Origin of the sequence: Campylobacter sp. RM12640 (assembly GCF_020137595.1) — a bacterium.
Taxonomy (GTDB): domain Bacteria; phylum Campylobacterota; class Campylobacteria; order Campylobacterales; family Campylobacteraceae; genus Campylobacter_E.
The window spans coordinates 1-57,671 of the sequence record NZ_JACGAU010000009.1 but is presented as its reverse complement, the minus strand read 5'-3'; the positions used below and the strand labels follow the sequence as shown (position 1 = coordinate 57,671).

The window sequence follows — 57,671 nt, the reverse complement described above, 5'->3', positions numbered from 1 at the left end:
AAATATATTATCTTTTAATAATATTTATTAATTAATTACCTAAATTATTAATTTTATTTAAATAAATTAATATAGTTTTTCATACTATTAATTTAAACAAATATATATTTTTTATATATTATTTTATAAAATTTTAAAAGTATTATTTTAAATTATTTATAAATAATATATAGATAATTATTTTAAGTATATGTTATAAATTAGAAAAGTATAGTGATAGTATTTATAAAATAAAGATAAGGTTTGTAGTATTTAATTTATAATATATGTTTTTTATTTGTAATAAAAGCTTTTTTTATTTCAAGTATTGCAACTGCTCTTATATTTATTTAAACTTATGGTATAAAGCTATAATTTATATGCTAATAATTACAATATTATTTTCTCTATATTGGTTACATTTAATAATCATAGTCTTATCCGTGAATATTTAAGATTTTTGATAATTGCTAGTTTAGTTAATTGGAAATAATATATTTAAACATTTTAGAATTCAAATACATAAATTATACTGCATTGGCATTTGCAATTTTAGTATACAAATCAATATATTAAGCTTAAAATTAGTGCTTAAATACGATTAAATATATTAGAATTAATATTTTAAAATATTAAGAGTATTTTTTAATAGTAATTAATAAAGAGAATGCAAAATCACTTATACATTTAGTTAAATTATTAGATTGGTTATATCTCACATAAATATAGTAGAAACGCTTTCTTTGTGCCTTTTAGGTTTTATGCTTTATCACTCGCTATTTATTTATGATTGTTTCTTAGTAATTTTTTAAATATTTTAAGTCTTATTATATGTTTTTATAAGTAAAGATAAAATATAAAATAATTATAAAAAATACTTTAGAAGCTTAAATATATATTTTAAAATCAATATTAAGTGGTGTCCCCAACAGGATTTGAACCTGTGGCCTTAGAATTAGGAATTCTACGCTCTATCCAGCTGAGCTATGAGGACTAAAAGATTTGATTATTATTTTTTTGAAGAACTAGGGATTTTAATCCCTAGTTTAGATATTACATATTTCTTTTTTTGATGATTTCTTCAGAAACATTTCTTGGAACTTCACTATAGTGGTCAAATTCCATTGAATATGTAGCACGACCTTGTGTTTGGCTTCTTAAGTCAGTTGAATATCCAAACATTTCAGCAAGTGGGCAGAATGCTGCGATGATTTTATTTCCACCACGCTCATCCATACTATTTACTTGACCACGGCGTTTATTTAAATCTCCAATTACATCACCCATATAATCTTCAGGTGTTTCAACTTCAACTTTCATAATAGGTTCAAGTATTACAGCACCAGCTTTTCTAGCACCTTCTTTAAAGCCCATTGAAGCAGCTAATTTAAATGCCATTTCGCTTGAGTCAACTTCGTGATAACTTCCATCAAATAGTGTAACTTTTACGTCTTCTACAGGATATCCAGCTAAAACACCATTTTGTAATGCTTCTTGAATACCTTTATCAACTGCAGGAATATATTCTTTTGGAACAACCCCACCTTTAATATCATTAACGAATTCGTATCCTTTACCTGGCTCAAGTGGCTCAAGGCGTAAGAATACATGTCCATATTGACCACGACCACCAGATTGTTTTGCATATTTGTATTCTTGCTCAACGCTTTGGCGGATTGTTTCACGATAAGCAACTTGTGGCTTACCTACTTCAGCATCAACTTTAAATTCTCTAAGCATTCTATCTACGATAATTTCAAGGTGTAATTCACCCATACCTGAAATAATAGTTTGTCCGCTTTCTTCATCAGTTGAAACTCTAAAGCTTGGGTCTTCTTGTGCAAGTTTATTAAGTGCGATACCCATTTTTTCTTGGTCAGCTTTAGTTTTTGGCTCAACTGCAACACTAATAACAGGATCAGGGAAATCCATTTTTTCTAAAATTACTTTATCTTTTTCACTTGCTAAAGTATCACCTGTTAGTGTATCTTTTAGACCTACGATAGCACCAATTTCTCCAGCATAAAGTTCTTTAATTTCCTCACGCTTGTTTGAGTGCATTTTTAATAAACGACCAATTCTTTCTTTTTTATCTTTTGTTGCATTGTAAGCATAACTACCACTTTCAAGTTTTCCACGATAAACACGAACGAAAGTAAGTTGTCCAACGAATGGGTCAGTCATAATTTTGAATGCTAATCCTGCAAATTCGCCATCATCAGTTGATTTAACACTTGTTTCTGTGCCGTCTTCATATTGACCACGAATATCTGCAACTTCATCAGGAGCTGGTAAGTATTTTACAACAGCATCTAGTAGTGGTTGAACACCTTTATTTTTGAATGCAGTTCCGCAGCACATAGGAATAATTGATAAATCAAGGCAACCTTTTTTGATACCTTTGTAGATTTCATCGTTTGTTAATTCTTCTCCACCTAGGTATTTATCCATTAGTTCTTCACTAGTTTCAGCAACTGCTTCTACTAATTTTGTTCTATATTCTTCAGCTTTTTCTTTTAAGTCAGCTGGAATTTCAATTTCTGTATAATCTGTTGGTTTTTTATCATCATCCCAAACATAAGCAACCATTTTTACTAAATCAACTACACCACGGAATGTGTCTTCAGCACCAATTGGAATTTGAATTGGAACTGGATTAGCTTTTAAACGATTTTTAATTTGTGCTTCAACATTATAAAAATTTGCTCCAACTCTATCCATTTTATTTACGAATACTATTCTTGGAACATGATATTTATTTGCTTGTCTCCATACGGTTTCACTTTGTGGTTGAACTCCACCAACAGAGCAAAATACTGATACAGCACCATCTAAAACCCTCATTGAACGCTCAACTTCAATAGTAAAGTCAACGTGGCCTGGGGTGTCAATTAGGTTGATTTGGTGGTCTTTCCAAAAGCAAGTTGTAGCAGCTGAAGTAATTGTAATACCACGCTCTTTTTCTTGCTCCATCCAGTCCATTGTAGCTGTACCTTCGTGAGTTTCACCAATTTTATGACTCATACCAGTAAAGAATAAAATTCTTTCTGATGTTGTAGTTTTACCTGCGTCAATGTGCGCAGCAATACCAATATTTCTAACACGAGATAAAGGAGTTTGTCTTGCCATTTTAACTCCTTTTTACCATCTATAATGTGCAAATGCTTTGTTCGCTTCTGCCATTTTGTAAGTATCTTCTTTTTTCTTGAATGCTGCACCTTTGCTATTTGCTGCATCCATTAACTCACCTGCTAATTTTTCAATCATTGTTCTTTCGCTTCTTTTTCTAGCGTTTAGAATAATCCAGCGAATTGCTAGCGCTTGTTGGCGAACAGGGCGAACTTCAACAGGAACTTGATAAGTTGCACCACCAACACGGCGTGCTTTAATTTCTAAGACAGGTTTTACATTTTCAATAGCATCATTAAATATATCTATACCTTTAACTTCGCTATTTTTAGACGATATTAAATCAATCGCACCATATAAAATTTCAGTAGCAACAGATTTTTTACCATCATACATTAATGAATTAATAAATTTTGTAATTACTTTACTACCATAAATAGGATCAGCTAGAACTTCTCTAACTTGTGCTCTTCTTCTTCTCATTTTTTCCTCTTCAACTTTAAATTATAATTTACTCAAATTATGCCGCATATCTAAGCTGCAAATCTGTGAAACTCGTTTTTATTTTTTGCCTTTTGTAGGAGCTGCTGCTTGACCTGGCTTTGGTCTTTTTGTTCCATATTTTGATCTTGAAACTGTTCTCTTTGCAACACCTGCAGTATCTAAAGCACCACGAACGATGTGATACTTAACACCTGGTAAGTCTTTAACCCTTCCGCCACGCACTAAAACGATGCTGTGTTCTTGTAGGTTGTGTCCTTCACCACCAATATAACTAATAACTTCAAATCCTGTTGTTAATCTAACTTTTGCAACTTTTCTTAACGCTGAGTTAGGTTTTTTAGGAGTTGTAGTATAAACTCTTGTACAAACGCCACGTCTTTGTGGGCAATCTTTTAACGCTGGTGATTTTGATTTAACAATCACTTTTTTGCGTTCTTTTCTAACCAATTGATTTATGGTAGGCACGTTTCATCCTTTCAAAAAATTTATTAAAAAGTCGTGATTATATAATATTTTTCTTAAAAAAGTTTTAATACTTTTAACCTTAATTGAGAACAAGAAATAATTAAGTTTTTTTCACTATCATTTACGAATTATTTTTTAGTAAATCCAAAAAAATTTTGAAAGGAATTAAAATGTCTAGTTCAGATGTGGATATTCAGTATTTCGGCATTTTAGCAATGTTAGTTATTGCTACAGGCTTATTTTTTGGACTAGTTTTTTTAGCAAAAACAATAGGAAATTCTTTAGCTAGAAAAAATAGAAAAAAATTAGGCTTAGGACCTTATGAGTGCGGACCTTTACCGCAAAAACAAGCAGTTAAAATAAATTCACAATTTTTTATTTTTGCTTTAATTTTTATCTTGTTTGATATAGAAGTTGTTTTTATGTATCCTTGGGCTTTAATGTATAAGCAATTAGGACTTTTTGCATTGATTGAAATGGTTTGTTTTTTTGTTTTACTTTTAGTTGGTTTTATCTATGCGTATAAAAAAGGAGCGTTACAATGGCAGAGCATCAATTAAACACAAATGGAATGCCAATAGCTTTAACTTCGGTAGATAAGTTAGTTGGTTGGGGTCAAAGTAACTCTTTATGGGCATTTTCTTATGGTCTTGCTTGTTGTGCTATTGAGATGATGGCTGGTGGTGGTTCAAGGTATGATTTTGATAGATTTGGAACTATTTTTAGAGCAAGTCCAAGACATAGCGATGTAATGCTTGTAGCTGGAACTCTTAGTAAAAAACATGCAGAATTTACAAGAAGATTATACGATATGATGCCTGATCCAAAGTGGGTTATATCTGTTGGTAGTTGTGCAAACACTGGTGGTATGTTTAATACTTATTCAACGGTTCAAGGTGTTGATAGGATAGTTCCTGTTGATATTTATGTTCCTGGTTGTGCTCCACGCCCTGAAAGTTTTCAGTTTGCTTTAATGATACTTCAAAAGAAAATTAGAAAAGAAAAAATATCTAAAAAAATAGCAGCAAAAAGGTTGGTGTAATGAGAGAATATAAAGACAAGATTAATGCGCAAAAGCAAGACTACTACAAAGATAGATTTTATCACGCACCACAAACTACTAAAATTGATATAAAAGGTAGTGAATTTGAATATTTATTTGATGAGTTTAATAATAATTTTTCTGTTTTAAATTCTTTTATTGAGCTTGATATTGCAGTTTTTATAATCAATAAAGAAGATAATTTAAAGGCTTTAAGAAAGGCTAAAGATTTAGGTTTTACAACTTTTACTGAATTGATTTGTTCTGATTATTTAGCTAAAGATAATTCTTATGAAGTTCAATATCTTTTATTAAATATGAATAAAAAACAAAGGCTTAGAATAGTTACAACCTGTAAGGCAGATGAAACTATTGAAAGTGGAGTTTGTGTATTTAAGGGTTTAAATTGGTCTGAAAGAGAAGCTTATGATATGTTGGGTGTAAATTTTATTAATCACCCTAATTTAAAAAGACTATTAATGCCTGATGATTGGTTTGATTATCCACTTAAAAAATCTTATCCTTTAGAAGGAGATGAATTTGCCAAATGGTATGAAATAGATAGAATTTTTGGTAAGGAATATCGTGAAGTTGTAGGGCCTGAAAATCGTGATTCAGGAAGAGTTGATTGTAATGATACAAATAATTTTTCTAGAATTTATCATGAAGTTCCAAAAGGAGCTGAGCCTATTAGTATTGCTTATAAACAAGAATATCAAGAAGATGAAGGCGTAATGTTTGTTAAGAAAGTTAAGCGTGCTGATTCAAAATTCATAGAAGGAAGAAGATAATGCAAATACCATCAAAGTTAAAACCTTATTATGAAAATGTAGCCTTTAGTAAAGAAGATGGCAGAATGATTATAAATCTTGGTCCTCAGCACCCAAGCTCACACGGAAACTTAAGATTAGTGTTAGAGCTTGATGGGGAAAAAGTAGTTAAATGCACTCCAATGATTGGTTATATGCATCGTGGTATGGAAAAAATGGCTGAAAATATGATTTATCAAGAATTTATTCCAACTACTGATAGAATGGATTATGTAGCAGCAAGTGCAAATAACTATGCTTATGTAGCAGCTGTTGAGAAGCTTTGTGGTTTAGAAATTCCTAGAAGAGCTCAAATCATTAGAATGATGTTATTAGAATTAAATAGACTTGCTAGTCATTTATTATGGCTTGCAACTCACGCACTTGATATTGGAGCAATGACTGTATTTTTATATTGCTTTAGAGAGCGTGAATATGTTATGGATTTAATAGAAAAATATTGTGGTGCAAGACTTACGCATTCATCTATGAGAATAGGTGGTGCAATGCTTGATTTACCAGCTAATTTTACTCAAGAATTATTAGCATTTTGTGATAAATTCTTAAACGATGTAAAAGATTATGAAACCTTACTTGATGATAATAGAATTTGGCGTCTTAGAACAGAAGGCGTTGGGGTTGTTACAAAAGAACAAGCATTAAGCTGGGGTTGTAGTGGAGTAATGCTTCGTGGAAGTGGAATTGAATGGGATATTAGAAAAGAAGAGCCATATTTACTTTATAATGAAGTTCAATTTGGTGTTCCCGTTGCAAACCAAGGAGATACTTACGCAAGATATAAATGCTATATGCAAGAGTTTCGTGAGAGTGTAAAAATACTTAGACAATTAGTGCCTATGTATAGAGAGAGTTCTCCTGAATTAATTTGCAACAATAAAGAATTTGTAAGTGCAAGTAAAGAACAAATTATGACTCAAAATTATTCTTTAATGCAGCATTTCGTATTAGTTACTCAAGGTCTTCGCCCACCTGTTGGAGATGTATATGTGCCAACAGAAAGTCCTAAAGGAGAGCTTGGATATTTTATTAAAAGTGATGGTTCAACTAGACCTTATCGTCTTAAAGCTAGAACTCCTAGTTTTTGGCATTGTTCGTTTTATGAAGAGCTTTTGGTTGGAACTTATGTGGCTGATGTTGTGGCTATTATGGGTTCAACAAATATTGTTTTAGGGGAGATTGATAGATGAGAAGAATTGACCTTAGAAAAAGTAAAGATTTATTTGCTGATTTAAAAACTCATATTGATAATGCTAAAGCTAATGAAGTTTTGGTTGTTTTATTTGAAATCGGAGATTTTTCTAATATTGATAAATCTTATGAATTTGTAGCTAATAATAATTGTAAGATGATGAACTCACTTAAGTTTAATCAAAGTGATTGGACTATAGTTATTAAAAAGGAAGCAAAATGAAAATATTAAGCTTCTTAAATTATGCAAGTAAAGAAGTCTTAAGTCATTTTAGCCAAGATGAAATAGTAAATATCGGTAGTTTTTACGATGAGAGATTAAAACAAAAATTTTATAAATGCGAACTAGGGACCGAAAGCTATGTTTTAGCATTGTTTTGCACTATGCTTAATTTAAGCGAATTTGATATAGGCGAACTTAGTGCTGAGAGTTGTTTTGGAGAAGAAGAAGCTAGTGAGATTTTAGAATTTTTAAAGAGTGCTGATTTAATCTTATTAGATAGTAATTTGCTTTATCATAAAGACAAAAATATATATTATTTTGCAAGTAAATTGGCTAAACATTTTGATTTAAAACTTATGTTTGATTATGAATTAAAAGATGTTGAGTTGGTTGAATTAGATGATAATAATGGGCTTATTTTATATGAATGTTTAGATAATGATGATTTTATAGTAAGTCCAGCTTTTGCAAATCTTGCAAAAATTAAAGAATTTGATTTAGTAGAAATTAAAACAAAAACTAAAACATTAAAAAAGAAAGTAAAAATTGATAATAGTTTAAAAGGATTATTTGCATTAAGTAAAAAAGATAATGCTTATGCGTTTAGTCCTTGTGTGGTTAAAGGAGTAAGCAATGAAAATTAACATTAATGGTAAAGAATGCTTAGCTAATGATGGCGATTATGTTTTACAAGTTGCTCGTGCTAATGATATTTTCATACCTGCAATTTGCTATTTAAATGATTGCAGTCCAACTTTAGCTTGTAGAATGTGTATGGTTGAAATTGATGGCAAACGCTCATACGCTTGTAATACTAAAGTAAAAGATGGAATGCAGGTATTAAGCAATACTAAAGAATTATGGGACGAAAGAAATGCTATTATGCAAACTTATTGCATAAATCACCCATTACAATGCGGAGTTTGTGATAAAAGTGGAGAATGTGAATTACAGAATTTCACGCATAAAGCACAAGTAGATACTCAAAATCATTGGATAAAAGAAATAGATAGAAGACATCAAGATTGGGGTGCTTTACAATATGACCCAAGTCTTTGTATAGTTTGTGAAAGATGTATTACCGTATGTAAGGACAAAATCGGAGATAGTGAGTTAAAAACTATAGCTCGTGGTGGAGATGCGCCTGATAAAGATTTTAAAGATACTATGAGTAAAGATGCTTATGCAGTTTGGACAAAATTTCAAAAATCACTAATAGCTCCACAAAATGGAACGACTTTAGATTGTCAAGAATGTGCTGAGTGTGTTAGTGTTTGTCCGACTGGCGCAATTATTAATAAGAATTTTCAATATCGCTCAAATGCTTGGGAACTTACTCGCATACCTGCTAGTAATCCACATAGTAGTGATTGTGAGCTTATGTATTATGATGTTAAACAAAAAAGTATTAAAGATAATACTAAGATGGTTTATAGAGTTTCAAATGATTTTCATTTTACTACTTTAAATAAGGCTGCAAGATTTGCTTATGATATAGCAAGTGATTGTAAAGGTAAAGATGAAGTAGAGTTTAATCGCTTAGTATCGTTGTTTAAAGATAATAAAATTAAAAATGTGAAATTTAATAGCTATATAACAAATGAAGAAGCATATATTTTAGAATTACTTAGACAAAAATATGGCTTTAATTTAGTAAATAATGAAGCTTTATGTTTTCAAGATTTCTTAAAGACTTTTTGCGCTCATTCAGGTAGTTTTTATAATGCAAGTAGTGATGATGTTAAAAAATCTGATTTTATCGTAATTGCAGGAAGTTTTTTAAGACACGATAATCCTACTTTATCTTATAAAGTAAATAATGCAATTGTTATGAATAAGGGTGCTGGGCTTTATTTTCATCCTATTAAAGATACAAAATTTTCAAAAATTGCTAAGAATTTCGTAAGTGTAAATTGTGATTATGGTAAAGAAGCTCAAGTTTTAGAATTTATTTTACAATATTTTGCAAAAGACTTGCCGCAGAATTTAGCATATATCAAAGACGCTTTTTATGAAGAACAAATTGAAGTAGAAGTTAAAAGTAAAGATGCTGAAGGCAATGAGATTAAAGAGAAAAAGCAAGAAACAATCAAAAAATCAAGCCTAGCTAAAGAATTAGGATTTGATGAAGATAAATTAAAAGATTTATTACTTAAAAAAGCTAATTTTACTTTAATTATCGGAAATGATTATTTTTACCATGAAAATGCAAAATATTTAGCGTATTTACTTGCAAATATTCAAAAATTAACTGATTTTAAAGTTATGTTAATCCCACCACGCACTAATACTTTAGGTGTAAGTTTATTGTGTAAATTAAGTAAAGCTAGTGATGGTTTTACTCTAGGATATAATGAGCGTGGAGATTTCTCATTTTCAAATGATGAGCATAATAATCTTGCTAGTTCAAATCTACTTGAGCAAGAAGGAACATTTGTAAATTATGATAAAAGGCTTGTTCCTACGAATGCTGCACTTAAATTTAAAGGATATTATTTAAATGATTTAGCAAATGCTCTTGGATTAGATGCACTTTATACGATTGAATATACAGAGCAATTACCTAAAGATAAAGGCTTTTTAAATATTGCTTTTGATGATTTGACAAATCATTATGATAATGCAGGAAATAATCATCGTGGGTATTTAATTGATACTTGTGAGTTTGTAAAGAATTTAAAACAAGATAATCAAATTCCACAAAATATAAAATCAACTTGCGAATGTAAAAAAGATGATATTGTAATACTTGCAAACCCAATTGGAAATCTATCAAAATATACTAATAAATCAAGCTTTTTTAACGAATGTGCTTCACTTTACGCAAGTAAAGATTATCTAGCTAAACATAATTTAAAAGAAAATTCTATGGTTAAGATTTATGATGATAAAGATGAAATTATTATAAAAGTAGTTTTAGATAAGAATATTGAAAATGGTGCTTATTTACCTACTTTTGATGATAAGATTAATCCTTATAAATTCTTTAAAACAAGACGCTACTATGCGTTAAATATAAAGGAAATTAGCTATGAGTGAGACTATGTTTTTTATAATCGTTACGCTGATTAAATGTCTTTTAGTAATTGCAATTTTTGCTTCATTAGCTGGATTTGCAACTTATTTAGAAAGAAAGGTTTTAGGTTATGTTCATAGAAGACTTGGGCCTGATATGGTAGGACCTGCTGGTGTTTTGCAAATTGTTCCTGATATGATTAAATTATTTACAAAAGAAGATTTAATCCCATATATGACAAATAGTAAAGTATTTAAAGTAGCTCCTTTAGTATCAGCAATTTGTGCTTTTATGGCTTTTGCTGCTGTGCCGATTTTTCCTGAATTTACATTATTTGGGCATACGATAAAACCAATTATTGCTGATGTAAATATAGCAGTTTTATACATTGCTGGATGCTCATCACTTTGTGCTTATGCTATATTTTTAGGTGGTATGTCAAGTTCTAGTAAATATCCTTTAATAGGTGGTGCTAGGGGTCTTGTTACTATCATATCTTATGAAGGTGTTAGTGGTCTTTGTTTATTGGCTGTTGTTTTATTAACTGGTTCTATGAGCTTAGTTGATATTAATGCTTATCAAGAAGGTGGAATTTTATCTTGGTTAGTATTTAAACAACCAATTGCATTTGTTTTATTTACAATAGCAATTTTTATTGAAACAAACAGAACTCCTTTATGTCTAGCAGAAAACGACCCTGAATTAGTTGCAGGTTATGGCACTGAATATAGTGGTCTTCGCTGGGGAATGTTTTTTATAGGCGAATATGCTAGTATGATTTTAGGCTCAATTTTGATTACTTTATTATTTTTAGGTGGATATAACGATTTTTATTTCATACCAGGCGCTATTGCTATGATTTTAAAAATATGCTTTGTATTTTCTTGGTATTTTTGGGCTAGGGGGACTTTCCCACATTTAAGGGCTGATCAAGTTATGAGAATGAGCTATTTGATATTATTACCTGTTGCGGGTGCTAATTTAATCATAACTGCGTTATTGGCTTTATAAGGAGAATATATGAAAAAATATTATGTAGTAGATGAAAAAAGAAAATTAATTCTTACTCCTTATGAAAAATTTATAAGAAGTGTTAAAAGATGTTTAAATACTGATTTAATCAGTGGTTTAGCATTTATAATTAATGAAACCTTAAAAAGGGGTAATTCAGCAACTATTAAATATCCAATGGAAAAAATCAAATTAGATAATCGTTATCGTGCTGTGCATAGATTGCAAAGATTTATTGAAAGCGAAAATGAACGCTGTATTGGTTGTGGGTTGTGTGAAAAAATTTGTATTTCAAATTGTATTAGAATGGAGACAAAATTAGGCGATGATGGTAGAAAATTAGTAAGTAATTATTCTATTAATCTTGGTCGTTGTATTTATTGTGGATTTTGTGCTGAAGTCTGTCCTGAACTTGCTATCGTGCATGGTGTTGAATATGAAAACGCAGCAGAGCAAAGGTCATATTTTGCACATAAAAAAGATATATTAACTCCAATTGATAATCTAATTAATCAAGTTGAATTTGAAGGTGCTGGAAGTTTAAGAGCTGATGCTGATGATTTTGTAAAAGTTACTCCAAATTATTATGATGTAATGAAGGCAAGAGAAAGTGAAGCTTCAGTTTCAAATTCTAGCGATACAAAAGAAGATAAAACGAATAAAGAGGCAAAAGATGTTTGAGTTAATTATATTTTATATTTTCGCTGCTTTAGTTGCGGGATTTTTTATAATTGCGGTAAGTTCTAAAAATATTTTATATTCTCTTAGCTCTCTTGCTTGTGGAATGGTATTTTTAAGCGCTCATTATTTTTTATTAGGAGCAGAGTTTTTGGGTGCTGCTCAAATTATAGTATATAGTGGGGCTGTTTTAGGGCTTTATAGTTTTGCTATGATGTTTTTTGATTTAAGCAAAGAATTAAAAGAAAAGCTAAAACATAAAAAAACTTTTTTTAGTTTAAGTATTTTAGCGAGTGTTCTTATGATAATTATGACTTTAGGATTTAAGTTAAATTTATCTCAATCAAGTTTATTGGTTAGCGAAGAGCTTGAAAATACTCGTAGTTTAGGGATTATTTTATTTACAAAATACCTTTTAGCTTTTGAGATAGTTGCAGTGGTTTTACTAATGGTAATAATAGCAGCTATTGTGCTAGTAGCAAAGAAGATAAAGGAAGAACAATGAATTATTTATTATTATCAATTGTATTGTTTTTGATTGGTTTAGTAGGAGTATTAAAAAGACAGAATTTAATAATGTTTTTTATATCTACTGAAATAATGTTAAATGCTGCAAATTTAGCTTTTGTAGCAATTTCAAAAATGCACAATGCTTTAGATGGGCAAGTTTTTGCTATTTTTATTATGGCAATAGCAGCTTGCGAAGTAGCTATTGGGCTTAGCTTTTGTGTGATTAAATATAGACGCGATAAAAGTCTAGATTTTGGAGAGTGCAAATGAGTTTATTATGTGTTTTATTTTTACCATTATTAAGTGCAATTTTTGCAGGAATTTATTCTTTTTCTCCAAAAAATAAAGTAATAGGTTATTTTTGTTCTTATTTAATGCTTTTAGCTTGTATTTTTGCTTTTATATCTTTATATTATTTAGCAGATAAGAATTTGTATATTAGTTTGGGTCATTGGATAGGAATTTTAAATGTTAATTTCGGCTTTTTAATAGATTCTGTTAGCCTTACTATGATGTGTGTTGTAACATTAGTTGCTACTTGTGTGCATTTTTATAGTATTTATTATATGGAGCACGATGAAGGTTTTAATAAATTCTTTGCATTTTTAGGCTTATTCGTATTTTGTATGTTAATTTTAGTAATGAGCGATAATTTCTTATTATTATTTGTTGGATGGGAAGGCGTTGGTCTATGCTCTTGGTTATTAATCGGCTTTTGGTATCAAAATGAAAAATTCTCATTAGCAGCAAATGAAGCTTTTATTATGAATAGAATAAGTGATTTTGCAATGCTTTTAGGAATATTTTTAATATATTTTAATTTCGGAACTTTAAGTTATAAAGAAGTATTTGCTATATTAAGCTTTCACGAAATGTTAAATCCTAATTTATTAACTTTAATTGCTGCTTTACTATTTGTTGGTGCTATGGGTAAATCAGCTCAATTTCCATTCCATACTTGGCTAGCAAATGCGATGGCAGGTCCAACACCAGTTTCAGCATTAATTCACGCTGCTACGATGGTAACTGCTGGTGTTTATTTGGTAATTCGCTCTCACGATTTATTTTCGCAAGTTCCAAATGTAAGTTATTTTATAGCTTGTTTAGGTGCTTTTGTAGCTTTATTTGCTGCTTCAATGGCAATTGCTGCAAAAGATTTAAAAAGAATTGTGGCATTTTCTACACTTTCTCAACTTGGATATATGTTCGTAGCTTGTGGTTTAGGAGCTTATAAAATAGCATTATTTCATTTAGTAACTCACGCATTTTTTAAAGCATTATTATTCTTAGGTGCTGGAAATATTATGCATGCAATGCACGATGAATTAAACATTTATAAAATGGGTAAATTATATAAACCTATGAAAGTTACAGCAGTTTTAATGATAATTGCAAGTTTAGCTTTAAGTGGTATTTATCCATTCGCAGGATTTTTCTCAAAAGATAAGATTTTAGATTTTGCATTTGTAACAGAGCATTTTGGCTTATATTCTGTTTTATTATTTACAGCGTTTTTAACAGCGTTTTATAGTTTTAGACTATTAATGATGGTATTTTTTGCTCCAAAAAATCACACAATCCATCCACACGAAGCAAAACCTATAGCATTAATTGCAATGCTACCTTTAGCAATATTAGCAATTATTGCAGGTTTTTGGGATAGTAAATTCTTTGAATTTATCAGAATTCCTATGCAAGAATTACACCATAATTATGTATTAATTGCTATTTCTTTAGTGGTTGCTATAGTAGGAATTGTTTTAGCTATAGTAGTTTATAAAAATGGTGCAAAAGAAACTTGCAATTGTAAATATAAAAAGCTTTTAGAAAATGAATATTACATACCTAAATTATATGAGATTATTTTCATACAACCTTATAAATGTTTAGCTAAAGTATTAACAGGATTTGAAGAAGGTCTATATTCATTTATTTTTGAATGTCCTAAAAAGCTTTTAAATCTTGTTTCTTGTGAGAACAAAAACAATAACTTAACTCTTCACATTGTGTTTATTTGTGCATTTTGTGTGTTTTTACTTTTAACAATGGTGGTGATATATGCTTAGTTTATTGATATTTTTACCTTTAATTTTTGGGGTTAGTGCATATTTTATAAATGATAAGGCTTCTAAAATTAGCGGAATTTTATTTTCTTTTATAATTTTATGCCTTAATTATTATGTGATAATTGATGAAATTCATACATTTAACTATACTTTAATAAAAGCTTTTAATTTTGGGATTAATTTAAAAGCTGATGAGATAGCATTTACTTTAGCTTTTGTTGCAAATTTAATGCTATTTTTGTCAATGTGCTTTTTTTCTAAACAAACAAAAGACTTTTTAATAAGTGCTATGATTTTAAGTGCTTGTATGAATGGTTTATTTTTAGCAAATGATGCTTTATTATTTTATATTTTTTGGGAAGTTTCATTATTTCCACTTTTATATTTAATGGTTAAAAACAATGAAGCAAAACTAGCTAGGTCATTTTTTGTATTTGCATTTTTAGGCTCAATTTTTATGCTACTTGCTATGATTTATCTAGCTTATAATGCAAGAGTTAATGATGCGATTTTAAATTTTGACATTAGTTATTTCTCAACTACAAATTTAAGTCCTATTGAAAATACTTTATTATTTATAGGATTTTTCCTAGCATTTGCTATAAAAGCTCCTATTTTTCCATTTCATAGTTGGGCTATTAAAACTTATTCAAAAGCACCTAATTTTGTTTCTGTAATGCTTGCAAGTTTTAAAATGGCGCCTTTTGGAATGATTAAGTTTTGCCTTCCTTTATTTGCTGTTAGTATTAATGAATTTAGTGGGATAATTTATACATTATGTATAATTTCAGCAATTTATGCAGCACTTCTAGCAAGCAATGCGAAAAATTATAAAGAATTAAGTGCAATGAGTTCAATATCACACTTAGGAATTATTTGTTTAGGTATTTTTTCTATGCATCCAATTGCTTTAAGTGGAGCTGTTGTTTATATGGTAGCTCATGCTATTGTAAGTGGGGCAATGTTTTTTTACGCTGAAATTTTAAAAGATAATTACAAAACTTATAATCTAAGTGAGTTAAAGGGCTTAGCTAAACATATGCCTTATTTGACATTTATTTTTGGAGTTTTATTATTTTCATCAATTTCTTTACCACTTACTATAAGCTTTGCAGGTGAGTTTTTGGTTCTTTATGGAGTATTTGCAGCTAGTAAGATGGCTGGAGTTTTTGCTACTTTAGTTGTGATACTTGGAGCTGTTTATATGTTAAATATGTTTAGAAATAGCTTTTTAAGTAAAGAAAATGAAGCTAAAGACATAAAGGTTAGTTTATCTAAGATAATAATTTTATCTTTCATAGCTTTGATTATAATTGTATTTGGAGTAAATCCTAATATAATTTTAGATTATATCAACTTTGCGGTATAAGGAGATAGAATGCAACTTGATTTAAATGTATTACTTATTTTACCTGAACTTGCTTTGATAGTTTTTGCTTGTTTTATATTGGTTGCTAATTTATTTTATAAATTTGATTTAAAAGCTTTAAAAGGGCTTAGTATTGTGGCTTTAATAATTGCTATTATTTGCCAATTTAATTGCCCTTATGATGAGAGTTTTTTTGATTTATTTATATTTGATAATTTAGCAAAATATTCAAGTATATTAATCAATCTATCAGCTATTTATTTTCTACTTGCTAATAAAAGAGCTGATGAAGGTGAGTTTTTTGCATTATTTTTAATGATGATAGCTTGTTTAAATTTTATGGTAAGCACTAATAATTTAATAGTAGCTTTTATAACTCTTGAAGGCTCTTCTTTAGCACTTTATAGCTTAATAGCGTTTAAGAAAAAAGCAATTGAAGGCGCTATTAAATACTTTAATTACGGAATGCTAGGCTCAGCATTTTTTGCTATGGGTTCTGCAATGTATTATTTTGATAGTGCAAGTTTAGAACTAAACTCATTAGCTACAATTAGCACGGCTAGTATTTTAGCCTTTGTTATGATAGGAATTACAATATTATTTAAATTATCAGTAGCACCGCTTCATATGTGGCTTAAAGATGTGTATTTAAAGGCTGATTCAAGTTTAGCTGGATTTATTTCAATAGTTCCAAAAATAGCTATGATGGTATTTGCATATAGATTTATGATTTCATTTGAAAATTTCTTCAATGTAAGTGAGATTATTTTAATTATTGCTTGTGCTTCTATGCTTTTTGCTAGTGTTATGTCATTAAAGCAAGATAATGCAAAATCAATGTTAGTATATAGCTCTGTTTCACATTCATCGTTTGCTTATTCAACCCTTGCATTTTTTCATTTATCAAGCCAAATGTTTTTATATTATTATTTAACATTTGCATTTGTAAATATCGCATTATTTATGTTTTTAGGTGCGTTTAAAGACACAAATTATGAGAATTTAAAAGGGGTGTTTAAGAAATATCCTTTATTAGGAATTTGTATTGTTGTATTATTGTTAAATCTTGCAGCATTGCCACCATTTGGTGTATTTTTTGCTAAGGTTGGTGTAATTAATATAGCTTTAAATGTTAATATTTATGCAGCAATTTGTATGGCACTTAGCTCAATTATTATGCTATTTGCTTATTTAAGATTTATAAAAGCAATTTTTGCAGATAAAGAAATAGGATTTTTATATTTTAATAACGCTCAAAAAATAGTTTTAATTTTAGCAATTATTGCTTCTTTTGTTGCAAGCGTTGGATTAGATTATATTAAATAATGAAAAAAATATTATTTCTTTGCTTTTGCGTTTATTTATATTCTTTTGAACTATATATAAACTCTGGCAAGGAAATAAATAAAAATATATCAGTTTTACATATTAAAAACAATACTGATATAACTTGTGATAAATTACAAGATGAGAATTTAAAACCTTATTTTAAATGTAGTGTGAAGGGTAAATCAAGGTTATTATCAAATCAAGATTTAACCTTATTCAAATTAGAATTTAAAAATTCAAAAGATACTTTAGATATATATATTTACCCTAAAACAAATGTTAGTATTGTTGATAGTGAGCAAAAATTATATGATACTAATGTGGTTTTTGCATCTAGTAAAAAAGTTTCTAAAAATTTTACTTTTATATTTTTTCCATATACCCAAGGAGTGTTAAGTCCTAATGGACTTGATTTTGATGTGATTTTTCCTGATTTGCAAACTCCTTTTATAGAAGGACTTGATTTAGACCAAAATCCTGTAAATATTAGCGATAATAGTGATATTAATTCTTATTTGAGTATTAAAAAATATTACGATAATAAGCAATATAAAGAGCTATTAGATTTATGCAATATGTCTTTAGAAAAATATAAAAATAGTATTTTTATAAGTGAGTTTTATTTGTATAGAATTAGAGCTATGTTTAATTTGCTAAATGAAAATACCACTTTAAGCGAAGAAATTATTTCAAGTGCAAAAGATTATGTAAGGGTTTTTCCAAGTGATGAGAATTACACTGAAATATTGCAAATGATGGTAAAAACTTATTTAAAATTAGAACAAAGAAGTGATGCTGAATATTTTATAGATATTTTAAATAACGAGCATCCAAATTCTTATTACACAAAATTGGCAAGTTTAAACTATGCTGATTTTTTACTATCTCATGGCAAAAGAGATGCTGCTACTATTATTTATAATAATATTTTATTTAGTTCAGATGATGCGATTTTGGCTAGTAAAGCTGCAATATCTTTAGCAAAAATCAATATTAGTCATAATAAAGCAAAGGAAGCTAAGGAATTTGTATTAAAAGTCTTTAATGCAAATGAGCAATACTTATTAGAAGATAAAGATAAAACATTAGGTTTAGCTGATGATTTTTTCAAGGAAAAAATGTATGATATTAGTGCTCCTATTTATGAGTTTTTATTTAAAAATTCAAATAAATTAGACCCTTATTATGAAAGAGTGTTAAAAAATTTAGGTGTTTCTTTAGCTAAAAATAATGATTATAAAAAGGCTGATGAATATTTAAATGAATATAAAAAGCTATTTCCAAATGGCGAATATATGAATATTATTGATGAGACTATTGATAGTTTATATTTTGAAAAAGATGAACAAGATAGCTTTAAATTGCACGAATATTATAATTTTTTAATGGCTAAATATGATAATAACATATCAAAAAGAGCTCTTTATGAAGAAGTTAAATTATTGTATAAAGAAAAAGATTATGAAAAGATTTTAAAACTAGAAAAGAAAATAAAAGATAGTGAAAATGAAGAGCTAATTTCTTTATATGATAGTAGCTTGATTAATTTATTAAATATTGCATTAGATGATGATGATTGCGATGAAGTTTTAGGATACATAAAAAATAATAATTTTATAAGTGATGAAAAAGTCATTAATAAAATGAAATATTTAGAGTGCTTAGAGAGAAAAAAAGAAAATAAATTAGCTTTAGATTTTGCAATTAAGTTTGAAAATGAAGATTTGGTGTTTTATAAAATCAAACAAGCAAAACTTTTATATTTAAATAAGCAGTATAAAGATGTAGAAAATATAATCAAATCTATTTTAAATAAACGATTTAATATTAAAAAACCAGAATATTTTGAGATATATTATTATTTATCACTATCATTAATTAAGCAAAACAAATACAATGATGCTATTTTTTCATTAAAACAGCTTGAAAAATACGGCAATGGATTAAGATTAGTTGAGGTTTATGATGAATTTTTAAATTACTTTAAAAACAATAATCTTGATATTTCAGCTATTACTTATGGTAAAAAAGCAATTAATATACAAAATTATTTAGGTATTAATTTATATAGTCCTAAGATAGAGTTAATTACTTTAAATGCTTTAATTAATAAAAATAATATAAAAGAAGCTAAAGAAATATTTATAGATTTATATAAATTAAAATTAAGCGAAGAAGAATACAGCAATGCAAAATATTTAGAAGCTAGTATGCTAATTAAAAATAAAGAATTTGAAAAAGCAAAAGAAACTTTAAAAGAATGCAAAAGTGGTGATTGGAAAAATTTATGTGATGAAAAATTACAACTTTTGGAATAATTTAAGCTAAATCTAATTTTTAAAATATATAATATGCGTTTTACTTATTGGACAGATGGGTGAGTGGCTGAAACCACACCCCTGCTAAGGGTGCAGCTCTTAATCGGGGCTCGAGGGTTCAAATCCCTCTCTGTCCGCCACTTTATTTCAAAAACTTATTTTATGCGCTCGTAGCTCAGCTGGATAGAGCATTTGATTGCGGTTCAAAAGGTCAGGGATTCGAATTCCTTCGGGCGCACCATTCATACTCATTGTTAATATATAGTTTTATAATTTGTTTTTTTAATACTTTAAAAGGAGTTATAATGAGAAAATTACTTTCTTCATTGGTAGTTGTTGGTGCGATTAGCACTTCTTTATTTGCAGGTGCAAATACTCAAACAGGTTGCGGACTTGGAACTATAATTATTAAAAACCCTGATTCAGCAATTATGTATGCTTTACAAGCTACTACAAACGGAACTTCAGGTAATCAAACTTTTGGTATTACTACAGGAACACTAAATTGCCAAGAAACAAGATTAGTTCATAATGAAAAAGCAATTAATTTCGTAAATGCAAATCTTGACGCTTTATCAAATGAAGCTGCTTTAGGAATGGGCGAGCATTTAGATACTTTAGCTGAACTTTTAGAAGTAAAAGATGCTGATTTATTTAAAGCTAATTTAAGAGCAAATTACTTAGCTATTTATAATTCAAGCGATGTTGTAGGTGCTCAAGTTTTAGATAGAGCTTCTGCTTTATAATTGAAAAAGTTTTTATTTTTATTGTGCTTTTGTATTTTTGCAAAGGCACAAGATAATGAATTATTAAATCTTGATTTTTCTAAATTAAGTATTTCTAAAGATGAGTTTTTAGAAATTATTCAACAAGCTAATCAAAAACAAGTTTTTAACACAATAGAATGGAAAAATCTCCTTCACTTTACAAACAACAAAAGCGAGATAATTAATAAAGAATTTTTTTATTCAAATCAAAGGAATTTAAAATCAGAATTTGAGCTTAATTTATATATGTATTTTTTAAAAAAAGAAATATATTTAGGCAAAAAAGAAGAGTTAAATCAAAAAGATTCTGCTATAACTTTTAGCAATGATAATGATAATTTGCACTTTATTTGCAAGTTTCCTTTAAGGGCAAAATACATAGAAAAATCTCTAAAACTTACTAAAAATCAGGATTTAAATTGTTCTGATTTGAATAATTTCTTAGAATATATTAGCCCTAAATCAATTAGCATAGTTTTTCCAGCTGCTTATTTAAATTCCCCAGCTTCAATGTTTGGGCATACATTTTTGCTAATTAATTCTAATTACAATTCAAGGCTTTTATCTTACGCTATTAATTATGCTGCTGATGTTGATGAAAAAGATGAAAATGGCTTAATGTTTGCCTTTAAAGGTTTGTTTGGCGGATACATTGGCAAGTATTCTTTAAAGCCTTATTATGATATGTTAAAAACATACAAAGATAGCGAAAATAGAGACCTTTACGAGTATGATTTAAAATTAAATGAAGAAGAAGTAAATAGACTGATTTTGCATTTATGGGAGATTAAGGATAGTAGTTCGGTTTATTTGTTTTTTGATAAAAATTGCTCTTATAATATTTTGTGGTTACTTGAGAATGCAAATCCTGATATTAAATTAAGAAATAAATTTATTTATAGCGTAATCCCAAGCAATACTATACAAAAAATCAACGATATTAATCTAATTAGCGATTATCACTATAGAGCATCAAAGTTAAATACCATTTTAAATCAAGCAAAAGATTTGAGTTTTGATGAGATAAATCTAGCAAAAAATATAGCTTTAGGTAAAATTGAGCCAAATTATGATTATTCTATTTTAGCCTTAGCGAACGAGCTTAGTCAGTATTATGCTAGTAAAAATGAGCTTAGTGTAGATGAATACAAAAAAATAACTCATAAAATATCTAGTAATTTATCTCAAAGCAAAATAGCAAAGCTTCCTTTAAAAACTTCAAAAGAAAGCATAATTAAGGCTAATTATCCTAGCAAAATATCATTTGCTTATGATACAAAAAAGAAAGTTTTATTATCAATTAGACCAGCCTTGCACGATATTTATGAAGATGATTTGGGTTTTGATAAAGGTATCGGGATAGAATTTTTAAGCACTACTATTAATTATGATAAAAAGCCTAAATTAGATGAGTTAGTTTTGCTAAGACTTGCAAGTTTAAGTGATTTTAACTATATAAATCATAAGCCAAGTTTTTTGTTTAAACTAGCTTATGATGATGTATTAGATGATAAATTAGCAAATATGGAGCTTTTAGGTGGGATTAGTTTTGTTAATGAGTATTTTTTATTATCATTTTTAAGTGGTTTTAGAGCTTATAAAGATGGTTTGAGCTTTAATAATCAAATAATTACAAGCCTATCTTATAAAGCAAATAAGCTTAGTTTAAGTTATCATAAGAATTTTTATAAGCACGGCTTATTAGAAGATATTTTAAGTATCAAAACTCATTTTAAGATTTATAAAAACACTGCGATTTTTGCTGAATTTCAAAAATATTTTCACAAAAACGAAACATTTAAAATAGGTATAAATTATTATTTTTGATATTTTTTTGGATTTGGAATTTAATTTGATTTTTTTTAAATTCTAAGTATTTGGGTTAGCAATTGTTTTTAAAAATTTATAAAAAGATATAAATAAATATAAAATATTTTTAGTTTTTTATATTAATAAAATTATTTAATTTTTATTATAATTACTTAAAATCTATATAAGGAAAATTTATGATAAATCAACCTATAGTTACTATTTTTGCTGGTGTAAATGGTGCAGGAAAAACCACTTTATATTTTTTAACACTAGAAAAAGGAATAAATTTAGGCTATCGTATAAATGTAGATGAAATAGCTCAAAGTATTGGAGACTATAGAGATAGACAAACTCAAGTTCGTGCTTCAAGAATAGCTATAACAATGCGTAAAGTTTATATAGATGATAAACTTAATTTCAATCAAGAAACTACACTTTGTGGAAAATCTATATTAAATCTATTTGATGAATTAAAAGAGAATAATTACAAAATAAATTTACGCTTTGTAGGGCTTGATAGCCCACAAACAGCAAAAGAGCGTGTAAAAATACGAGTTAGTAAAGGTGGACATGATATAGAACCGCATTTAATAGATAAAAGATATTACGAAAGTATGCAAAATCTTTTAAAAATTATGCCGTTGTGTGATGAGATTTTGGTTTATGATAACACTAAAAATTATGAATTAATTGCAAAAATAACAAATGGAAAAGTAGATATACAAAAAAATATTGAATGGTTCAATGATTTAATTTCAGAAAAAATAAAACTTCAAAATTATTAATTTATAAATGTTAGTTATGATTTAAAAAACCACAAAGGACAAAGATGAAAAAACTCACATTATTTTTATTTAGTTTATTTTTATGGGGGGGGGGTATTTATTAAATAACAAAGATATAAATTTTACTTATTTAACCAAACCAACCAACCACAAAACCCAAACAATCCAAGAATTAAAAAGCATTTCTATACCAATGAAACAAGGTGTATTATCAGCACATTCTTCAAGCACAATATCTCTTAATAATGATTATTTGCTTAGCGTATTTTTTGCAGGTTCTAAAGAAGGTGCAAAAGATGTAGCAATTTATGCGAGTATTTATCAAGGCACAAATTATTTAGAGCCTTTTGCATTAATTACTAGAGAAAAGCTTATGAAAGATAGCAAAGAATATATTAAAAAAATCGGAAATCCAACCTTAGTCAAAACAGATAATAAAATCCATTTATTTGTTGTAGGAGTTAGTTTTGGCGGCTGGGCAAATAGCAAAATATATCATTATATTAGCAGTATTGATACTATTGATTTTAAATTCCAAAAAGTCCTTCATTTAAGCCCTTTTGCAAATATTAGTAATCTTGTAAGAGCCAATGCTATTTATGTTAATTTAGGTAAAGAATTTGGCTTTTTACTCCCGATTTATCACGAATTAGCCAATAAATATCCCTTAGCTTTAGTATTTAATAATTTAGGCGAACTTTTAAAAATCAAAAAACTCACTAATGCTAAAGATTTATTTCAGCCAAGTGTCGTTGCTATTAATGATAAACTAGCTTTATTTGCTTTTAGGTCTAGCAAAAGTGCTAATTATGATTTTTATACTATGACTTGTGATAATCTTTTAAACTGCAATGATTTAACAAAAACAAATCTAAAAAATTATGATAATTCTATTAATTTATTCAAAGTAAATAATGATATTTTCTTGCTTTTCAATAGCGATAAAGATGGTTCAAGAAATACTTTAAGCCTTGCTATTATGAAAGATTATAATGATTTTCATAGGATTTTAGATATTGATAAAGGTAAAGAAATGAGCTACGCAAGTGTATTCATTAGCGATAATAAAGCTCATATTACATACACACATAATCGTGATTTTATTCAATACAAACAATTTTTATTTAACAAAAAGGATTAAAAATGCACTTTATTTATACTTTACTTTATTTATCAATTTTTGCAAGTATTTTTCAAAAACTTACAATTAAGAAGAAAATTTTTATATATTTAGCGATAATTTTTTTGACAAATATATCTATATTTAATGGTTTGAGTTTGAATGATTATACTTATAGTATATTTTCTAATCTTAGTATTTTTAGTGTTTTAATTTTGCTATTAATAATTTTTAATCAAGGCAAATTGCTTGATTTTAGGGCTTATGTTTATATTTTTGTTATCAATCTTTTATTTTTTCTATCATTTTTAAATATTATTACTTTTGATATTTGTTATGAAAATGGTTTTTTAAATTATTTAATAATTTTTGTAATTTTTATAATTTCGTATTTGCTAAATCAAATTCTATCAATTTTATTTTTGCTATCTTTAGCAATATCTTTTATCTTAGGCATTGATAATATAAATGATTGTTTTTTTGATATTTTTATTTTGATATTTTCATTTTTTCAAGTAATTTTAAAAGCAATTAAAAAGAATTTAAATAAGTCTAGTTAACTAGACTTATTTGACCTTTACAGGATATAAGCTTGGGTATTCATAGATTTTCCACTCGCCATTTTCGTTGTGTAAAATCACATCTTTACTGAATTTATGTTGCTGGATTTTATAGTTTGTATCTACTTGCACCACAGCTATTTCGCTACTTTTGTTCTTTTTAGTAAAGTTCATTTCTATAGTATCATCATTACCTTTATAATCATAATCTATAAAAATCATATCCTTGCCTTTATCTTGAAACTTCTTAAAATAATCCACATTATTTTTACTAGCAAGTAATTTAGCAGCATCACTCATTTTTCCAGCTTCACATAAAAGCACAAAGTCTTTAACCACAGCTTCAGGCTCTTTAGCTTCATTGCCACAGGCACTAAGAATTAGTGCTGCAGCAATTAAACTTGATGCCGTAAAACTTAAAATCATATTAGCATCTTTATTTTTCATACTCTTATCCTATCAACATATCAGCAAAGGCATAAATTATTAAGAACAGAAAAATTAGTCCAGTAAATAACATTAAAAATCCAACAACTCTTGCAAAATAAAAATACTTAGCAAAAGAATTGCTTTCGTTTTTAAGTTCGTCTAATTTTCCACTAGCTTTAAGCCTTGCATACCATTCAGGTCTATCGTGCTTTAACTCTTCTTCGGTTAGTTCTCCACTAAAGATAACCATATCCATAGGGAACCTATCAGCTCTAAAGTGAGTATTGAAAAAATGCACCGCAAAAATAAATCCTGTAGCTAAAAGTGCTTCATCAGAATGCACAAGCGTTGCAAGATTTAGCATAAAGCCAGGTAAAATCTTCGTAAATTCAACCGGAAACCACAATACTAAACCACTAAAGCCAATGATAAACATACCCCAAAATACTGCTATATAATCAAATTTTTCCCAGTAAGTAAATCTATCAAACTTAGGTCTTTCGCCTTTTCCAATAAACCATTTAAAATGAGCCACAACATCTCTTAAATCTTGCATTCTAGGCATTAAACTATCAGGTCCAAATAATTTTGCTAAGAATAATTTAAAGCTTAGCTTTCCATTATTATCACGAATAGCGTCACGCTTAATCCAAGAATTATAAATTACTTCAGCAATATGGCTTAAGAACACTGCAATCATAATAAACGCACTAAAATGGTGTATTTTAGTAGCCATTACAATTCCGCCCATTAAATCAATCATAGTTTGAGCCCAAGGAGCGGTATAGAATTTTTGCGGTAAGCCAGAAAAACTTAATCCTAAAAAGCTTGAAGCTACAAAGAAATGCTGAATTCTATGCAAGGTGCTAAAGCGTTTAATATTTACCTTGTCATTATGCATTTTTTCTTTTGCTGCACGCCACTCATCTTTATATTTAATACTCATATAAATTAGTTTTATACTCCACAAGAATGTGTGTAAGCCAAAGAATGCAAATACTGATATTACAAGTCCTGTCATAAACACATAAGCCCAATAAAGTAAAGGGAAATTCTCTTTATCAGTATGGTCAGCATGAGCTATAAAATCACTAAAGTTATCATTAGCTCCTTCGTGGCATTTTTCACAAGTTTTTATTCTAGTTTCACCATATAAAGTTGATTTTTCATCTTTTGGTTTATGAATGTTATGAGCCCCGTGACAATCAAAACAAGCAGCTATTTTTTTGCTTTCACCATCTTTTGCTAAAACCATAGCCTTTCCGTGGAAAGTTTCGTGATAGTGTTTTTGCTCTTTTTCATGGCAACTTCCACATTTTACATCGCTTAGTTTTTTAACAGCTAAAGAGGTTAATTGTTGTTTATCATGCACATTATGGCAATCCGAACATGATGGAGATTTTTCTCTTGGATTTGTGAATTTATCATGCACACTTCCGCTAAATTCAGCCTTAACTTCTTTATGACAACTAGTGCAGTTTGCATTTACATTGTCTTTATCGTTTGCTAAATCATTGATAATTCCACTAGCACCATGACAATCTCTACAAGCAGGAAGGTTACCAAATCTTAAATTCTTATGTAATTCATCTTTAAAACTACTTACTTCATTTCCTTCGTGCCAACTATTAATATCATGGCTTTTTACAAGTGGTTTTATGCCGCCTTTTTCAATAGGTCTTGCACTAAGAATCCAGCTTTCAATTCCATCTAGCATTACACGAACATTTGTATATCCTAGTTTTTGTGCTTTTAATGCAGCATCGCTACTTGCATAGCACATTCTATTTAAGCAATAAAAAATAATCTTAGCGTCTTTATTGCTAGGTAATAAACTTACCCATTCAGGTGTATTAATAAAAATAGAGCCTTTTAAATAGCCGTATTTTATTCTTTCTTCTTTTGTATTTGCGTCAAATATATATACATCTTTTTTACCTAATTCTTTTTCTACATCAGCCATAGATATAGGAATTACTCCTTCAACTACTGCAAAATCGCCTTCCGATGCAAAAAGGTTAAAGCTTAAAAAGATGGCAAAAATAAGTCTTAGCAACATATTTTATCCTTTCACTAAGGTTAGGATTTTTCCTAACCTTTTATTATTTCTTACCATCTAATAAATCTTGAGCTTGTGCTACATAAACTAATGCTTCATTTATTAGTTTTAGAGCATATTTTGGACCATGAACGCCCCAGCTTCCATCTTTTTCAATTTTTTCATAAATTGCTCTTGCTTCTTTTGTAAGTAGGATAATTTCTGATTTAGTTTTTGTGCTTAGATTATCCATTTTTGCTTGTTCTCTATCAATTTTGCGAATTGCAAGTTCTAGTTTTTTAAAGCCTTCTTTAACAGGTAATTGCCATTCCATAACTTTATCATAGATTTGCTCTTGGTCTGTGAAGTGTAATTCTTTTGGTAAAGTTGATTGCACAGCACTATGGCATCCACTTGCCCCAGGTCCTACTAGATTTACATCACTCCAGCTAGTTCTTCCGCAACTCCACATTAAATCCACAAAGAATTTGCCATCTTTTCTAGCAATTGTCCAACCTTTAGTAGTTTGTGGGTCTCTTGGTTTTCCTTCTGGTGGGTTTAGAGTTTTTGCATCTTTATCTACATAAATTTTCCATATATGACTTGCACGAACATTGTCAAATCCACCTTTATCAGGGTTTTGAACGCTCGCAAAGTTTTCACAACTCATCATATTTGGCATATGACAGCCTGTGCAATTATCTTTAGCGTGTGCTCCGCCGTATTTAAACATTTCAGCTTGAGTTTCGTGACAATCACTACAAGTTTTTTTAAGTCCTACTTTTGTATAAGGGTCTTTCCAATCATTTGCAGTAACTTCGTGTGGGTCGTGGCAAGTTGAACATCTCATACCTTTATCATAGTGCATAGTATTATACATTTGTGAGCCTTCAGTTCCACAAGATGGACACGCTGATTTAAAGTAGCTATTAAATGGCTTTCTTGGGTCAATCTTCGCATCTTCGCTATCATAAGCAAATCTTTGATGACATCTTTCGCAATTACTTGGCATACCAGCACCCCTTGCTCCATAAAGGTGAGCTCCAGCTCCGTGACATTCTTCACAGCTAATTCCTTTAGAAATTGCGTGTTTTCTAAGCTCGTCTTTATTTCCAATTGCTGCTAAGAATTCTTCTTTAGATTTAAAGTCAAATTTAAAGCTATGGCATACTTCACAATATGCAGATGCAGGTTGAAACATCATTTTTTCTTTATAAGTAGAACCATAAGAGTTTATTCCCCAAACGCTTGAAGTTTGTTTGCCAAAATCTTCTAATTTTGTAGGAAAGCCAGGTGAGAATTCAGCGATTTTTTTCGCAACTTCAGGTGTAAGTGATTCAACCCAAAGGCGTGAGAATTGATTACCTCCAGCAACCATTTTACCTGTTCCATCAGCTAATTTTCCATCTTCAATGTGATAAGTTCCACGAACTAACCATTTATCAATAAAACCATATTTTGTTCTAGGAGTTCCTACGATTACAAATACATCATCAGCTTCAACACCTTTTGGTAAAATTGTAGCTTCGCTGCTTCCATACATAGGCTTTTTAGGGTCTCCTCCAGCTTCTTCTAATTCATCAGGAAAACGAATAACTTTTGAGTGGCGTGAGCGATTCCAAGCTTCATATTGAGCAGGGTGACATTCACCACATTTTTTAGGTCCTACGAATTTATTTGGATAATCTAAAATACTTTCCATACCTAGACGATATGTAATTGATGCAGAACGACCTGTGTCTTTTTCATAATTTCCATGCCCACCGAATTCTACGAATTCTTCTTGGCGATTAGAAATAGAATATTTTCCAACTAAATTTCCTTCCTTTTCGTATTTAAACATAGGATGGCGGTCTTTTAAGAACTCTATAAAATCAGTTTCTTGATTTACATAATCGTGAAGAGTTCTAGGCTCGATACCATCAGCTTGAGGTGTTATATTATTAGCATATAACATAATACAGGCACTACCTAGTGCTAACAAGCGTTTCATAGCTTTCTCCTTAAAATTAAAATTACAACAATGAAGTGTAATCCAATTTCATTTAAAGCTTTCTTAAAAAAATATAAAAAATAAAATATAATTTAAATAATTCAAAAAGGAGAAAAAATGTATTAAATAATTTTAATTAATTTTCTTATTTTTTAAGGCTTTTATTATAAAATATAGCTTTAAGTTTAGATAATAAATTTTATCAATTAAGAATGATTTTAAAAGAAAGTAGTTTTAATAATAATGTTTTTAAATAAATTTTTAAATTTAAAGATTTCTTTAGTTTATATGCTAATTTTTGCTATTTTTTGTGGGGTTGCCACATTTATTGAGAGCGCAAAAGGCACAAGTTATGCTATGAGTTTAGTTTATAATGCTTGGTATTTTCACTTGATTATGGTTTTATTGTTTTTAAGTGTGATTTATGCGATTTTTAAATACAAACTTTATAAAAATATTTCATTATTTTTAATTCACATTTCTTTTATTTTTATATTTATTGGTGCTGTTTTAACTCATTTTTTTGGTTTTGAAGGCATTATTCATTTAAGGGTTGATAATAAAGCAAATGAGATAAAAAGCACAAAAACTGAATTAGTCTTAAAACACAATGATAAAATCAGTAAAACTAGTAATTTAAATGAGATTATAAAACTTGATAATGCAAGTTTAAGGTTTGTTGATTTTAGCAATGAAGCAGGGATTACTAAGGTAAAAAGTGATGATTTAAACGACCCTAGTTATTTAAAATTAAGATTTAATTTTGATAATGGATATAGTGATGTTGAGATTAATTATAATGAATGCGTTAGTGTTGCTAATATTGATTTTTGCTTTAACAAAACAAGCACTAATTATGTTAATTTTTATATAAAAGATAATGAGTTTTATATAAATACTAATCAAGAAATGAAATTTTTAAATCAAATTCTAAGCAGTGATTTTAAATTAAAAGATGGTATATATTTGCTAGATGAGTTTTCTTTTTCGGCTTTAAATTATTTAGTTCATTCAAAAGACGCACTTAGTATGAGCGGGGGTAATTTACAAGCGATTAGAGTGGAATTTGAATCAGGAATTTCAAAAGAAAAACTAATCCTTGCATTAAACGATAATATTAAGATAAATGATTATGATATTTCTTGGAAGCAAGAGAGCTTAAAGCTTGATTTTGATATTTATCTAAAACGATTTAATTTAATAACCCACGCAGGTAGCAAGAGTGCAAAAGATTATGAAAGTGAGTTATTAATCTTAGATAATAATCAAAAAATAGATGTAAAAATAGCTATGAATAAAGTGCTTGATTATAAAGGTATTAGGTATTTTCAGCATTCTTATGATGAAGATTTAAAAGGCACGATTTTAAGTGCTAATAAAGATTTAGGCAAAACTCCTACTTATATTGGCTATGCTTTATTATTTATTGGGTGTTTTTTAAATTTATTTAGTCTAAAAACTAGAAAATATTTTAAGGCTTTAAGTGTTGTTTTTATAATAATTCTTAGTCCAAATTTAAAAGCAAATGATTTTAACTCTCATATAAATGAATTAAATTCTTTAATTATTCAAGATCTAAATGATAGATTTTTGCCATTTTATACTTTTTCACTAGAGCTATGCAATAAAATTGGTTGTCCTAATAAAAACGCTGCAAGTGAAGAAATATTTAGATTAATTACCGATGTTACTTATGTAAATGAAGCTAGATTAATTAGGGTCAAAAATCCTAAATTAAGAGAATTTTTAAATTGTGAAAAACAAGCAAAATTTAGTGATTTTTACGATGGTTCAAGCTATAAATTAAAAGATGAAATTAAAAAAACCTATGCTAAAGGAGAAGCGAATTTTAATGATTATGATAAGGATTTGATTAGAGTTGATGAGAGTGTGAATATTTTATATTTAATTTTTACAGCAGAATTATTTAAGATAATTCCTGATGAAAACCACTTGCAAAGCCCATTTGCAAATAATATAAGCTTGGATAATCAAAAGCTAATTAATGAATATTTAAGCTCTTTAGTAATTGCTAAAAAAACTAATGATTATAGCAAGGCTAATGAGATTTTATCTAAGATTAAAAACTTGCAAAATCAGTTTGATTTTTTACCTAGCCAAGCACAGATTAAAACTCAAATATTTTTAAGCAAATATGATGCTTTTTATAGTTTGTGTTTTGCTTATTTAGTGCTTTTTATACTTTCTTTATTTGTGATAAATAAAAATACTAAAATTATTTTTTATCTTACTTTAATACTATTTTTAATCCATTTAATTCTCATTGGATTAAGGGGTTTTGTAGCAGGATTTACTCCGCTTACTAATACTTATGAGAGTTTAATTTATATTGCTTTAAGCTCCGTTTTTGCTGGACTTGTTTTTAGAAAAAATCTATTACTTAGCTTATGCTTATTATTTAGCGTTGCTACATTATTTACAGCACATCTTAATGATATTAATCCACAAATTACAAATCTAATGCCTGTTTTAAATTCTCCTTATCTTAGTATTCATGTAAGCTTAATTGCTGCTTCTTATGGATTTTTTGGCTTAAGTGCTTTAATTAGCTTTTCTTATTTATCGTGCGTAATATTTAAAAAACCTTACGATAAGGCAAATATTCAAATATATTTAGCAAATCATTTAGGCTTATTATTATTAATTTGTGGGAATTTTTTGGGCGGAATTTGGGCTAATGAGTCTTGGGGAAGATACTGGGGCTGGGATAGCAAAGAGACTTGGTCTTTAATAAGTATATTAATATATGCAATTTTGGTACATTTAAAATTAAAATCAAAACTATTATACGCACTGCTTAGTATGTGGGGATTTGGCGTTATTTTAATGACTTATTTTGGAGTGAATTATTATTTAGTAGGTAAGCATTCTTACGCGGGAGAAAAGAGCAATTTTGAAAGTCCATTATGGTTAATAATTAGCGTAATTATCCTAATAATCTTTAGTTTGGTTGCTATTAGAAGGAATTTAAAATGAGAGTTGTGTTAATGTTTTTAGCTTTATTTTTCATAGCTTGCGATGATGAAAAAATTGATGAAAATTATTTAAACACTCCACTTAAATGCTCTATTAATAAAGATATATGCGAAAAAGATTTCAAAGGTAGAAAAATTAGTTTTGAAATTATTAATCGTCCGATAAGATTTATGGAAGAAACTAAATTAATAATTAAAGGCTTACCTAAATACGATAATCTAAATCTTAAATTATATGGGCTTAATATGGATATGGGTGTTATAAATGCCGAGCTTATTAGACTTGATAACGGAGATTATGAAAGTGAGTTTGTGGTAAGCACTTGTTTATTAAGCACTATGAGATATAGATTAGAATTATTTAATAATGATAAAAAAATAAAATTATTTATAGATTTTGATATGAAAAGGTAAAAATGAGAATATTATTAACCAATGATGATGGATATGATGCACCAGGTCTTCTAGCGCTTAGAAAAAGACTTAAAAAGATTAAAGATTTAGAAGTTTTTGTAGTTGCTCCTTGGAGCAATAAGAGTGCTTGTGCGCATTCGCTTACACTAAATCATCCACTAAGTTTTGTAAAAATTAAGAAAAATTATTATGCCTTAAAAGATGGCACACCAAGTGATTGCGTAAATCTTGCATTTTGCACTATTTTTAAGGATAAATTACCTGATTTGGTAGTAAGTGGGATTAATAATGGAGCAAACTTAGCTGAAGATATAACCTATTCAGGCACAGCGGCTGCTTGTATGGAGAGTGTGCTTTGTGGAGTGAATGCGATTGCTTTTTCTCAACTTTATGAAAAAGATATAGATTTTAAGCGTTCAAGTAAACTTGCTGTTAAATTAATCTTAAAATTACTTAAGCTTAATCCACTTAAAAAAAGAAGATTTTTAAATGTAAATTATCCAAGTTGTGAGAGTGATTATAAAGGTTATAAAGTTTGTAAAATGGGTAAAATGAGATATGAATTCTCAAGTAAAATATGTAAAAACCCTAGAGGATTAGAGTATTATTGGCTAGATAGCTTGTATGATTTAAGCAAGGTAAAAGCAAAAGATGATGATATTGATTATGTAAGACAAGGTTATGCAAGTATTACTCCAATTAAGCTAAATCTAACGGCTAAAAAAGAATTAAAAAAAGTAAAGAAATGGTTAGAAAATGAGTGAGAGATTTGCAAGAGCTAGATTATTATTTCAAGATAATTATGATAAATTGAGTTCAAAAAAAGTGCTAATTTGTGGGCTTGGCGGAGTTGGTGGTATGTGCTTTAGCTCACTTGCTAGAGTTGGTATTAATGTAAGTGGGATTGATAAGGATTATTTTGAAGCTAGTAATCAAAATAGACAATTACATTCTGAAAATATTGGACTTAGTAAGGCTAGCGTTTTTGCTGAATTTTATAAGGCAAATTGCTATGAGTTATTAATCACTAAAGAAAGCTTTTTAGAGTTTTTAAAAGATAAAGAATTTGATTTAATAATTGATTGTATTGATGATGTTAAAGCTAAATGTGATATAGCTGAAATTACTTATGAAAAAGGCATTAGTTTTATTAGCAGTGGTGGAGCTGCAAAAAGAATTGACCCTTTAAAATTAAAGGTTGCAAATTGGGATAAGACCAAAATGTGTGCTTTAGCAAAAGCCGTTAGACTTGAGCTTAAAAAACGCAGATTTAAGGGTAAATTTAAAATGGCTTATAGCGAAGAAGAGCCAATGTGTGTTGGGCTAGGATCTTTTATGGGAATGACTGCTTCTATGGGGCTTTTATTATCATCTTTAGCGATTAAGCAATTATTGAAGAATTAAAGCCTAAAAAATTAGGCTTTTTTTAATATTTATAAGAGTTTTTTAAAGCTTGTTTTTGTCTTTTATATTCGTCTTTTATACGATTTTTTTCAGCTTTTAATTCTGCTTTTCTTCTTTTGTATTCGTCTTTACTCATACTATTTTTCATATCATTTAATTCATCAAGCTTGTCTTCAATCCTATCAATCTTACGCTCAGCTTCATCTTCTAATCTTTCAATAGTGTCTTTAATCTCATTTTTTCTAGTGTAATAATCATTATTATAAACACTACCGCCACCACAATGTGCTCTTACATTTGCTAAAGCGTTTTCTAAACCTCTAACTCTATTAAAATTGCCATATTGTTTTGCATAGCTTAATTCACGCTCTAATTTGTTGATTTTATAAGAGCAATCTGCCATTGCAATACTTGAAATTATGCTTAGTAAAATTAATTTTTTCATATCTTCTCCTTATAATACTTTAAATCCGATTAATTCAATTTTATTGCTTAAAAATCTTTCTTCATCTTGCATATTTAGCATTAAATCAGTGCTTAGATATTTTTTATTATCATCAGCAAACACGCTAACGCTTACGCAATCTCCAAAAAGCTCTTTAGCTTTAATACAACCTAAGAAATTAGCTCCGCTAGAAATTCCAACTCCAAGTCCGATTTTAGCTAGTTTTTGTGCCATTATAACGCTATCTATATCATTTACTATGATGATATCATCTAATTCATTTAGCTTTACAATATCAGGCACAAAACCATCTCCTATGCCTTGAATTCTATGCTCTGAATTTTCTCCAGGATTACTCATACTAGCGCAACCTTCAGGCTCTAATGGGCATATTTTTACTCCAAGTGGTCTTAATACCTTGCCAATTCCCATTATAGTCCCACCTGTTCCAACTCCTGCTACAAAGCAATCTGGCTTTAGGTTGTGTTTTTTTAGAGTGTTTAGAATTTCATTTGCAGTTTTTTCATGGGCTTTTACATTGCTTTCGTTTTCAAATTGATGAGGTAAAAATACATTGCCATTTTTTGCACTCTCATCAGCAAGTCTTACACTACCACTAAATCCACCTTCGCAAGCACTAACTTCTCTTAATTTTGCTCCGTAACTTCTAATTATTTTCTTACGCTCTTCACTCATCCAGCAAGGCATAAAAATCTCAACACTAGCACCTATAAAAGCACCTAAAGCAGAAAAAGCTATACCTGTATTTCCACTAGTTGCTTCGGCTATACTCATACCAGCTTTAAATTCATTATTATTAACAGCATTTTGCATAATTTCTAATGCCATTCTATCTTTAATAGAGCCACTTGGATTAAAATATTCTAGTTTAAAATAGCTTTTTGATTTTTTATTTTTATATAAATATTCAACTTCAACTAAAGGCGTGTTGCCAACTAATTTTGCATATTCTTTTAGTTTATTTTGCATATACTTTCCTTAATTAAAAAAACGCTTATTTTAGTAAATTAAAGTTAAAAATGAATTTAAAAATAATTTCAATAAAGATTATGAAAAATAATATCACTTTATTAATCAAAAATAATTATAATTTGTAAAATTATTATCAATAAAGGTTGGAAAATGTTTTCGTTTATTAAAAAACTTGCAAAATCAATTTTTGCACTTTTTAAAAAACCTAGAAAAGCTACAAAAACTCAAGTAATTGTAAGCAAGGCAAGTGAATTAGTGAATAAATTTATGCCTAAAAAAGAAGTAGAAGTTAAAGAAGTAAAACCTGATATTTTAAAAGAAATATCATTGTTTATTTTAAAAGAATTTGGATTTGGAAAATATATTAATTTTGCTTTAAGCTTTGCTAAGTTTTTAAAATAAATCATTACAATGCCCTTAAAGGATAGTAATGGTAGGGCAGGATAAAGTAAGAGAAATTTTTGATGAGTTTATAAAAGCAAAAGAAATTCCGCATAGTGTTTTTTATGGTCCAAGCGGGGTAGGTAAGACCACTTTTGCAAGATTTATAGCAAAAGAATTAAAAACTAATTTTTATGAGTTTGATGGTGCTAGTTTTAGCGTTGAAGAACTTAGAAAAGTTATTAAAAAAGATAGCCTTTTTAAGCCTGTTGTATTTATTGATGAAATTCATCGCTTAAATAAAGGCGTTCAAGATGTGTTATTAAAACCTTTAGAAGAAAATAATTTTTATTTTTTAGCTGCAAGCACTCATAATCCTTTGTATTCACTAAATAAGGCTTTATGCTCTAGGTTATTGTTTTTTGAGTTTATGCCATTAAGTTATGATGAATTAAAAGAGATTTTAGAACAAGCTCAACCTAATTTAAGCACAGAAATAAAAGATTATTTAATCAAATCAAGCTCAAACGATGCAAGAGCAATGCTAAATCTTTTAAGATACGCAAATGTTTTTAAAAATATTAGCCTAGAAAAGCTAAAAGCACTAAGACCAAATTATATTAGTAATAAAGAAGATGAGTTTTTACTAACTTCAGCCCTTATTAAAAGCTTAAGAGCAAGTGAAGTAAATGCAGCAATCTTATATCTTGCTAGAATGATAAATGCAGGTATTGATATTTTATACATTGCTAGAAGGCTTTGTATATTTGCTAGTGAAGATGTAGGCAATGCAAATCCAAATGCTTTAGTAATAGCTAATTCGTGTTTGCAAATATGTAAAGACATTGGCTTACCTGAAGCAAGGATTACTCTTTCTCAATGTGTAGTTTTTCTAGCTAATTCTAAAAAATCAAATTCATCTTATAAAGCAATCAATAAAGCCTTAGAATTTGTAAATAGCAATGAAGCCTTACAAATACCGACATATTTAGACAATAATCATCCTGATAAAGAAAAATACTATATTTATCCACACGATGAGCCAAACAAAACTCAAGAAATGGCTATTAATTGCCCTAAATTTTACGAAGATTACGGCATAGGATATGAAAAAAATTTCGCACTATGGAGAAAGGAAGGACTTTATAAATGTTAATAATTTCAACCGCAGGTCATATTGACCACGGCAAAACTTCATTAATTAAAGCTTTAAATGATTTTGATGGAGATAATACACCTGAAGAGCAAAAGCGTGGGATTACTATTGATTTGAGCTTTTCACACTTAGAGCATATCTCATTTGTTGATGTGCCAGGTCATGAAAGCTTGGTTAAGACAATGATAGGTGGTATTCAAAGTGAATACGCAATGCTTGTTGTAGATATTAACGAAGGGCTAAAAGCACAGACCTTAGAGCATATTTTTATCTTAAAAATTATGGGTGTAAAAAATATAATTTTAGTTTTAAATAAAATTGATTTATGCCAAGATATTGATGCTAAAAAACAAGAGATTTTAAAGCAACTTGATTTTACGCCTATTAGAGTATTTTTAGTAAGTGCTAAAAACAAATTAGGCATAGATGAGCTTAAAAAATATTTATTGAGTTTAAAAGTTCCAAATTATGAAGATTTTGCTTTAAAAATCAATGTTGATAGAGTATTTAATGTAAAAGGCATTGGTCTTGTAGCAACGGGTATTTTAAAAAGTGGCAAATTAGAATGCAAAACTTATTTAAGCGATGAATTAGAAAATATTCAAATAAAATCAATTGAAGTTCAGCATAAAAATGTAGAAAGCGTAGTAGCACCTGCTAGGGTTGCTTTTGTCTTTAAAGGGAATTTAAAAGTAGGAAATATCATTTATTCTAAGGGTTATTTAAGAAGTGCAAATGAGATTTATACTACTTTAGAAGGTGAATTAAAGCATGATGAAAATGTATTGTTTTGTGCTGCTAATAAGCAAATTGAAGCGAAATTTTTACAATACGATAGATTTGCAAAATTTGTATTAAAAAAACCAATTGCTCTAAGTTTTAATGAGCCTTTTATAATCTTAAAAAATGCTCGTGCTGTTGCTGGTGGAGTGGTGTTAAATCCACTTACAGAGCCACTTAAAAAATCAAAAATGATTGAATTATTAAATGCTTTAGAACAAAAAGATTTTAAAAGTGCTTTTGCTTTATTAAATCAAAATCATAGTTCAGGTTTTGGGCTTTTTTGTGCGCCGCAAAGATTTAATTTAAGCACGCAAAAAGCCTTAGAATACGCTCAAGAAGTAGGTGAGATAGTAGATTTAAATGGTGCTTGTGTATATGCAAAAAAAGCCCTAGAAGATACAAAAAATAATATAAAAGAGCTTTTTACTAAAAACCCTTATTCATTACAAAGTGCAAAAAGCTTAGAAAAATCATTAGGAATTGATGAATTTTTGTGTGATTTGGCTTTAAAAGATTTAGATTTTTTAGAATTTAATAATGGTCTTTTTTATAAAAAAGGCGAAAAATTAGAAAAATTATTAGAAAATAATGAAGAAAAAATATATGATGAATTAAATTGCCTAACCCCAAAAGCTCCTTATAATATCTATGATGAGCTTAATTTAGATAGAAAAAGTGGTGATGATATTATGAAGAAATTATGTTCTCAAAATAAGGTAAAAAGACTAGCTCATAATTATTTTATTAGCACACAAGCACTTGAAGAATTTGTAAAAAACATAAGCCCTATTTTAAAAATAGGTGTAGGAGTGCAAGAACTTAAAAATGAATATGACTTAAGTAGAAAATATGCCATTGCTTTACTTGAGTATTTAGACACTTTAAAGGGTGTAAAAAATATTGACAATAAACGCTATTTAATGCAAAATTAAACTTTTATTTTTTTAAGGAGATTAGTATGAAAAAAATAATATTAGCAATGTCGGTTGTAAGCGCTTTAAGTGCTAGTAAAATTAGTGATAAAGTTATAGAATTTGTAAAAACAATTACACCAGAAAATATTCAAGTAGAATTAGTAAAAGTTGATAAAGTTCCTGATTCAAAATTTGAAATGGTAGAGTTTAATTTATTAAAAGATGGAGTTGTAGTTGGCTCTGATGTTTTCTTTAGTGATGGAGTTTATGGAACACCAACTATGCTTAATATGAAAGAAAGTATAGATTTAAAAGCTAGTTTTATGGCTAAAAAAGAAAAAGAAAAACAAGAGAAATTAAGCTTATTATTAACAGATTTTGTTAAAGAAAATCCTGATATGATTATTAATCTAGGAAAGCAAAATAGCAATACTGCAATGGTAGTATTTAGCGACCCTGATTGTCCTTATTGTAGAGAACATTTAAAAAATATAGAAGAAGATTTGAAAAAAACTAATATTAAATTTGTTTTAACTCCACTTCCAATGCACGAGAATGCTTTAGATAAATCGCTTAATATTTTTGATGAAATCAAAACAGCTAAAACTGATGAAGAAAAAATCGCAATATTAAGAAAATATTATCAAGATGGTGTTGAATACAAAAAAATTGACCAAGATAGAAAAAATGAATATGCTAAAAAGGTTGATGAAAAAGTATTTAATATGGGTGTAAATTATACTCCAGCAATTTTTAGTAATATAAAAGTTAAATAATTTTTAGAATTTGAAACGAGAGTTTCAAATTCTTTTTTTAGTTCTTCTTAAACTTTGTGAAAATATTTGAAGCTAATTTTTTTACATCAAATTCATTATAAGCTTTTTCTAAAGTATTTAATTCTTTTTTGATTTTTTCGTTTAGCTCGCTATTTTGAAATTTGATTAATTTTATATTTAGTAGTTGCTTGTTTTCTCTTACTAATCTTGCAAATTTAGCAAAATTATTATCAAGTTTATTATTTAAAATATTTTCAAGTGCCTTACCTGAAGCATCGTTATTTAGATTTGTCTTAATCATAGCTATAAAATCACGCTCAAGACTTAGAAGAGATAGTTTCATATTATCAAGTTCATTATCACTTAAGCTAACTTCTAAATCCTTTTTAAGCCTTTCTAAGATAGCAAATATACCTTCTAAAAGTCCATTTAATACTCCAGTCAAAAGCTCTTCAGCATAGCTTTGCCATTCATTTGCTAGTTCAAGTGCTGCTTTTAAGATAAGTTCAGCTGCATTAATTATTTTATCCTTATTAAACTTAGCATATTCAAGTGCGTTAATTAGCATAAAATTACTTATTAAAAAGCATCTTTCTTCTATCATCGCATTTGTTTCAAGAACATTTATAAAAGCATTTTGAGAAGTTTCGTAAAGAATTTGTAATGAGTTTGCTTCATTTAACATAAGTTCTTCAAGGTATTCTTTTTGAATATCATTTTGAACTACCTTACTTAGCTCATTAAAACTTGATTTTGTAATATTATAAAGCTCTAATTCTTTTGACTTTATCTCTTTTCTAATCATCTCAAGCTCATTTGTAAGAGTATAAATCTCTTGCTCTTTTATAGACATTTTTGCTCTTAAAAGGGCTTTTAAAACTATATTTTTATTCTCATTTGTAAGTGCTTCTAAATTCTCTAGCTCTTCACAATACTTGGTATATAATCTAGCGATTAATCCTTCATCGTTTGAATTAATAAATTCTTTTTTTGCTTTTTCTTGTATTTCATTAAATAATATATTTTTCATAGTTTTTCCTTATAAAACAAATTTAGAATGTTTTTTAAGAGTAGAAAATAATTCTAATCTATAAGCTTCATTTGGCACTTCTAGGCTTAGGTTATAGCTTTTATAATTACTTGTAGATTTTGAACTTTCAATTTTTGCATTTTTAATATCTAGCTTTTTTACTAATTCATTTATATCATCATCTTTATCAAGTATTACTTTATAGCTCCAGTTGCAAGGATATTCTATCTTTAAATCAGCTTTAATTTCTTCTAAATTGACCACTTTTGCCTCCGTCTTTTTCTAATAATTTTATATCATCAATAACCATTGTTTTATCAATTGCTTTAACCATATCATAAATCGTTAATAAGCCTACGCTAACAGCATTTAATGCTTCCATTTCTACACCTGTTTTTCCTTCGGTGATTACCACTGCATTTAGTCTAAAAGCAAATTCATTCTCAATTGGCTCAATATCTACTTCAACTTTACTAATTGGTAGTGGATGGCACATTGGAATTAAATTTGATGTTTGCTTAGCTCCCATAACAGCTGCAACAATAGCTGTATTTATTACCGCTCCTTTTTTAGCATTTCCGTTTAAAACTGCTTTAAAAGCCTCTTCGTTCATTGTGATTTTGCCACTTGCTAAAGCTCTTCTTTTAGTAATTTGTTTATCACTAACATCAACCATAGTAGGATTATTTTGCTCGTTTATGTGTGTAAGTTGCATTTTTTTCCTTTATTTTTGCTTAGATTTTAACAAATAATATAAATAAAATGGTATATTAGCATTTTTAATTTTATTAAGGAAAATTATATGGCTTACGATGATGATGAGTTTTTAGATTATGAAGATGACGAGTTAGATGGCTTTAGTGAATATGATGACTTTGATGATGAATTAGACGAATTTGACGATGAGTTAGATGAGTTTGATGACGAATTTGAGCAAGATTTTGATGATGAATTAAGCAGTCTTGATGAATATAATATATATGATGAAGATATGTATGATGACGATGATTATAGTTATGACGAGGCATAATGCGAGAATACGATAGTCAAAGAGTAGAATTTATACAAGAGCTTTATGATACCTATGAAGATATAAGAAATCATAATATTACCTTAAAAAGAATTTATGTAATTTTAATATTAACCATAATTATTACATTTGGTTTTTTAGGTATTACTATGCTTTTTGCTAAAGAATTTTTTATATCAAGTTTATATATTGTTTGTGCTTGTTTATTTTATGCCTTACTTTTAAATAGAAAGAAAAAATCAGTAGCAAGGTATCTTGACTGGTTTAGCTTTATGGGTGGTGGGGCATGTATAATCATTGCTATTTGTTGTAATATATATTTATATTCTATGGCAGGTGGGGCTCATTTATATATTATTTTGCTAGCCACTTTGATTTATATAATGTTTATAAATGATTCTAAAAAAAGATTATTGATAGCAAATATTACTTATTTAGTGCTATTAACTATATTTATATCTTTATTTTTAATTGATTATTATTTTTGGCATCCTTATTATAAGGAGAGTTTTTTTTCTAATTTATTATTTATAATTTCTGTTTTTGTAGTTTTTTCTAGCATAGTATTTAGCAACCATGTAGTAGGTCTAAAATCAATAGAAGATATAGAAAAATTATCTGTAAATAAAAGTCATATAAAAATAACTAAAAAAATACATACTAAATTCAATCTAATTGATAAAAAAGATTTCACACAATTGCTTTTACAAAGACAACAAAATCAATACAATAATCTTAATGTTTGTATATTTGAGATAGCTTTTGTTCAAAAAGACCAAGATTCGTATTTTAAGATAGATTACTACTACCAAAATAAAGTAATGAATGAATTCTTAAGTCTTTTAAGAGTTTATTATCCTAATGATGAAATTATAATTAAATGGGATTTAAATACTTTTGTATTAATTTTAGAAGAAGAAAGCTCTAAGTTTTATTTCTTACTTGAATCAATAAGCAAAGATTTTGATAAGATGATTAGAAAGAAAAAAGATAATTTTGATATTTATTTAAAAATTGTTGCAAAATACCACAAGCATATAGATACTCAAAAAAGACCTAAAGTTTTATTAGAAAAAATAAATGAAACCGTAAAATTAAAATATGAAACAAAAACAATGGGTCGTGAGTATATATTGTATAAAAGTGGATATGACGATATAAATTAAAAGGTTTAAAGTGGTTAAATATGAAGTTTTGATATTAGTAAATAGTCTATTTTTATTTTTTGCTAGATTTTTTACTGGTTTGATTTTTTATTACAATGGTTTTATAATTACTTCTTATGAAATTTTTGCAACATCTTTATATTATTTAGCTTTTTTATTCTTATTGTTTGTTGGTAGAAAACTTTATAAGAGTTTTGGAGAAAAAAATTATTTTTATAATAGATATAGAAAGATTTTAAATGGTAAAAAATCTTTTAAATCATCATTGTTTAAAAAAATTATAAGAGTAAATTTTATAAGCGTTAGGCATTATGCTTGGTATTTATTTCAATTAGAATCAATTTTTACAGCTACTTATTTTTCTTTAAGTATTGGTTGGGGATATGGATTTGATTTATATTTAATTATGCTTACATCTTATTATTATCTTAATTTAAGAAAATATTCTGCTTTAATTTTTATATTTCCTTTTGTTTATTTCTTGTTATATTTATTTTTATTTTTCTATTGCGACAAGGCGTATCAAGAGCCAGGACAAGTATTTATATATATTATCAATATAATTTGCGTAGTTAGTGCTATATTTTTTACCCAAATTATTATGGAATTAGGTCAGGTTATTAGATTTGTTAATGATGAAAACAGAAAGAGCCATTTAAAAAGACTTACTAGTTTTGACACCTTAACTGAAACTTATCATAAATATTCTTTCTTAGAAATTATGAATGCAAAACTTGAGCATAATGCTGATGAAGATGTAATTACTCAAGCTAGTGTAATAGTAATAGAGATTAATAACTTAAGAAAAATTAACGAAGAATACACAACAGAATTAGGCAACGAAGTCTTAAAAGAATTTGCATATATATTAAGAAAAAATAGTGAAAACTATGAAAAATACATATCTCGTTGGAGTGGAAATGAGTTTTTAGTTTTTATTATTAATGAAGATGAGGTTGTAGTTAAGAGTTATATAGATGAAGTTAGGCAAGAAGCTATGAAAAATCGTTTTGGAGTAAAAGGTGCTAAAGTTCAAGTAATTGTAGGTTTATCTCATACTTCATCATTTGATTATCAAATAAATAAATTTATTAGCGAAGCTTATGAAGAATTGGCTATTAACAGAGATAAATTAAATTATGAAAAAGGAGATATATGACAAAAAAATTAAACAAAGAAGAAGTAAAAACTCTAGCCTTAAGCTCACTTGGTGGAACTCTTGAGTTTTATGACTTTATTATATTTGTATTTTTTTCATCTTATTTTGCACATCATTTTTTCCCAAATACGCTTAGTCCGTTTTGGCAAGAGCTAAATACTTATGGAGCATTTGCAGCAGCTTATCTAGCTCGTCCTTTAGGCGGCGTTGTGATGGCACATTTTGGAGATAAATTTGGTAGAAAAAATATGTTTATGCTAAGTATTTTACTTATGGTAATTCCTACTTTTGCACTTGCTATTATTCCAACTTATGAGACAATTGGATATGCAGCCCCTATTGCACTTTTATTTGTTCGTATTTTTCAAGGTATGGCAATAGGTGGAGAGCTACCTGGTGCTTGGGTATTTGTAAGAGAGCATAGTGAAGATAACAAAAAAGGTCTATTTATAGGCTTATTAACTTCAAGCGTTGTTGGTGGAATTTTACTTGGTTGTTTGGTTGCACTTATTATGCAGCTTAATTTTACTACCGAAGAGCTAAAGGATTGGGGTTGGAGAATTCCATTTGCTTTAGGTGGTATTTTTGGAATAATCTCTTTATATCTTAGACGATATTTAAATGAAACTCCTGTATTTAAAAAGATGAAAGAAAGTGATTCTTTAGTAAAACTTCCTATAAAAGATGTTATAGAAAATCATAGATTTGGGATATTTATTTCTATTTTAGTTACTTGGGTTTTAACTGCTTGTGTGGTTGTATTTTTATTAATTGCTCCAAATTTCGTAAAAGCTGTTATGAAATTAGAGCCTGTTGATAATACCCTTCTTCAAATGTATGGAATACTTGCTATGATGATTGGTTGTGTTTTAACAGGATTTTTAAGTGATAAATTTGGAATTAGTAGGATTTATAAGATTTTTGCCATTCTTTGGGGTGTTTTTGGTGCGATGTATTTTTATGAGTTGTATATAGGCAAGGATATTAATTTACTTGTGAGTTTTTATTTATTAGCAACTCTTAGTGCAGGACTTATGAACTTTACGCCTTTAATTATGGTTGAGATTTTCCCTGCAAAAATTCGTTATAGTGGAATTAGCTTTAGCTACAACCTAGCTTACGCAATAGCAGGATTTATAACTCCTATATTATTGCCGTTTTTAAACAAAGTTGCAATTGGTGAAAATCCACCATTTTTATATCAAATCGGTGGTGGAGCTTATATAGTTTTAGTAGCATTTGTTGCCTTTATTACGGCTTGTTTAGTATCAAAAAGAATGTAGAATTTAAAATAGGAATTTAAAATGAGATTTTTGTTTTTAATGTTTTTTAGTATATTTGCAAACGCAGCTGATACAAGCGTTAGCAATATGCAATTATATGGCGTTTTAACACTTTTACCGCCTTTAATGGCTATTATTTTAGCTTTTATTACTCGTGAAGTAATTTTATCTTTATTTATAGGTGTTTTTACGGGGACTTTTCTTCTAGCTTTTGCTAATTTTTACACAGCAAATATTGTAAATGATACTTATACATTTACTTATAATAATCCATCTTTTATGGATTGGGTAAATTTATTTTTAGCGTCATTTTCAAATATAGTAAAACATTTGCTAGATGCTATGATAGATAGCGATGATGCAGGAGTAATCTTGCAAGTATTTTGTATAGGTGGTGTGGTTGCATTAATTACTAAAATGGGTGGAATAAACGCAGTTGCACTTGCGCTTACTCGCTTTGTAAAAGGTCCTGTTTCAGCTCAAGTTAGCACTTGGCTTATAGGACTTTGTATTTTCTTTGATGATTATGCAAATAGTTTAACCGTTGGTCCTATTATGAGACCAATTGCTGATAAGTTTAAAATCTCTCGTGAAAAATTAAGCTTCATACTTGATAGCACCGCTGCACCTGTTGCAGGAATTGCGATAATTTCTACTTGGATAGGTATTGAAGTTGGACTTATTAAAACTGCTTATTCTTTAGTAGGAATTAGCGATGTAAATGCTTTTGGAGTATTTATGCAAACAATTCCTTATAGATTTTATAATATCTTTATGCTAATTTTCGTTGTTTTAACAGCTATTCAGCAAAGAGAATTTGGCTCAATGTATATAGCTGAAAAAAATGCTCGTGCAGGAATAGTAAGTGAAGCTGCACTTGATGTTGGAGCTGAACTTGAGCGTGAATTAAAACCAAATGATGGAGTAGAGCATAAAATTAGTGATGCTTTAATTCCTATTTTAACTCTTATTATTACAGCTTTAGCAAGTTTTTATTTTAGTGGTTTAAATGCAATTATAGATGACCCTGATAAAGCAGATGTTTTAAGCAAGATTGAAGAAAATTATTTAAGTTTTTATGCGATAAGAACTACTTTAGGTGAAGCAAACTCAAGCTTAGCATTATTTCAAGCTGCATTATTTGCTAGTGTTGTAGCAGTTATATTAGGTCTAGTTCGCAAAAAAATTAATCACAAAGAAGCAGTAGAGACTTGGCTACATGGCTGGAAGAGTATGATATTTACAATTGCAATGCTACTTTTTGCTTGGAGCTTAGCTGCAATTGTAAAAGAATTAGGCACTCATAAATACATAGTTCAATTACTATCAGGCTCAACTCCGCATGTATTACTTCCTAGTTTAATTTTCTTAATCGGCTCGGCTATGAGTTTTGCAATAGGCACAAGTTATGGAACTATGGGTATTTTAATGCCTTTAGCAATCCCACTTGCACACGCAGTTGGTCTTGAAGCTGGTATGAGTGGAAATGAACTTCATGAATATATGGTTATAAATATTTCTTGTGTTTTAACAGGTGCTATTTTTGGAAACCATTGTTCTCCGATAGCTGATACCGTAATTTTAAGTGCAATGAGTGCAAAATGCGAATTAAGTGCGCATGTTAAAACTCAAATGCCTTATGCACTTTTAGTATGTGCTATTAGCGTAGTTTTTGGATATATTCCTGTAAGTCTTGGCTTAAATGTGTATTTAACAATTATTTTAGGTGTTGTTATGATGAGCTTAGCACTTCGCTTAATAGGAAAAAAAGTTGAATAAATTTGACTTAGTTTGCAAGGAATTTCAAATTCCTTGCGAGAAGATTTATAAAGATGGCTTAAGAACTAGGGTTAATTTTGCTTTATACAAAAATAACGGCGAAATATCTTATGCTATGTTTAAAGATAAGGTAAAAATAACTGATTTTGATACTTCTTTTATATGTGATGAGATAAGAGAATTTATGCCTAAATTACTTAAGGCTTTAGATGAAGTTTTAAAAGATAAATTATTTGAAATTAGATTTTTTAAGAGCTTTTATACTTTAAATGTTTTGCTTTTATATCATAAAGACATAAAAGAATTTAAAATAGAAAATTATTACGAAAAATTAAGCAAATTAACCAATTTAAAGCTTAATTTAATAATGCAATCAAGAAAACAAAGAATATCATATCCAAGCGATATTTTAGAGCATTTTAGCAATGGTATTAAGTATGAGTTTAATGATGAGTGTTTTATCCAACCTAGCTTAAGTATGAATGAAAATATGCTTGAGTTTGCAAAATCTTGTCTTAAAGATAAAAAATGTGATGATTTATTAGAGCTTTATTGTGGATATGGTAATTTTACCTTAGCACTTGCACCATTTTTTAAAAAAGTTTTTGCAACAGAACTTAGTAAAAAAAATGTGGCATTTTTAAATAAAAATTGCAAATTAAATAATGTAAATAATATTTTTACAGCAAGGCTAAAAGATAGTGAAGTAAAAGACGCTTTTAATAAGGTAAGAGCTTTTAATAGGCTAAAAGATTTAAATTTAGATGATTTTTGTTTTTCACATATTTTAATAGACCCGCCAAGATGCGGCTTAGGCGAATGTGTTAATTTAGTAAAAAACTATGATAATATAATTTATATTTCGTGCAATCCATTAACGGCTAAAATAGATTTAGAAAAATTATGCAAAACTCACGAGTTAAAAAGATTTGTTTTGTTTGACCAATTTATAAATTCAGAACATTTAGAGTGTGGATTTTACCTAGAAAGGAAGAAAGATGATAGAGCTTAGCAAAATATATGCGGCTAAAGAAAAAGTATATGATGTGGCAATTAAAACGCCTTTTAATTATTCAAGATTTTTATCAAATGATAAATATAATATATATTTAAAATGTGAAAATCTTCAAACAATTGGAGCTTATAAAATAAGGGGCGCTTATAATAAGATTGCAAGTTTAAATGAAGAGCAAAAAAAACTAGGAGTAGTTGCAGCAAGTGCAGGAAATCACGCTCAAGGAGTAGCTTTTTCTGCTTCAAAGTTTGGTATAGCAGCTCATATCGTAATGCCAGAATCAACACCAGTAAATAAAGTAAGCAGCACAGCTAATTTAGGTGCTAATGTAATACTTAAAGGCGATAATTTTGATGAAGCTTACGCTTACGCAAAAGAGTTAGAAAAGACTAAAAATCTAACCTTTATTCACCCATTTGCTGACCCGTTTGTAATGGCAGGACAAGGGACTATATTTTTAGAACTAATTGAAGAATTAAACAATATTTCTTATATCATCGTTCCAGTAGGCGGTGGCGGTTTAATTAGCGGTATTGTTAGTGCAGCAAAACAAATTAATCCAAATATTAAAGTAATAGGAGTGCAAAGCAAGGGCGCTAGTGCTATGCTAAATAGCTTTAATGAAGGTAAAATCATAAACTCAAACAAGGTAAAAACAATAGCTGATGGTATAGCTGTAAGAGATGTTAATGAAGATAGTTTTAATATAATTAAAAACAATGTAGATGATATGGTTATGGTTAGCGATGAAGAAATAGCTAATGCGGTTTTATTTTTATTAGAGCAACATAAACAAGTAGTTGAAGGTGCAGGAGCAGCAAGTGTAGCTGCTGTAATGCACGGCAAAATTCCTAATCTAAGTGGCAATGTAGTTTGTATTTTAAGTGGTGGAAATATAGATATTACAATGCTAAATAATATTATTGAAAAAGGTCTTATTAAAAGTTATAGAAAAATGCAAATATGCGTAACTTTAATTGATAAAGCAGGGGCATTACTTGATTTAACTAAGGCTTTAAAAGACGCACAAGCAAACATAATAAAAGTTGATTATGATAGATTAGGCACTGATTTTGGTGATGCAAATATTACAATCACACTTGAGACTAAAGGCAAAGCTCATCAAGAAGAAGTTGGAAAAATTCTTAAAGAGCAAGGTTTTACATTTAAGGAGATAAAATGAGAAAGTTTTTAATAGAAATAACTACAGAAGAATTACCTGCAATTCCTTTTTTAAAAGAAGAACCAAATATAAAAGATAAATTAGAAGTGGTTTTAAAAGCAAATAATATTGAATTTAGTAATTTAGAGTTTTTATACACTCCTAGAAGATTTGTTTTTACATTTAAAGCAAACGAAAGAGCAAACGATAGCGTTATAGAATTAATCGGAGCTCCTAAAGAAGTAGCCTATAAAGATGGGAAATTAAGTAAAGCTGGTGAGAGCTTTTTAGCAAAAGCAGATATTAGTGAAAACGAACTTAGCTTTAAAGAAATTAAAGGAAAAGTTTGTTTATATGTAGAAAAAATAGAAAAAGGTAAATTATTTAGTGAATTAATAAATGATATTTTAGAAAGCTTTATTACAAGTCTTAATTTTGGTAAAAGTATGCGTTGGGGTGCAAATACTTTTAGTTTTATTCGCCCAATTACTGGACTATGCGTTATGATGGATGATGAATTAATTAATGCAAGTTTGTTTAATATAAACTCAAGTAAAAGCACTTTCGTTCATAGAAATATTAGTATGGATAAAATCTCTTTTAATACCCAAGATGAGTATTTTAAGACTTTAAAAGAAGGCAAAGTTATCTTAAATCCTAAAGATAGATTAGAAATCATTTTAAGTGAGATAAGAAATATTGAAAAATTATGGAATTTAAAAGCTGAAATTGATGAAGAATTATTAGCAGAAGTTGTAGCAATTACTGAATATCCATCAGCGCTTTTAGGTAGTTTTGATAAAGAATTTTTACAAGTTGCACCTGAAGTAATAATTACTTCAATGAAAGAAAATCAACGCTATTTTGCAGTATATAAGGATAATTCTTTAAGCAATAATTTTATAACGATTACAAATTCATTCAATCCTGATTTAGAAACTATAAAAAAAGGTAATGAAAAGGTGTTAAGAGCAAGGCTTAGCGATGCGTTGTTTTTCTGGGAAAATGACTTAAAACTTGGCTTACAACCTGAATTATTAAACAATACAATTTATATGCAAGAATTAGGCACAATAGCACAAAAAGAACAAAGAGAAGAAGAAATTGCCTTAAGATTAGCAAAATTATTTGCTTATGAAAATACAAAAAATATAAAAGATGCAATCACACTTAGCAAGGCTGATTTAAGGACACAAATGGTAGGCGAATTCCCTGAATTACAAGGAATTGTAGGCTCATATTATGCTGCTAATATGGGGTATTCTAGTGAAGTTTGCACTGCTATTAAAGAGCAATATTTATATGATGTTATCCCAAGCACAAAATTAAGTAAAATTGTAATCTTAGCAACTAGACTTGATACTTTAATGGCTTTATTTAGTATAAACAAGCTTCCAAGTGGTAATAAAGACCCTTACGCATTAAGAAGAGCAGCTTTAAGTATTATTAAAATTCTAATTGATTTAGGCGTTAAATTTAATTTATTAGATTTATTAAACGAGTTTAAAGGTCTTTATAAAGATTATGATAAAGTTAAATTGCTTAATTTTATTACAGATAGATTTAATGCTTTATATAGCGTAAATTCATCTTTTATAAAAGCAGTTTTAAATGTGAATAATAATGATTTAGTAGTAATTGATGAGAATATAAAAGCACTTATAAATCTAGCAAAAGATAAAGATTATGAGAGCAAAATCTCAACATTTAAAAGACTTGCAAATATCATAAAAGATAGTAAAGATTTATATTGTGATGAAAGCAAATTAAGTAATGAATATGAGATTAAATTATATAAAGCTTATAAAGATATTAGTTTTAGTGATGATGTGAGTGATAATTTAGGTAAGATTTTTGCACTTAAACCTATCATTGATGAGTTTTTTGATAATGTTATGATAAATGTTGATGATTTAGAGATTAAAAATAATCGCTTAGCATTAGTTTATAGCATTTATAAGCACATTGCTTGTGTGGCTGATTTAAAAGAAGTTAGTTTTGATAGCATTGTTTAAAGAATTTAAAGCTGCTAGTTATAGAGCAAGAACTAGCAGCTTTAAGCCTATTAAAAACCTTGATTTGGTTGATTTTAAAGACCTTTTGTTTTTGGATAAAGAATTTAATATCTTAAAAAATAATATGAATAATTTTTTACAAAACAAAGCCTATCAGCATTGTTTATTAGCCGGTGCAAAAGGTTGTGGCAAATCTAGTTTAATCAAGGCTATTTTTAATGAATTTATTAAAAGTGATTTAAGAATAGTTGAGGTTTTTAAAGAAGATTTATCGCATTTAAGATATATTATTGATGATTTAAGCGAATTAGAATACAAATTCGTAATATTTTTAGATGATATAAGCTTTAGTATAAATGATGATAGTTTTAAGGCATTAAAGCCGATTTTAGATGGTGGATGCGAGAAATTAAGTGATAATATAATGTTTATTTTAAGTTCAAATTATAAAAATCTTTTAAAATCAAGTAATATAAATTATCAAGACGCTGATTTTAAAGATGAAAGCGATGATAGATTTGCTTTAAAAGAAAGATTTGGAATATGGCTTAATTTTTATTCAATGAGCCAAGAGCAGTATTTAAGCATTGTAAAATCATTATTTAAAGATGAATTTAGTGATGAGATAAAGGCTAAGGCTTTAGAATTTGCAAATTTAAAAGGCACAAAAAATGGTCGTATCGCTAAACAATTTTATGAACTAAAAAAGGATTTGAATGATTAATGGAGCTAGTATTTTTAAAGCGTTATTAAAACATAATTTACAAGGTTCTTATGAATGGCAAAATTATGATGATTTTTCAAAATTTTTAGCTCTTTTAATAGGTCAAAATACCAAGTGGCAAAACACTCAAAAAGCATTAAAAAATGTTGCAATTCCTATTTCAAATTCTATAAACAAACTTGCTTTAATTGATGTAAAAGAACTAGCCGAGTTAATAAAAGCAAGTGGATTTTATAATACAAAAGCAAAAAAAATTAGCGATTTAGCAAAGGCAATTGTGAATGATTTTAGCAGTTTTGATGACTTTATTAATAATGCTAGTTTTGATTGGATTATGGATATTAAAGGCATTGGTTTTGATACGGCTTTAATGCTTAGTAATTTTCTTTTAAAAAAGCCTATTTTTGTGGTTAATTCAAATGCTAAAAGATTTTTAGAACTATTAGGCTATGAGTTTAATAATTACGAAGAAGCTATAGATATTATAGCTAGTGGGCTTGATGATGAGTATTTTTATAAAGCATTAAATACTCAAGATTTGTCATATATTTATATGATTTTTGCTGCAAGTATTGATAATCTAATGCAAAATCATTATAAAAATAAACAATTTGATGAAATAGGGCTTAAGGTTTTAAAGGAGCTTGAATGAAAATTGATATAAGTGATTTTAAAATAGTTGAGTTTAAAAAATCAGATTTTATAAAACCTTTAAGAGCTAGTTTTGTTATAAACGAGCATAAGGTAGATTGGGATTTTATAAAGTCTTTTGATTCTGTTAGTATTATGTTATATCACGAGAGCAAGGATAGTTTTATATTTGTAAAACAATTTAGAGCACCTTTATATTATTACGAAAATTGTAAAGATTATGAGAGTGGATTTTCGGTTGAATTATGTAGTGGGATAATTGATAAAAACAAAAGCTTAGAAGAAATCGCCTTAGATGAATGTATAGAAGAATTAGGATTTAAGCCTAAAAAATTAGTTTATATTAATAAATTTTATACAGGATTTGGTAGTGGGGTAAATACTCAACATTTATTTTTTGCTAGGGTTAGTGATGATGATATTGTAGGAGTTGGTGGCGGCGTTGATAATGGAGAATTCATTAAAAGCGTATATGTAAAAATCAATGAATATGATGAGTTTTTTGCAAAAAATAAAAGAAGTGCTTTGATTGATTATGCTAATTTGTGGTTTAGGCATATTTATAAAAAATAAGTAGATTTAAATTCTTTTAATTTTTAATAATTTTGTATTTTATAAATGCAGTAAAACTTATATATGAATTACGAATAAATTCGTAATTCTTTTGATTAATCATTGATATGTGGGCTGCAATATAATTTGCCATACCAAGTAATCGTGCAGTGATTATAAGGTCTTGTTCTTATGTTAGCAATAGATGATAAAGCTAATAATAATAAAATAGCTGATAATAATTTTTTATATTTTCTTCTTTTCTTAAAACTAAGTAAATAAATACTAAAAACTCTTAAAGAAAAATAAAATTAACCGATATAAGTTTAGTTAAAGGAGAGTTAAAAATGGATTTAAATATTTGTGATATGGGTGGGTTTTTAAACTCTAGCCTACATAAAATAAAAAATGTAAATAGCACTATTAATCTAAGCCAAATAAGACAAGATATAAAAACAAATAATTTTGAATATAAAACAAGTGATAAAGAATTAAATGTATTTTTTAGCCTTGATAATAAAAGCGTAGGAATTAGCTTAGATAAAGATACTTTAAAAGATTTAAAAAGCTTTTTTAATAAAAATGATTTTTTAGAAGAAAATGGAAAAACTATTTTAAAAGGTGACGCTGCTAATTATGTAGCAGGTTGGTTTAGTGAGATTGCTTTTGATTTAAAATATCTTGAAAGTGATAGCGATAATAATGGGGTGCTAAATAGTGATGAATTAATGAATACTTTAATTGATGTTTGTTATTTTGATGAGAATAAAGATGGGGTTTATGTCTTAAGCGAGATTGTTAAAAAAGACAAAATATTAGAAGAAGATATTAATGAATTTGGCGAAAAAAATATAAACACTATTTCAAAAATGATTAATAATAGAATATTTTTTGATAAAGATAAAGATGGAGAAATTTTAGTAAAAGAGCAATATATTGAAGATGAAAGTGAGTATTTTAAAAACTTAAATCAAGCAAAAGAAGAATTAAAAAATAAAAAAGAAAAAATAGAAGCCAATCCAAAGCTAAAAGAATACGCTATTAATGAAGAAAATAATCACATAAGAAAACTAAAGCAAGATATAAAATTATTTAAAAACTCAAATTCTTTAAAAATAAATGAAGATAAAGAAAAAGAATTAAAAGACAAAAATAATTTAGAAGAATTTTGCGAGTTTAGTATAAAGCTAATTGATGAGCTAAAAGCTTATAAATTACTAGATTTAAAAGCTTAATTAATTCTTTAAGTTAAAGGAGAAATAATGCTAAAAATAGATGGATTTTATGTAGATTTAAGCTCTTTTATAAATACAAGTGTTAGTAAAAAAGCTGATGTAAATAGCACTATTAATCTAAGCCAAATAAGACAAGATATAAAAACAAATAATTTTGAATATAAAACAAGTGATAAAGAATTAAATGTATTTTTTAGCCTTGATAATAAAAGCGTAGGGATTAGCTTAGATAAAGATACTTTAAAAGATTTAAAAAGCTTTTTTAATAAAAATGATTTTTTAGAAGAAAATGGAAAAACTATTTTAAAAGGCGACGCTGCTAATTATGTAGCAGGTTGGTTTAGTGAGATTGCTAATAAATTTTTAGAAGTTAGCCAAAATGCAGTGCTTAGCAAAGAAGAGATGTTAAACTCAAGGCTAGGAGTAAGGCTTGATGGCGAGATAAATGAATATAATTTATTGCAAATTACTAGCGTAGAACTTAATGCTAAAGGAGATGATATTAGCGATGAAATGTATGAAGCTCATAATACTATTTCAAAGGATTTAAGTGATACTAATTTAAAGGATAAAAATAAAGATGGTTCATTAACGCTAGATGAGCTTATGTTAAATGAGAGTAAAGAAAAATATTTAGAAGAATTAGAAAATCTATATAAATACACTGAAAAAAATCAAATTGATAAAAAGCCTAAAATAGATTTAAAGCTAAAAGAATACGCTATTAATGAAGAAAACAATCATATAAGAAAACTAAAGCAAGATATAAAATTATTTAAAAACTCAAATTCTTTAAAAATAAATGAAGATAAAGAAAAAGAATTAAAAGACAAAAATAATTTAGAAGAATTTTGCGAGTTTAGTATAAAGCTAATTGATGAGCTAAAAGCTTATAAATTACTAGATTTAAAAGCTTAGAAATGTCTTTAAAATGCTAAAAACAATACTTTATATAATGATTTTTTTAATATTTTTTATTGTTGGTTTTTTAGTTTTTTTAAGTTACGGCAAAGCTGATAGTAATATCATAAATATTGTTAGCTTATCAATTGATAAAATAGAAGAAAAACTTATTAAAAATAATTATTGTAATTCTAAAGAAGATTGTATTAGTAGAACTTATATGTTATACGATTCGTCTTTTAATAATATTTATTTAAATATTTATAACAATGTAGATAGAACTACAAGCAATGAAATTTGTAGTATGATGAAAAACATAAAAACACAAAATAAGCATATAGATTTTTATCTTGAGTTTTTTGAGTATTCTAAAGATGAGTATTATCAAGGATATAACAACAATAATCAAGCAATAAAACAAAAAGCATTTTATAAGTGTAAATATTAATAAGATTTAAAGGGAAAGGACTTTTTAAGCCATTTCCTTGATAATTTTAGAATTATTTATTTAAAAAAGTTTTTAAACTATTATATCTTTCACAACCCACATTAGATTGAGCATCACAAGCTCTTTTGTAATAACTCAAGGCTTTTTGTGGATTTGTTTCTAAACCATAATCTTTACCATCTTTTAAAACCAATCCATCTCCTGCTACAACGCAAAATTTGTTATGAGATGATTCGTTTTTTACTATTATATTTGGTAATTCGCATAATTTACTTATAGCTTTTTGAGCATCAATATAGGCTTCTTTAATATCAATTAATTGTTCTTTCACTAATTTTACATTAGCAATAGCTGTCATTAAACAACCACTAAAATTATCTTTAGCACATAAATCTTTTGAGTATTGATAACAAGCTTTCAAATCTTCTTTGCAGTATTCATCAAGCTCAAAAGCACAATTTGATTGGTCTTGATTTTTACAAGCTTTATCAATATTACTAATATCAACAGCAAATAAGCCTGAAATTAAAGCTAAACTTAATAATATCTTTTTCATAAACTCTCCTTAAAAATAATTTGAATTATATTGATTTATGAATTAATTTCTAATTAAATAATTACTATTGAATGAATTAAAATATTAAATATTTAAAGCTTACTTAATACTTATTATTTGTTTATTTAAATAAGGAACACATTTTGCTCTTGTTTAATTATTATAAATTAAAGGAGAGCAAATGTTAATAAATGATAGGATAGTTCTTAGTTCTTTTACTAAGACAAATAACTTAAATGATAATAAAAAAGCTTCATTTGAAGAAGCCTTACAAGCTCAAAGTAAAGCAGCAAGTAATATAAATGATGAACTAATTAATAAGTGTATATCAAATGCTGAAGATGATTTTGCTTGGTCTATGTTTGGTTTTTGTACTTACTTTCCAACCGAATGGCATACTCCTAGAAAAGATAAAGAATTAGATAGTGAGTATTTAAATAGAATTCCTAAAGAAGATTTAGGGGTAATGATGTTCCTAGAAGCTTGTGGAGAAATTGAAACTAGGAAATTAGATCCAATTAAAAATGATTTAGACGAACAATTTTTTAAAAGAGCAGAAGAAGTATTAGAAAACTATCAAATCACACCTGATTTAGAATTAAAAATAATTGAATTTGCTAAAAAATCATCAAAAGAATTTATGCAAAAATATGATGCACCTGCAGGAAATATTGGACTAAATCACCCTAAATTACAAGCTATTTTTAACAAACATGGAATTTCAATGGATGAATTTGTAGATAAAGAAAAGCTAATGCAACAAAGCTTTAAATTTGATTTTGATAAAGAAAAAGATAAATTATTAGATGAATTAATGAAAATTAGTGATAACTCTAAGGCAAGATTAGGAATTAGCTAATTCCTAATTAGCTTTATTTGTTTAGGCTTAATGCTTATTAAGTTTATTTGTTGATTTAAAAATATTCTCAAATTTTTTAATGTAAGCTAATTGATTATGTTAAATCTAAAATATTTTTTTAATAATTATAGATACTTAAACAAATCATATAAATTTTTACAATATTAAGTATTTTTTAAGAATGGGGGGGGGTATTATTTTCTTTTTTTATCAAAAAAGGAGAATGAATGAAGAAATTATTGTTTTCAACACTTTGTTTAGGTGCTTTAGGTGTAGCTGCTAATGCGGGAACTTATTCTGGTATTAATTTTGGCTTTTTATCTACTTCAAAAACAATGTTTATTATCAATAATAAAGAATATTTAGGCAATAATAATTGGGATATTAATGGCTATATTAGAACTTATAAAGAGCACGAAAGAGATTCTGAATTTGTTTGGAGTTTTGAGGCTAATTATTTTTGGAATAATTATAAAGATAGATTTGATGACTTAATTCCAATTATAAGAAATAATCAATTTGATTTTAGTGTTTTGATTGGTTATGGAATGTATGTTAATGATGAATATGAAGATGAGCTTAGTTTGAACTTAATGGGTGGTCTTGCGTATCATAATATGGGTATTAGAGGCGGTGCTATTTATGATATTAAGGGATTAAAATTTGGTTTAAGTGCCTTAT

General features: G+C 27.9%; 56 protein-coding genes and 3 tRNA genes. 46 read left to right on the top strand and 13 right to left on the bottom strand.

The window, feature by feature from the left end; genetic code table 11:
- Window positions 1-896 precede the first annotated feature (896 nt).
- The 4 genes from AVBRAN12640_RS04900 to rpsL all read right to left on the bottom strand — a co-directional run bounded on the left by AVBRAN12640_RS04900 (window position 897) and on the right by rpsL (window position 4,077).
- A tRNA-Arg gene (locus AVBRAN12640_RS04900) sits at window positions 897-973 on the bottom strand.
- Window positions 974-1,032: 59 nt separating this feature from the next.
- Window positions 1,033-3,108, bottom strand: coding sequence for an elongation factor G (gene fusA / locus AVBRAN12640_RS04895; RefSeq protein ID WP_214117489.1), 2,076 nt, complete (start codon window positions 3,106-3,108; stop codon window positions 1,033-1,035).
- A 12-nt stretch (window positions 3,109-3,120) separates the two neighbouring features.
- Entirely contained in the window at window positions 3,121-3,591 is a 471-nt protein-coding gene (gene rpsG / locus AVBRAN12640_RS04890; protein WP_214117488.1) for a 30S ribosomal protein S7, read from the bottom strand.
- Window positions 3,592-3,669: 78 nt separating this feature from the next.
- Window positions 3,670-4,077, bottom strand: coding sequence for a 30S ribosomal protein S12 (gene rpsL, locus AVBRAN12640_RS04885; RefSeq protein WP_214117487.1), 408 nt, complete (start codon window positions 4,075-4,077; stop codon window positions 3,670-3,672).
- 170 nt (window positions 4,078-4,247) lie between these two features.
- Here rpsL and AVBRAN12640_RS04880 point away from each other — a divergent pair, with 170 nt between their 5' ends.
- From AVBRAN12640_RS04880 to AVBRAN12640_RS04775, 22 genes are all read left to right on the top strand, one after another.
- Window positions 4,248-4,637 carry an NAD(P)H-quinone oxidoreductase subunit 3 gene (locus AVBRAN12640_RS04880; protein ID WP_214117486.1) on the top strand — a complete coding sequence of 130 codons (390 nt, stop codon included), beginning with the start codon at window positions 4,248-4,250 and terminating at the stop codon, window positions 4,635-4,637.
- A complete protein-coding gene (locus AVBRAN12640_RS04875; protein WP_214117485.1) occupies window positions 4,619-5,119 on the top strand; it encodes a NuoB/complex I 20 kDa subunit family protein in 501 nt (166 codons plus the stop codon). Before AVBRAN12640_RS04880 ends, AVBRAN12640_RS04875 begins: the two co-directional genes overlap by 19 nt.
- Entirely contained in the window at window positions 5,119-5,910 is a 792-nt protein-coding gene (locus AVBRAN12640_RS04870; RefSeq protein ID WP_214119743.1) for an NADH-quinone oxidoreductase subunit C, read from the top strand. The genes AVBRAN12640_RS04875 and AVBRAN12640_RS04870 overlap by 1 nt, the downstream gene beginning before the upstream one ends.
- Window positions 5,910-7,136 carry an NADH dehydrogenase (quinone) subunit D gene (nuoD, locus tag AVBRAN12640_RS04865; RefSeq protein ID WP_214149680.1) on the top strand — a complete coding sequence of 409 codons (1,227 nt, stop codon included), beginning with the start codon at window positions 5,910-5,912 and terminating at the stop codon, window positions 7,134-7,136. Before AVBRAN12640_RS04870 ends, nuoD begins: the two co-directional genes overlap by 1 nt.
- Complete coding sequence (locus AVBRAN12640_RS04860) at window positions 7,133-7,360, top strand: NADH-ubiquinone oxidoreductase subunit E family protein (protein WP_214117482.1); 228 nt, start codon at window positions 7,133-7,135, stop codon at window positions 7,358-7,360. The genes nuoD and AVBRAN12640_RS04860 overlap by 4 nt, the downstream gene beginning before the upstream one ends.
- Window positions 7,357-8,004 (top strand): hypothetical protein, encoded by a 648-nt coding sequence (locus AVBRAN12640_RS04855; RefSeq protein ID WP_336607173.1) that lies wholly within the window; start codon window positions 7,357-7,359, stop codon window positions 8,002-8,004. The genes AVBRAN12640_RS04860 and AVBRAN12640_RS04855 overlap by 4 nt, the downstream gene beginning before the upstream one ends.
- Window positions 7,994-10,399, top strand: a complete 2,406-nt coding sequence (locus AVBRAN12640_RS04850; protein WP_336608517.1) for an NADH-quinone oxidoreductase subunit G — start codon at window positions 7,994-7,996, stop codon at window positions 10,397-10,399. Before AVBRAN12640_RS04855 ends, AVBRAN12640_RS04850 begins: the two co-directional genes overlap by 11 nt.
- Window positions 10,392-11,387: an NADH-quinone oxidoreductase subunit NuoH gene (gene nuoH / locus AVBRAN12640_RS04845; protein WP_214117479.1), complete on the top strand. Its 996-nt coding sequence runs from the start codon at window positions 10,392-10,394 to the stop codon at window positions 11,385-11,387. The genes AVBRAN12640_RS04850 and nuoH overlap by 8 nt, the downstream gene beginning before the upstream one ends.
- Before the next feature lie 9 nt (window positions 11,388-11,396).
- Window positions 11,397-12,068, top strand: coding sequence for an NADH-quinone oxidoreductase subunit NuoI (gene nuoI, locus AVBRAN12640_RS04840; protein WP_336607172.1), 672 nt, complete (start codon window positions 11,397-11,399; stop codon window positions 12,066-12,068).
- Entirely contained in the window at window positions 12,061-12,570 is a 510-nt protein-coding gene (locus AVBRAN12640_RS04835; protein WP_214117477.1) for an NADH-quinone oxidoreductase subunit J, read from the top strand. The genes nuoI and AVBRAN12640_RS04835 overlap by 8 nt, the downstream gene beginning before the upstream one ends.
- Complete coding sequence (gene nuoK / locus AVBRAN12640_RS04830) at window positions 12,567-12,845, top strand: NADH-quinone oxidoreductase subunit NuoK (RefSeq protein ID WP_214117476.1); 279 nt, start codon at window positions 12,567-12,569, stop codon at window positions 12,843-12,845. Before AVBRAN12640_RS04835 ends, nuoK begins: the two co-directional genes overlap by 4 nt.
- Window positions 12,836-14,641, top strand: a complete 1,806-nt coding sequence (gene nuoL, locus AVBRAN12640_RS04825) for an NADH-quinone oxidoreductase subunit L (protein WP_442862247.1) — start codon at window positions 12,836-12,838, stop codon at window positions 14,639-14,641. Before nuoK ends, nuoL begins: the two co-directional genes overlap by 10 nt.
- The gene (locus tag AVBRAN12640_RS04820) at window positions 14,634-16,010 is read left to right on the top strand and encodes a complex I subunit 4 family protein (protein ID WP_214117474.1); all 1,377 of its coding nucleotides are present in this window, start codon (window positions 14,634-14,636) and stop codon (window positions 16,008-16,010) included. The genes nuoL and AVBRAN12640_RS04820 overlap by 8 nt, the downstream gene beginning before the upstream one ends.
- Window positions 16,011-16,019: 9 nt before the next feature.
- The gene (locus AVBRAN12640_RS04815) at window positions 16,020-17,336 is read left to right on the top strand and encodes an NADH-quinone oxidoreductase subunit N (RefSeq protein ID WP_336608515.1); all 1,317 of its coding nucleotides are present in this window, start codon (window positions 16,020-16,022) and stop codon (window positions 17,334-17,336) included.
- Window positions 17,336-19,657 (top strand): tetratricopeptide repeat protein, encoded by a 2,322-nt coding sequence (locus AVBRAN12640_RS04810; RefSeq protein ID WP_336608514.1) that lies wholly within the window; start codon window positions 17,336-17,338, stop codon window positions 19,655-19,657. The genes AVBRAN12640_RS04815 and AVBRAN12640_RS04810 overlap by 1 nt, the downstream gene beginning before the upstream one ends.
- Before the next feature lie 49 nt (window positions 19,658-19,706).
- Window positions 19,707-19,797, top strand: a tRNA-Ser gene (locus AVBRAN12640_RS04805).
- Window positions 19,798-19,821: 24 nt separating this feature from the next.
- Window positions 19,822-19,898: transfer RNA gene (locus AVBRAN12640_RS04800), tRNA-Arg, on the top strand.
- Window positions 19,899-19,962: 64 nt separating this feature from the next.
- Window positions 19,963-20,403: a DUF3015 family protein gene (locus AVBRAN12640_RS04795; RefSeq protein ID WP_214117471.1), complete on the top strand. Its 441-nt coding sequence runs from the start codon at window positions 19,963-19,965 to the stop codon at window positions 20,401-20,403.
- Complete coding sequence (locus AVBRAN12640_RS04790) at window positions 20,404-22,251, top strand: Lnb N-terminal periplasmic domain-containing protein (RefSeq protein ID WP_336608513.1); 1,848 nt, start codon at window positions 20,404-20,406, stop codon at window positions 22,249-22,251.
- A gap of 179 nt (window positions 22,252-22,430) precedes the next feature.
- Complete coding sequence (locus AVBRAN12640_RS04785) at window positions 22,431-23,021, top strand: zeta toxin family protein (protein ID WP_214117469.1); 591 nt, start codon at window positions 22,431-22,433, stop codon at window positions 23,019-23,021.
- Between the two features lie 193 nt (window positions 23,022-23,214).
- Window positions 23,215-24,162 carry a sialidase family protein gene (locus AVBRAN12640_RS04780; RefSeq protein WP_336607167.1) on the top strand — a complete coding sequence of 316 codons (948 nt, stop codon included), beginning with the start codon at window positions 23,215-23,217 and terminating at the stop codon, window positions 24,160-24,162.
- Window positions 24,163-24,164: 2 nt separating this feature from the next.
- Window positions 24,165-24,701 carry a hypothetical protein gene (locus AVBRAN12640_RS04775; protein WP_336608512.1) on the top strand — a complete coding sequence of 179 codons (537 nt, stop codon included), beginning with the start codon at window positions 24,165-24,167 and terminating at the stop codon, window positions 24,699-24,701.
- 6 nt (window positions 24,702-24,707) lie between these two features.
- On the opposite strand, the gene AVBRAN12640_RS04770 is transcribed toward AVBRAN12640_RS04775, so the two are convergent.
- The 3 genes from AVBRAN12640_RS04770 to AVBRAN12640_RS04760 are packed head-to-tail and all read right to left on the bottom strand — an operon-like array spanning window position 24,708 to window position 29,161.
- Complete coding sequence (locus AVBRAN12640_RS04770; RefSeq protein WP_336608511.1) at window positions 24,708-25,148, bottom strand: hypothetical protein; 441 nt, start codon at window positions 25,146-25,148, stop codon at window positions 24,708-24,710.
- 4 nt (window positions 25,149-25,152) lie between these two features.
- Window positions 25,153-27,189 (bottom strand): rhodanese-like domain-containing protein, encoded by a 2,037-nt coding sequence (locus AVBRAN12640_RS04765; protein WP_336608510.1) that lies wholly within the window; start codon window positions 27,187-27,189, stop codon window positions 25,153-25,155.
- 43 nt (window positions 27,190-27,232) lie between these two features.
- Window positions 27,233-29,161 carry a multiheme c-type cytochrome gene (locus tag AVBRAN12640_RS04760; RefSeq protein WP_214117464.1) on the bottom strand — a complete coding sequence of 643 codons (1,929 nt, stop codon included), beginning with the start codon at window positions 29,159-29,161 and terminating at the stop codon, window positions 27,233-27,235.
- Between the two features lie 243 nt (window positions 29,162-29,404).
- On the opposite strand from AVBRAN12640_RS04760, the gene AVBRAN12640_RS04755 reads away from it, so the two are divergent.
- From AVBRAN12640_RS04755 to AVBRAN12640_RS04740, 4 genes are read left to right on the top strand one after another with little or no spacing between them, the layout of a single operon-like run.
- A complete protein-coding gene (locus tag AVBRAN12640_RS04755; RefSeq protein ID WP_336608509.1) occupies window positions 29,405-32,158 on the top strand; it encodes a cytochrome c biogenesis protein in 2,754 nt (917 codons plus the stop codon).
- On the top strand, window positions 32,155-32,571 hold the full coding sequence (locus AVBRAN12640_RS04750) for a hypothetical protein (protein WP_336608508.1): 417 nt from the start codon (window positions 32,155-32,157) through the stop codon (window positions 32,569-32,571). The genes AVBRAN12640_RS04755 and AVBRAN12640_RS04750 overlap by 4 nt, the downstream gene beginning before the upstream one ends.
- Before the next feature lie 2 nt (window positions 32,572-32,573).
- Window positions 32,574-33,335, top strand: coding sequence for a 5'/3'-nucleotidase SurE (surE, locus tag AVBRAN12640_RS04745; RefSeq protein WP_214117461.1), 762 nt, complete (start codon window positions 32,574-32,576; stop codon window positions 33,333-33,335).
- Window positions 33,328-33,975 carry a tRNA threonylcarbamoyladenosine dehydratase gene (locus tag AVBRAN12640_RS04740; protein WP_336608507.1) on the top strand — a complete coding sequence of 216 codons (648 nt, stop codon included), beginning with the start codon at window positions 33,328-33,330 and terminating at the stop codon, window positions 33,973-33,975. Before surE ends, AVBRAN12640_RS04740 begins: the two co-directional genes overlap by 8 nt.
- A gap of 22 nt (window positions 33,976-33,997) precedes the next feature.
- On the opposite strand, the gene AVBRAN12640_RS04735 is transcribed toward AVBRAN12640_RS04740, so the two are convergent.
- Both AVBRAN12640_RS04735 and AVBRAN12640_RS04730 read right to left on the bottom strand, forming a co-directional pair.
- Entirely contained in the window at window positions 33,998-34,420 is a 423-nt protein-coding gene (locus AVBRAN12640_RS04735; RefSeq protein WP_214117459.1) for a DUF1090 family protein, read from the bottom strand.
- A 9-nt stretch (window positions 34,421-34,429) separates the two neighbouring features.
- Entirely contained in the window at window positions 34,430-35,410 is a 981-nt protein-coding gene (locus AVBRAN12640_RS04730) for a PLP-dependent cysteine synthase family protein (RefSeq protein WP_214149664.1), read from the bottom strand.
- A gap of 153 nt (window positions 35,411-35,563) precedes the next feature.
- Between AVBRAN12640_RS04730 and AVBRAN12640_RS04725 the strand changes: the two genes are divergently transcribed.
- From AVBRAN12640_RS04725 to AVBRAN12640_RS04710, 4 genes are read left to right on the top strand one after another with little or no spacing between them, the layout of a single operon-like run.
- Entirely contained in the window at window positions 35,564-35,815 is a 252-nt protein-coding gene (locus AVBRAN12640_RS04725; RefSeq protein WP_214117457.1) for a hypothetical protein, read from the top strand.
- A 28-nt stretch (window positions 35,816-35,843) separates the two neighbouring features.
- A complete protein-coding gene (locus tag AVBRAN12640_RS04720) occupies window positions 35,844-36,950 on the top strand; it encodes an AAA family ATPase (protein WP_214149663.1) in 1,107 nt (368 codons plus the stop codon).
- Window positions 36,944-38,665, top strand: coding sequence for a selenocysteine-specific translation elongation factor (selB, locus tag AVBRAN12640_RS04715; protein WP_214149662.1), 1,722 nt, complete (start codon window positions 36,944-36,946; stop codon window positions 38,663-38,665). Before AVBRAN12640_RS04720 ends, selB begins: the two co-directional genes overlap by 7 nt.
- Window positions 38,666-38,691: 26 nt before the next feature.
- The gene (locus AVBRAN12640_RS04710; protein WP_214117454.1) at window positions 38,692-39,423 is read left to right on the top strand and encodes a thioredoxin fold domain-containing protein; all 732 of its coding nucleotides are present in this window, start codon (window positions 38,692-38,694) and stop codon (window positions 39,421-39,423) included.
- Window positions 39,424-39,460: 37 nt separating this feature from the next.
- Here the strand turns inward: AVBRAN12640_RS04710 and AVBRAN12640_RS04705 are convergent, their stop codons facing one another.
- Genes AVBRAN12640_RS04705 through moaC form a run of 3 tightly spaced genes read right to left on the bottom strand, consistent with a single transcriptional unit; the run spans window position 39,461 to window position 41,168 of the window.
- Window positions 39,461-40,453, bottom strand: coding sequence for a hypothetical protein (locus AVBRAN12640_RS04705; RefSeq protein WP_336608506.1), 993 nt, complete (start codon window positions 40,451-40,453; stop codon window positions 39,461-39,463).
- Between the two features lie 9 nt (window positions 40,454-40,462).
- The gene (locus tag AVBRAN12640_RS04700; RefSeq protein ID WP_214117452.1) at window positions 40,463-40,717 is read right to left on the bottom strand and encodes an HP0495 family protein; all 255 of its coding nucleotides are present in this window, start codon (window positions 40,715-40,717) and stop codon (window positions 40,463-40,465) included.
- On the bottom strand, window positions 40,695-41,168 hold the full coding sequence (moaC, locus tag AVBRAN12640_RS04695) for a cyclic pyranopterin monophosphate synthase MoaC (protein WP_214117451.1): 474 nt from the start codon (window positions 41,166-41,168) through the stop codon (window positions 40,695-40,697). Before moaC ends, AVBRAN12640_RS04700 begins: the two co-directional genes overlap by 23 nt.
- Before the next feature lie 87 nt (window positions 41,169-41,255).
- On the opposite strand from moaC, the gene AVBRAN12640_RS04690 reads away from it, so the two are divergent.
- From AVBRAN12640_RS04690 to AVBRAN12640_RS04625, 14 genes are all read left to right on the top strand, one after another.
- Window positions 41,256-41,483 carry a hypothetical protein gene (locus AVBRAN12640_RS04690; protein ID WP_214117450.1) on the top strand — a complete coding sequence of 76 codons (228 nt, stop codon included), beginning with the start codon at window positions 41,256-41,258 and terminating at the stop codon, window positions 41,481-41,483.
- Complete coding sequence (locus tag AVBRAN12640_RS04685; protein ID WP_214117449.1) at window positions 41,483-42,649, top strand: hypothetical protein; 1,167 nt, start codon at window positions 41,483-41,485, stop codon at window positions 42,647-42,649. The genes AVBRAN12640_RS04690 and AVBRAN12640_RS04685 overlap by 1 nt, the downstream gene beginning before the upstream one ends.
- A gap of 10 nt (window positions 42,650-42,659) precedes the next feature.
- Window positions 42,660-43,808 carry a GGDEF domain-containing protein gene (locus tag AVBRAN12640_RS04680; RefSeq protein ID WP_214117448.1) on the top strand — a complete coding sequence of 383 codons (1,149 nt, stop codon included), beginning with the start codon at window positions 42,660-42,662 and terminating at the stop codon, window positions 43,806-43,808.
- The gene (locus tag AVBRAN12640_RS04675; RefSeq protein WP_336608505.1) at window positions 43,805-45,091 is read left to right on the top strand and encodes an MFS transporter; all 1,287 of its coding nucleotides are present in this window, start codon (window positions 43,805-43,807) and stop codon (window positions 45,089-45,091) included. Before AVBRAN12640_RS04680 ends, AVBRAN12640_RS04675 begins: the two co-directional genes overlap by 4 nt.
- Window positions 45,092-45,112: 21 nt before the next feature.
- Window positions 45,113-46,870 carry a Na+/H+ antiporter NhaC family protein gene (locus tag AVBRAN12640_RS04670; RefSeq protein WP_214120477.1) on the top strand — a complete coding sequence of 586 codons (1,758 nt, stop codon included), beginning with the start codon at window positions 45,113-45,115 and terminating at the stop codon, window positions 46,868-46,870.
- Window positions 46,863-47,882 carry a tRNA (uridine(54)-C5)-methyltransferase TrmA gene (locus AVBRAN12640_RS04665; protein WP_336607159.1) on the top strand — a complete coding sequence of 340 codons (1,020 nt, stop codon included), beginning with the start codon at window positions 46,863-46,865 and terminating at the stop codon, window positions 47,880-47,882. The genes AVBRAN12640_RS04670 and AVBRAN12640_RS04665 overlap by 8 nt, the downstream gene beginning before the upstream one ends.
- Window positions 47,869-49,068 (top strand): threonine ammonia-lyase, encoded by a 1,200-nt coding sequence (gene ilvA / locus AVBRAN12640_RS04660; RefSeq protein ID WP_214117444.1) that lies wholly within the window; start codon window positions 47,869-47,871, stop codon window positions 49,066-49,068. The genes AVBRAN12640_RS04665 and ilvA overlap by 14 nt, the downstream gene beginning before the upstream one ends.
- Window positions 49,065-51,062 carry a glycine--tRNA ligase subunit beta gene (glyS, locus tag AVBRAN12640_RS04655; protein ID WP_214117443.1) on the top strand — a complete coding sequence of 666 codons (1,998 nt, stop codon included), beginning with the start codon at window positions 49,065-49,067 and terminating at the stop codon, window positions 51,060-51,062. Before ilvA ends, glyS begins: the two co-directional genes overlap by 4 nt.
- Complete coding sequence (locus AVBRAN12640_RS04650) at window positions 51,046-51,786, top strand: DUF815 domain-containing protein (RefSeq protein WP_336608504.1); 741 nt, start codon at window positions 51,046-51,048, stop codon at window positions 51,784-51,786. Before glyS ends, AVBRAN12640_RS04650 begins: the two co-directional genes overlap by 17 nt.
- Window positions 51,779-52,438 carry a hypothetical protein gene (locus AVBRAN12640_RS04645; RefSeq protein WP_336608503.1) on the top strand — a complete coding sequence of 220 codons (660 nt, stop codon included), beginning with the start codon at window positions 51,779-51,781 and terminating at the stop codon, window positions 52,436-52,438. The genes AVBRAN12640_RS04650 and AVBRAN12640_RS04645 overlap by 8 nt, the downstream gene beginning before the upstream one ends.
- On the top strand, window positions 52,435-53,010 hold the full coding sequence (locus AVBRAN12640_RS04640) for an NUDIX domain-containing protein (protein WP_442862246.1): 576 nt from the start codon (window positions 52,435-52,437) through the stop codon (window positions 53,008-53,010). Before AVBRAN12640_RS04645 ends, AVBRAN12640_RS04640 begins: the two co-directional genes overlap by 4 nt.
- Window positions 53,011-53,336: 326 nt before the next feature.
- The gene (locus AVBRAN12640_RS04635; RefSeq protein WP_336612958.1) at window positions 53,337-54,224 is read left to right on the top strand and encodes a hypothetical protein; all 888 of its coding nucleotides are present in this window, start codon (window positions 53,337-53,339) and stop codon (window positions 54,222-54,224) included.
- A 27-nt stretch (window positions 54,225-54,251) separates the two neighbouring features.
- On the top strand, window positions 54,252-55,142 hold the full coding sequence (locus AVBRAN12640_RS04630) for a hypothetical protein (RefSeq protein WP_336612957.1): 891 nt from the start codon (window positions 54,252-54,254) through the stop codon (window positions 55,140-55,142).
- 13 nt (window positions 55,143-55,155) lie between these two features.
- Window positions 55,156-55,575, top strand: a complete 420-nt coding sequence (locus AVBRAN12640_RS04625) for a hypothetical protein (RefSeq protein WP_336612956.1) — start codon at window positions 55,156-55,158, stop codon at window positions 55,573-55,575.
- A 52-nt stretch (window positions 55,576-55,627) separates the two neighbouring features.
- Here AVBRAN12640_RS04625 and AVBRAN12640_RS04620 read toward each other — a convergent pair whose 3' ends face one another.
- The gene (locus AVBRAN12640_RS04620) at window positions 55,628-56,131 is read right to left on the bottom strand and encodes a hypothetical protein (RefSeq protein ID WP_214150576.1); all 504 of its coding nucleotides are present in this window, start codon (window positions 56,129-56,131) and stop codon (window positions 55,628-55,630) included.
- A gap of 181 nt (window positions 56,132-56,312) precedes the next feature.
- Here AVBRAN12640_RS04620 and AVBRAN12640_RS04615 point away from each other — a divergent pair, with 181 nt between their 5' ends.
- Together AVBRAN12640_RS04615 and AVBRAN12640_RS04610 are read left to right on the top strand one after the other, a co-directional pair.
- A complete protein-coding gene (locus AVBRAN12640_RS04615) occupies window positions 56,313-56,990 on the top strand; it encodes a hypothetical protein (RefSeq protein WP_214120608.1) in 678 nt (225 codons plus the stop codon).
- A 227-nt stretch (window positions 56,991-57,217) separates the two neighbouring features.
- Window positions 57,218-57,671 (top strand): hypothetical protein (locus AVBRAN12640_RS04610; protein WP_336612955.1); only part of this gene is annotated, 454 nt, incomplete at its 3' end.

What these genes read in the sequence shown, in the direction of transcription:
- fusA (WP_214117489.1), bottom strand. Translation starts at nt 3,108, where the DNA reads ATGGCAAGACAAACTCCTTTATCTCGTGTTAGAAATATTGGTATTGCT.
- rpsG (WP_214117488.1), bottom strand. Translation starts at nt 3,591, where the DNA reads ATGAGAAGAAGAAGAGCACAAGTTAGAGAAGTTCTAGCTGATCCTATT.
- AVBRAN12640_RS04880 (WP_214117486.1), top strand. Translation starts at nt 4,248, where the DNA reads ATGTCTAGTTCAGATGTGGATATTCAGTATTTCGGCATTTTAGCAATG.
- AVBRAN12640_RS04875 (WP_214117485.1), top strand. Translation starts at nt 4,619, where the DNA reads ATGGCAGAGCATCAATTAAACACAAATGGAATGCCAATAGCTTTAACT.
- AVBRAN12640_RS04870 (WP_214119743.1), top strand. Translation starts at nt 5,119, where the DNA reads ATGAGAGAATATAAAGACAAGATTAATGCGCAAAAGCAAGACTACTAC.
- nuoD (WP_214149680.1), top strand. Translation starts at nt 5,910, where the DNA reads ATGCAAATACCATCAAAGTTAAAACCTTATTATGAAAATGTAGCCTTT.
- AVBRAN12640_RS04860 (WP_214117482.1), top strand. Translation starts at nt 7,133, where the DNA reads ATGAGAAGAATTGACCTTAGAAAAAGTAAAGATTTATTTGCTGATTTA.
- AVBRAN12640_RS04855 (WP_336607173.1), top strand. Translation starts at nt 7,357, where the DNA reads ATGAAAATATTAAGCTTCTTAAATTATGCAAGTAAAGAAGTCTTAAGT.
- AVBRAN12640_RS04850 (WP_336608517.1), top strand. Translation starts at nt 7,994, where the DNA reads ATGAAAATTAACATTAATGGTAAAGAATGCTTAGCTAATGATGGCGAT.
- nuoH (WP_214117479.1), top strand. Translation starts at nt 10,392, where the DNA reads ATGAGTGAGACTATGTTTTTTATAATCGTTACGCTGATTAAATGTCTT.
- nuoI (WP_336607172.1), top strand. Translation starts at nt 11,397, where the DNA reads ATGAAAAAATATTATGTAGTAGATGAAAAAAGAAAATTAATTCTTACT.
- AVBRAN12640_RS04835 (WP_214117477.1), top strand. Translation starts at nt 12,061, where the DNA reads ATGTTTGAGTTAATTATATTTTATATTTTCGCTGCTTTAGTTGCGGGA.
- nuoK (WP_214117476.1), top strand. Translation starts at nt 12,567, where the DNA reads ATGAATTATTTATTATTATCAATTGTATTGTTTTTGATTGGTTTAGTA.
- AVBRAN12640_RS04820 (WP_214117474.1), top strand. Translation starts at nt 14,634, where the DNA reads ATGCTTAGTTTATTGATATTTTTACCTTTAATTTTTGGGGTTAGTGCA.
- AVBRAN12640_RS04815 (WP_336608515.1), top strand. Translation starts at nt 16,020, where the DNA reads ATGCAACTTGATTTAAATGTATTACTTATTTTACCTGAACTTGCTTTG.
- AVBRAN12640_RS04810 (WP_336608514.1), top strand. Translation starts at nt 17,336, where the DNA reads ATGAAAAAAATATTATTTCTTTGCTTTTGCGTTTATTTATATTCTTTT.
- AVBRAN12640_RS04795 (WP_214117471.1), top strand. Translation starts at nt 19,963, where the DNA reads ATGAGAAAATTACTTTCTTCATTGGTAGTTGTTGGTGCGATTAGCACT.
- AVBRAN12640_RS04785 (WP_214117469.1), top strand. Translation starts at nt 22,431, where the DNA reads ATGATAAATCAACCTATAGTTACTATTTTTGCTGGTGTAAATGGTGCA.
- AVBRAN12640_RS04780 (WP_336607167.1), top strand. Translation starts at nt 23,215, where the DNA reads ATGAAACAAGGTGTATTATCAGCACATTCTTCAAGCACAATATCTCTT.
- AVBRAN12640_RS04775 (WP_336608512.1), top strand. Translation starts at nt 24,165, where the DNA reads ATGCACTTTATTTATACTTTACTTTATTTATCAATTTTTGCAAGTATT.
- AVBRAN12640_RS04770 (WP_336608511.1), bottom strand. Translation starts at nt 25,148, where the DNA reads ATGAAAAATAAAGATGCTAATATGATTTTAAGTTTTACGGCATCAAGT.
- AVBRAN12640_RS04765 (WP_336608510.1), bottom strand. Translation starts at nt 27,189, where the DNA reads ATGTTGCTAAGACTTATTTTTGCCATCTTTTTAAGCTTTAACCTTTTT.
- AVBRAN12640_RS04760 (WP_214117464.1), bottom strand. Translation starts at nt 29,161, where the DNA reads ATGAAACGCTTGTTAGCACTAGGTAGTGCCTGTATTATGTTATATGCT.
- AVBRAN12640_RS04755 (WP_336608509.1), top strand. Translation starts at nt 29,405, where the DNA reads ATGTTTTTAAATAAATTTTTAAATTTAAAGATTTCTTTAGTTTATATG.
- AVBRAN12640_RS04750 (WP_336608508.1), top strand. Translation starts at nt 32,155, where the DNA reads ATGAGAGTTGTGTTAATGTTTTTAGCTTTATTTTTCATAGCTTGCGAT.
- surE (WP_214117461.1), top strand. Translation starts at nt 32,574, where the DNA reads ATGAGAATATTATTAACCAATGATGATGGATATGATGCACCAGGTCTT.
- AVBRAN12640_RS04740 (WP_336608507.1), top strand. Translation starts at nt 33,328, where the DNA reads ATGAGTGAGAGATTTGCAAGAGCTAGATTATTATTTCAAGATAATTAT.
- AVBRAN12640_RS04735 (WP_214117459.1), bottom strand. Translation starts at nt 34,420, where the DNA reads ATGAAAAAATTAATTTTACTAAGCATAATTTCAAGTATTGCAATGGCA.
- AVBRAN12640_RS04730 (WP_214149664.1), bottom strand. Translation starts at nt 35,410, where the DNA reads ATGCAAAATAAACTAAAAGAATATGCAAAATTAGTTGGCAACACGCCT.
- AVBRAN12640_RS04725 (WP_214117457.1), top strand. Translation starts at nt 35,564, where the DNA reads ATGTTTTCGTTTATTAAAAAACTTGCAAAATCAATTTTTGCACTTTTT.
- AVBRAN12640_RS04720 (WP_214149663.1), top strand. Translation starts at nt 35,844, where the DNA reads ATGGTAGGGCAGGATAAAGTAAGAGAAATTTTTGATGAGTTTATAAAA.
- selB (WP_214149662.1), top strand. Translation starts at nt 36,944, where the DNA reads ATGTTAATAATTTCAACCGCAGGTCATATTGACCACGGCAAAACTTCA.
- AVBRAN12640_RS04710 (WP_214117454.1), top strand. Translation starts at nt 38,692, where the DNA reads ATGAAAAAAATAATATTAGCAATGTCGGTTGTAAGCGCTTTAAGTGCT.
- AVBRAN12640_RS04705 (WP_336608506.1), bottom strand. Translation starts at nt 40,453, where the DNA reads ATGAAAAATATATTATTTAATGAAATACAAGAAAAAGCAAAAAAAGAA.
- moaC (WP_214117451.1), bottom strand. Translation starts at nt 41,168, where the DNA reads ATGCAACTTACACACATAAACGAGCAAAATAATCCTACTATGGTTGAT.
- AVBRAN12640_RS04690 (WP_214117450.1), top strand. Translation starts at nt 41,256, where the DNA reads ATGGCTTACGATGATGATGAGTTTTTAGATTATGAAGATGACGAGTTA.
- AVBRAN12640_RS04685 (WP_214117449.1), top strand. Translation starts at nt 41,483, where the DNA reads ATGCGAGAATACGATAGTCAAAGAGTAGAATTTATACAAGAGCTTTAT.
- AVBRAN12640_RS04675 (WP_336608505.1), top strand. Translation starts at nt 43,805, where the DNA reads ATGACAAAAAAATTAAACAAAGAAGAAGTAAAAACTCTAGCCTTAAGC.
- AVBRAN12640_RS04670 (WP_214120477.1), top strand. Translation starts at nt 45,113, where the DNA reads ATGAGATTTTTGTTTTTAATGTTTTTTAGTATATTTGCAAACGCAGCT.
- ilvA (WP_214117444.1), top strand. Translation starts at nt 47,869, where the DNA reads ATGATAGAGCTTAGCAAAATATATGCGGCTAAAGAAAAAGTATATGAT.
- glyS (WP_214117443.1), top strand. Translation starts at nt 49,065, where the DNA reads ATGAGAAAGTTTTTAATAGAAATAACTACAGAAGAATTACCTGCAATT.
- AVBRAN12640_RS04645 (WP_336608503.1), top strand. Translation starts at nt 51,779, where the DNA reads ATGATTAATGGAGCTAGTATTTTTAAAGCGTTATTAAAACATAATTTA.
- AVBRAN12640_RS04640 (WP_442862246.1), top strand. Translation starts at nt 52,435, where the DNA reads ATGAAAATTGATATAAGTGATTTTAAAATAGTTGAGTTTAAAAAATCA.
- AVBRAN12640_RS04635 (WP_336612958.1), top strand. Translation starts at nt 53,337, where the DNA reads ATGGATTTAAATATTTGTGATATGGGTGGGTTTTTAAACTCTAGCCTA.
- AVBRAN12640_RS04630 (WP_336612957.1), top strand. Translation starts at nt 54,252, where the DNA reads ATGCTAAAAATAGATGGATTTTATGTAGATTTAAGCTCTTTTATAAAT.
- AVBRAN12640_RS04625 (WP_336612956.1), top strand. Translation starts at nt 55,156, where the DNA reads ATGCTAAAAACAATACTTTATATAATGATTTTTTTAATATTTTTTATT.
- AVBRAN12640_RS04620 (WP_214150576.1), bottom strand. Translation starts at nt 56,131, where the DNA reads ATGAAAAAGATATTATTAAGTTTAGCTTTAATTTCAGGCTTATTTGCT.
- AVBRAN12640_RS04615 (WP_214120608.1), top strand. Translation starts at nt 56,313, where the DNA reads ATGTTAATAAATGATAGGATAGTTCTTAGTTCTTTTACTAAGACAAAT.